We start from the raw sequence: 41,655 nt of genomic DNA, 5'->3' as shown, positions 1-41,655 counted from the left end.
TAAAGCCAAGCACAAGCATCTACATTCCCGGGTGGACTGAATAGGCTTGAGCCGGATGAGTGCGAAAGTCTCAAGTCCGGTTCTTAGGGGAGGAGGAGATGGTAACATCTCCTACCTTACCCGACAAACGTCCACGGGAAGAGCCAGCCCACAGATTTTCTCGGGTCTCCGGCTGGCTCTTGGTCCCCATCTAAGGAGATAGATCAATTATGTCCTATTCTGAACGCCTTCATCCGTGGGTGATAGTCCGCCTATTGCCGAAGATGCAACGAGTGATTGTGGCTCGGTTCCGCAACCGATCGGATGCCGAAGGCCACTTGCAGGCTCTGAAACGACTGATGCCCGAAGCGAAATTTATTATTATTTTTGATTTAGGAAAGCCGATGGAACAAGACTCTGAAGACTCTTAGGGATTTGGGTGATTAGTGATGGGATAGCGCTGCACCCAAGGGAGTAGGGAGTAGGGGTTGGGAAATGAAACGGGCAAGATGCCCGTTCCACCAACATTCCGGTTCCAGCAACCGGGTCAAACTACTCTTCCCGATTCCCGATTCCCGATTCCCGATTCCCGATTCCCTAAGTGCAGCGCTATAATAAAAATTATCACAATTCCTACAGGAATTGCTATATTTTGAGCTGACGGCTGACAGCTGACAGCTGTTAGCTAAGAATTTAGGATAAAAACTTCAAGCCTAAAAACAAAGCAGCAATTGTTCCTGAAACACAAATTTCTCCTTGTTGAATTTTTTTCATAACCTCATCTACAGGTACCAAAACAATTTCAACCTCTTCCGTAATATCTAGATTTTGGATACCCGATGGCTGAGCTTGCTCTGCCATAATTAAATGAATTGTATTGGTATCTTTTACCGGATTATCATATAAGGTTGCTAGGGAAAACATATGGTCAGAGACATAACCAGTCTCTTCTTCTAATTCCCTAGCAGCTGCCTTCAGACTATCTTCTACTGTTGAGTTGAAACCACCCCCAGGGAGTTCCAATAAAATTTCTCCCACTCCATGGCGATATTGACGGACAAAAACAACATTGCGATCGCAAGTAATTGCCAGTATCAGCACAATATCCGGTCTAACATTGATGAAGTAGTCATCAACAATTTCACCACTTGGTAATTCTACTTCATCTTGCCTGACTCGACACCATTGGTTGTCAAAAACCAACTTTGATTTCAGGGTTTTCCATGGCTGTATTGAAATCATTAAATTACTGAATAATTACAAAAGGATAAGTTACAGTATTAAGGGTGAAGGTTGAAGGTTACAGGTTACAGGTTACAGGTTGAAGGTTGAAGGTTGAAGGTTACAGGTTACAGGTTACAGGTTGGGTTAGAGGTTGAAGGTTACAGGTTACAGATTGTAGGTTACAGGTGGTAGGTTACAGGTTACAGATTGTAGGTTGTAGGTTACAAATTGGGTTACAGGTTGTATGTAGGTTAGAGGTTACACCTTGTAGGCGAGTATGATCTGGCAAACCTATTATTGACCATCGTCCTAGTAGAGTATAACCTTCAAGCTACCCTTCACCGAACCCCAAAGGCGAACAACCTTGGCCTTTGGCCACGCTACGCGAACAACTAAACAACCTTCAACCTTTAACCAAATAACCTTCAAGCTACCCTTCACCGAACCCCAAAGGCGAACAACCAACTAACCTCCAACCTTAAACTAAATAACCATATACTAAATAAACAATGCGTATTGGCGTTGAAACGTTCACGGTACATAAGCAGTTCCCTTTAACCATCAGTCGTGGCACCACTTCTGAAACCACCAATGTCTGGGTCAGGATCGAACAAGAGGGTATTGAAGCGTGGGGCGAAGGGTCTCCCTTTTCCCTAGGAAAGGCAACTAGCCTCAGCAATAGCTCGTCAGATCCAGGCACAGAAAGTTTCCTAACCCCCACCCCCCATAAGCAAACTACTGAGATTCTGCTGGAAGCCCTAGAGGTGGTTATCCCGATGCTGGAGGCATTTAGTCCTTGGGAACACCAACAAATTGAACGGGTTTTGGAGGAGGTACAGGTGCCATCAGCGGCTTGGGCGTCCATTGATTTGGCAATACATGACTGGCTAGGGAAGCGGGTGGGATTACCCCTCTGGCGGCTGTGGGGATTGAACCGCCGCCGAATTGTACCAATTTCCGCTACGGTAGGCATTAGTGACCCAGAAAAGGCCAGGCAACGGGTGCAGGAATGGATTCCCATTACTGGTGCTCATGTACTGAAAATTAAATTAGGTTCACCTGAGGGGATTGCTGCTGATCAACAGATGATTCTGGCTATCCGAGATGAGGCACCAGAAGCCGAGTTGAGTGTAGATGCCAATGGGGGTTGGAGTTTGGAGGAAGGGGTAGAGATGTGTAACTGGCTGGCGAATCAGGGGGTGAGGCATGTGGAACAACCCCTCGCTCCTGGAAAAGAGGTGGATTTACCCCAGTTGTATAAGCAATCCCCTTTACCAATATTTGTGGATGAAAGTTGCAAGACTTGCCAAGATATTCCGCCATTGGCAAACTGTGTCCATGGTATTAACATCAAACTAATGAAATCCGGTGGTTTAACTGAGGCAATACGGATGGTGCATACCGCAAAAGCTTGTGGGTTGCAGGTGATGTTTGGTTGCTATTCTGACAGTACTCTGGCGAATACAGCAGCTTCTCATCTCTCACCACTCGCAGATTATCTTGATTTAGACAGTCACTTAAACCTAGTAGATGACCCCTTCACAGGGGCAACCCTACAAAATGGGCATTTGATACCGAATAATTTACCAGGACTGGGGGTGAAACGCCGTGAATTTAACCACTAATCGGCGTATGGCGATTCTACTCCATGAAGGGATTCTTGGTTCAAAAGGCAAAACCGGACTGACTCTGTTACGCTATTGCCCAACTGAGATTGTGGTGGTGATCGACCAGCAGTGTGCTGGGCAGTCTTTGTCTAAATTAACTGGAATTCAGGTTAATGTTCCGATTGTAGATTCCGTGTCTGCTGCCCTGGCTTATCAACCAGATATCCTAGCCATTGGTATTGCGCCATCTGGGGGAGCATTACCAGAGCCTTGGTCGCAGGAGGTGAAAGTGGGGGTAGAAGCAGGGTTATCGATTATCAATGGTTTGCATACTCCCATGGCATCTGACCCAGAGTTACAGAAATTACTGCAAGACGGTCAGGTAATTTGGGATATTCGTCGGGAACCGAAGGGATTAGGAATAGCAAGTGCTAAGGCGCGATCGCTACCTTGTCGGCGCATCTTGACAGTAGGTACAGATATGGCAGTGGGCAAAATGTCAGCAGCTCTGGAGTTATATTTGTGCGCCCAACGTCAGGGCATACCATCGAAGTTCCTAGCCACTGGTCAAGCTGGAATTATGATTTCTGGGGATGGCATTCCCTTGGATGGGATTCGGGTAGACTTTGCTGCTGGTGCTGTGGAACAAATGGTACTGCGCTATGGTAATGACCACGACTTATTGATCGTAGAAGGGCAGGGTTCCCTGTTGCATCCTGGTTCCACAGCTACTCTACCGCTAATTCGAGGAACTCAGCCCACGGGATTACTATTGGTCCATCGAGCCGGACAGGAGTCTGTTCGTAATCATGACCATGTGCCGATTCCCCCATTACCTAAAGTGATTGAGCTTTACGAGACTGTTGCTAGTGCTGGTGGGGCATTTGGTCAGGTAAAGGTGATTGCGATCGCACTTAATACTGGCCACTTGGATGATCAAGCTGCCCGGTCGGCCATTGAACAGGTACAAACAGAGACTGGCTTACCTTGTACCGATGCTGTGCGATTTGGAGCAGATGTATTGTTGAAAGCAGCAATTGGTGATCGGGAGTCGGGTTAAGACAAAAATTTACTATACCTCAAACATGTTTCCCATCTCCCCAGCTCCAGCTCCCCAGCTCCCCATCTCCCCATCTCCCCATCTTCCCATCTCCCCATCTCCCCAGCTCCCCAGCTCCCCATCTCCCCATCTCCGGATTAATCTTGGCGTACCTGGCATACTGAAAGAAGGGGGATAGCTACTGTTGAAGAAAATATCAAATAATCTAGCATTATTTACCAAAACGTGTTAGATTTTATCCATGGCACTCATACCCATCCGTAAGGCGGTCGAACTTACGGGACTCTCTGCGAACACTCTAAGGAAGTATGCAGACAATGGCACTCTCAAATGCGAACGAACCCCAGGGGGAACTAGACTCTTTGACTCAACAGATCTTCTCCGTTTTGGAAAAGCTCCAAAGTCTAACAGATCCCGTTGTTACACAGTCTGTTACTGCCGAGTCAGTAGCACTAAACAGCGAGACGATCTCGCTCGCCAAGTCGCCTATCTGCATTCCCTCTTCCCCGAAGCAGAAATTATCAAAGACATCGGTTCCGGCCTCAACTACAAAAGGAAAGGACTTAAAACCATACTGGAGCGAGTTGTCTGCGGAGATAAGCTCACGATTGTTGTTGCCTGTAGAGACCGACTTACCCGATTCGGGTTTGAACTCATTGAGTACTTGGTCAGCCTCAACGGTGGAAAAATCCTGGTTCTCGACCAGCCTAAGAGCTGTCCCGAATCCGAGCTTACCGCAGATCTTCTATCCATCATTCACGTCTTCTCCTGCCGGGTTCACGGACTCAGGAAATACGGTCAAAAAATCAAAGAAGATTCGTCTGTTCCTAAACCCTGAGCAGCGTACGCTAATCCGTAAGTGGTTCGGAGTGTCCCGTTATGTTTTCAATAAAACAGTCAAAATACTCCAGAATGGCGAAGTAAAAGCCAACTGGAAGGCTATTAAGACTGGTATATTAAACGACCTACCCGAGTGGTGCAAGGAAGTTCCTTATCAAATTAAATCGATAGCGATAAAGGATGCTTGCACCGCTGTTAGGGAGGCCAAGAAAAAGTACAAGAAAACGTCACAAATTAACCGAGTAAGGTTTAGGTCTCGAAAGAACCCTATTCAGTCTTGCTATATCCCAAAATCAGCAGTTTCAGAAGCGGGGATATATCACACTAAACTAGGAGAAATAACATACTCTGAGGATTTACCCCCAGAAGTGTGCGATTGCAGACTAACCAGTAATAATGGGGATTACTATTTAGTAGTTCCCCAGAAAGTAGCTGTATCACATGCCGAGAACCAAGGTAGAGTAGTTGCTTTAGACCCTGGAGTCAGAACTTTCATCACTTTTTTCAGCGAGACATCTGTAGGAAAGATTGGGCATGGAGACTTTTCAAGAATCCAGCGACTCTGCCAACATCTGGATAATTTACTGTCTAAGATTAGTAAAGCCAATGGGGGGCAAAAGCGCCGGATGAAGAAAACCGCCAGACGAATGGTTATAAAAGTTCAAAACTTAATCAATGAGCTTCACCACAAGACAGCTAGATTCTTGGTTGACAACTTCGATGTAATTCTTATTCCTACCTTCGAGACATCTCAAATGTCAAAAAAAGGGAACAGAAAAATTAGATCTAAAACCGTTCGTAATATGCTCACCTTCGCTCATTACCGTTTCAAAGAATTTCTAAATCACAAAGCTCAAGAGACGGGGAAAGTAGTATTAGATGTTTGCGAAGCTTACACCAGCAAAACTGTTAGCTGGACAGGCGAACTGATAAACATAGGTGGGAGCAAGACCATAAGGTCAAAGCTTGATGGACTCGTCATGGACAGAGACATCAACGGCGCTCGTGGGATATTTCTACGAGCATTGGTAGATACACCCTGGTTGCGAGAGCAACTTGCATTAGTGGGCTGAAATTTGCTTTTGGTAAATTTTGGTAGCTAAAAAGTATCGGCAAGTAGCAACTACTCCCAGGAAATCTTGACCCAGAAAATTCTAAACGTTAATTACGTTAATTGAGTCAAATGAAACGTGAATCCAACAGTTCTAATGGGATGCCTGAACTTAATTACACAACCTTAGCGATTCTTGGTGGGGTTTTTGTCTTGGGACTTGGGGTTGGTATTGCTTTTAGCTCTGGTGCCACTCTCAATCCAGAAAATGTTGCCTCCCGTGAAGTGATTGACCGCAGCGCGCCAAATCCAGAGCTTTGTATTCAGTATGGTGCCAGTGCGATGGTGACGGATATGCAAGTTTTCGTGACTCTCAATCCCTTTAATGTGTATGTGACCCAGCCCAAGATGCGACCTGGGTGTGTTTTACGTCGGAATAACTGGTCAATTCTGGAACAGAGGAGGCTGATCTCATCGGAACAGGTCCGGGAATGCAAAAATCGGATGAATACTTTTGGTTTCACTGGTGTGCTTGAAGGTACACCAGAAATTCGCTGTATCTATCAAAACGATGCCACCGGTAACTTATTCCTTAATCAAGGCGGTGCCACCGGACCACGAGAAACCGATCAGTTTTGATCTGAGAGGATATCTGAAAAGTTTTTTTATACTGAATTTTGCCCCCCTAGCCCCCCAACTTTGGGGGTAAAAAGAGTCAATTTGTTTCTAAAAGTCCCCCAAAATTGGGGGATTTAGGGGGCTTGGATGTAGCAAATGAGACTTCTCAGACAACCTCTGAGATCTTGAACCAAGTTTAAAATTTATCTGTAAAAGTAGGGAACAGGGAACGGAGAACAGGGAACAGTGATAAAAGATTACTCTCTGTTGATGCAAAGCGCGATTGAGGTAAACTCGCTTTGGCCGACTGCATGGCTTTCAGTAATGAAATTGATTTTTATCACTATCTGTTATTAAGTTTTTTTGTACTGGTGCAAGATCTCAGCTTAGCATTAGTATTTTTATGATAGTGTTTTCGTCAATTCTTACCCCCTGCTCCCGATTCCCGATTCCCGATTCCCGATTCCCGATTCCCGATTCCCGATTCCCGATTCCCGATTCCCGATTCCCTCCAATATAGATAAGGAAATCAAAAAATTTCCTTATCTCGATTTCATAGGTCCTTAATAAGGAGAAGACCAAGAGCGAACTTCGCCTAAAGTCACAGGAATTAAATCGCTAACATCAATGGTAAAGCGGAAGACTTTCTTAGCACGACGGTTGTTTTCTGGGTCAAAGAATTTCAACTGCACATCCCAACAATCACTATCCATCCGACAGAAAGGACTGCGCTGCACTACAATACTATCTAATTCCATGCCAGCTGCTACTGCTTCAGAGAAAGTTTGAGCTGCTTGGAAAGCGTTTGTTGCCGCAAAATTCAGCGCCCGGTCTTGAGAAGTTTGTCCTAAGTTACGCAGATCATAGTAAACCCGGTTGAGGAAACTGCTGAGGCTTTTCCGCATTTGCTCATCATCTGCCTCTGCCTGTTCACCCCGTACCGCTTCCAAAGCAGAAGAAACCAGGGTATTCACCCTCCAACCGTAGATGCCACGAGGACTTACCGGTTCAACCACTGGCACAACTTGCCCAGAGAACAGTTTTACCGTTCTTCCCGTTAACCGTCCAGGGATACTGACCCGTTCAATGTATTGCTCAGAATCTTCTGCTTGTACTTCCCCAGAGAGCAATTCCTGAAATGCAGCATAGACATCTCTGGCAAAGGACCCCGAAGGTTCGAGGGCGTAAATCGGAGTCAACTCCATATTCAGCGTCCAAATTAAGGACTTGGCTTCCGAGAGATTTGCCTCCAGATAGTCCACCATCTGACGGGCATCATAGGGATTTGCTGGCACCTGAGTGCCTTCAATCTCATAAGGTGGCATCAACTGTTTGAAGGAGTCGCGCCGTGCTTCGGTGCCAAAGTCGTAACCTAGGGTTCCGATCACATAAATTATATCGCCACCACTGGCTTGAACGGGCTGGCTGGGGGTAATTGCATTTGCAGTAGTGTTGGACATTCCAGAGATCTCGTGATTTGATGTGGATACAGATGAAGTGGATACAGAGGTCGGGGTGACCGGGGCTTGTGTAGATTGAGGTTCAGAAGCAATAACAGCAACCTCAGTCGGTTGGGCAGGGGCTACCGCTGTCTCAGTTGAGGAGGCCGCAACGGCAGGTTGAGCTTCTGTGGGAGCAACGGCTGAAGTTCCCTCAGCACTGAGTAAGCTTTGGGGGCTGGTTTCTAGTGTTCCGTCACAGCCACAGCCTGATGCTTCAACGGTTGAGAGTTCTTCAGATTCAGACATGGTTTCTCCTGTTAAATCAGTAAACGCCCCAGCAATATTAACCTCACCCACCAAACAACGAGGACGCTGATCGTTTTCCGGTAGGTTACAGGGTAGGGCTGTTTTTAGCAAGGCAGTACGAACTTTTTGGGGGTCAGGTTCTTCACCCCGTTGCCGTTGCAGACTGAGCAAAAGTGCCGCAACTCCACTGATAATGGGGGTGGCAAAGCTGGTGCCACTGAGTCTGACTGTACCACCTCCGGGTTTAGCTCCCAGAATATTCTCTCCCGGAGCCAGAATCCCTTGGTTTTGATAGGTTTGACCCCAATTACTCAGTTCTAGGGGTTGTCCCTGGCCATCCGTGGCTCCAACTGCTAGGACAGCCGGAAGGGCAGCGGGAACGTGTAAACACTCACACCCGTCATTGCCCGCAGCCGCGACAATTAATACATTATTGTCTCGGCACAGACGGACAGCCTGTTGGAGCCAGTCCTCTGCTTCACCATAGTCAGTCAGTTGTCCGCCGCTGATATTGATAATATGCGCTCCGGCATTAACGGCCTGTTCAATGGCACGAGACAAATCCAGTTGGGAGAGGCGGCGACCTTCATCGGCGAAAACAGGTATGACTAACCCCTGGCAGTTTGGGGCAATCCCCTGCACAGGAGAACCATGCTGACCCAAAATCAGACTGGCAACATGAGTGCCATGGCTCGACATCCTCCCACTCGGGTTTGCCTCTCCCTGAACTAACGTTGGCAACCGCTTTAGCCTAGCCCCATCAAAACAAGGATGAGCCTGGTCAACAACCCCATCTAGAACTGCAACCACAACTTGGGAGTCCCCTTTGGTTTTTTCCCAAAGTCCCTGTATTCCTGGGATTTTAGCAATTTCAGACATTGAATCCCAAACTAATTTTGGATTGTTAAGCCATTGGTTAAGATACTATGTCCAGTGGTATAGAAAACTGATATAGCCACAAAACTTAATATTTAGGCACTTGCCTGTAAAAAAAATATCAATTAAATTAGGATGGGCAAAGTTATATATAGAATTTTTAGCGACGTTTGAGGATAAATCTTATGCTTTTAAGGCAAAAGGCAAGCTATCAGCTATCAGCTATCAGCTATCAGCATATGCTTAGATGGGCAAATCCCCAAACTTTCAATTCTGTCAAATCTCGATTAAATTATCCTGTTCGATGTTTATTTTAAGCATTAGGCATTATAGCTGACCGCTGACTGCTGACCGCTGACTGCTGAATGTTAACGGCAAAAGGCAATATTCAAGAGGGGTTTAAAGAAATCAGCCTAAAATAAAGCTTTACCTAATAACTGCGATAAACGCTATTATCTGGAATAATCAAAAAACCAAACTGTTTTTGAGCACCCTCAAAGCTTCTTGATGACCTCTTATCTATTATCTATTGCCTCTTGCCTTTTTCCTTTACCAAATTAAATCGAAATACTATAGTCCAGGGCTATAGTAGGGTGGGCAAAGTTCTATAATCTAGAATACTCAAAAAAAACAAAGTGTTTTTGCCCACCCTACAAGCTATTTACAACGGGCTAGGGCTATAGTTTTTATTAAGGTTTTACGGGAACAGAAGCTAACATAAATTCCCCTACAGAAGACTCTTCATAGTAGTCAATTCCAGTGGCTTTTTGAAAGAGATCAGAATTACCTGCTCCAATTCCGCAGGGGGCTAAATTCATACTGGTGGCAACTAGATAAAAGGTTTGATACATAACTCCAACGTGTTTTAAAATCGTTGCATAGGCCATGGATTGATATTTCCAAAACATTCGTCCGAAGCGGGCGGTAATCACAAATACAACCTGGGGCTGATCATGTTGAGCGCTGGCAAACCAGACATCCTGAACTAATGCTTCCGTTTCTGCGGTCCATGCTGAAACTTGACACAACAAATGGTCTAAGGGGTGATAATGATATAATCCCTGTTTTAATCCTTGACAAGCGTTAACCACGGGATAAATTTCCAATTCATAAATCGCACCCCCACCGGGATAGGGACGGTTACTGACCTCTCCCCGTTCTGTATCGAAGAGTTTTTTCACCCTGGCGCAACGGTAGAGAAACTGTCCTAATTGTTCAAGGGTGATCGGGGTTTCGTCATATCGCCGGATCGAACGGCGAGTTTCTAATGCCTGACTCAAGGGCATATCGGTTTGATTGAGTTCCTCTAAGTTTGGTTTTGCCAAGGGAATCACCACATCGCTCATCAATGGCTTCACCCCAGGCAAGGGGTCAATTTTACCGACATAGGGAAATATGCCACCCAAGGGATTATTATGTCTACCGAGGCGACTCCGGGAATGGAAGAGTAAATCATGAAATTCCCAAAACACTAGCGGTGGAGTTGCTTCTTCGCTCTCAACCTCTTCATCTTCTTCAACAGGACTGGCAAAGGATGCAGACAACATCTGCGCCGCAAACAGTAAACTGAGAAACTGTTGGGCAATCTCTTCAGTAATTCCGGGAATTTCCTGACTTAAGCTAGTAGCGGTTTGGGGTTGAGATAACTGACTCACTAACCCAGGACCCCGCCAGTCGGAAAATTTAATCTTACCTTTGGTAAGGGGAGACTCTAATACCATTTCCCCTTCGACTTGATGGAGATAGGCGAAGCGAGAGAGGGTAAATGCGATGTTCCTTTGGAACCGCTTCGCGAACGCATCCCAATCAATTTCAGGGCAATCGAAGTAATAATCCCCTACCATGGGAATAGCGATCGCAAGGGGGGAAAGCTCAGGGGATGAGGGGGGGATGGCGTGGCAGATCCAGCCCAGTTCAATCAGACGATTCAGGTAAGCATCGAACTTTTCCCGCACTTGTGTGCCATCGGTTTCTAGGATTAAGGTTTGAAGTTGCCCGGGGGTGTGGGTTCCCTGTTTGAGAGCATCTAGAGCAGTTTTTAATCCCGGTTCCGGTTGATGAAATGTCAGCTTACGGCTTGAAGATTGGAGCAGAATATTTCCCTCAACAGGGGTGAGGGTGATTTCGGGTTTGAGGGAAACAGTTAAGGATGAGAAAGTCATTCTTCCAGTCAGAAGTCAACAGTAGGCTGCACTTAACATTAACCCAAGGTGACAGCAGATAACGAGAAGAATTGTTGCGCGTTAGCAACACCCCATCAGTGTTCAAAGTTTTCAAGGTTCAACAGTTCTGATTGAATCCTTAGTATGCATTACTACCAATTTTTTTTCCTAAATTTTCTCAGATGTTAAGGTCATAGCAATATCCTGTTAATATTTGATATAGGCAAACAAATGACAATCGAAATCTACGTCAGCACAGATATTGAAACCGATGGTCTTATCCCTGGACCTCACTCCATGCTCAGCATTGGATCAGCAGCTTATACGGCAGACAAAGAATTAATCGCCACCTTTACCGCTAACCTAGAACCCTTGCCAGGGGCACAAGCTCATCCCAACACCATGAGATGGTGGTCAGAAAACCCTGAAGCTTGGGAAGCATCACGAGTCAACCCAAAGCCTCCAGCACAGGTGATGCAGGCATATCACGCTTGGCTACAAGCATTACCCGGTAAACCGGTCTTTGTTGCCTATCCAGCCACCTTCGACTTTATGTTTGTCTATTGGTATTTGATCAACTTTGTGGGGGATAGTCCCTTTAAGCATTCTGCACTAGACATCCGCTCCTATGCCATGGCATTCCTAAAACGAAACTATAGCGAGTCAGGCAAGAAAAACCTACCGCCTGAGTGGTTAGAGGACATTCCCTTGACCCATGTTGCTCTTGATGATGCCATTCAACAAGGTAAGTTGTTTTGCAATCTCTTACAAAACAACTTACAGCGTGAACATTAGACTTCGCGGCAGTTGTCGGGAACAGGGAACAGCGGATCTGGGAACAGTGGACAAGAATTGACGTAAACACTATCAGAAAAATACTTTTGCAAGAGGTCTATTGATTTAGCTGGCTGGCTATGGAAAGGGATAGGGGCAGCCAGCGTCAGTATCAACTCTTGAGATCGTCAATATAAGCCTTAATAGTAGGTAGTGCTGTCATCTTTTCGTAGAAGAAATTGTTGACAATATTCATGATCTCTGATTGGATTATTTTTGCGTGGGGACCAAGGGGAACCCCCTCCTCCTGACGGCTGATGCAGCGGGATAGACGCAGCAGATGGCGCACGATCTCCAATTCCTCTTCCCCTTCCAAGACCTTGATCACTGACATAATCAGTTCATCAGTCTGATCAAGAATGCTGTCGATATCAAAGACGGTGCTTTTTTCCGTGGCTTCTTGAACCGTTTTTACCAGGGCGTGGACTTGATAAAGTAATGCCGCCGGTTCGTCAAAAAGTTCCCGCAGGAAGGCAGCTTCCTCATACTGCCCATTCAGCCGGAATATATTATACAAACGTTTGGCAGCTTTGCCATAGTTGAGATGATCTTCCTTAACATATTTTTTAACTTGGTCTTGCAACGCCGTCACGTAATCATCCATGACATCGCTGGAAACCTGCTTCACCAGTTTGTTAAAGATGGGAGCAGATTCGGCATCCAGGTAAACCTCTTGAAAATAAGCGTCTAGATAGCCGTCTAAGGGAGTGATTGTACCATCGGGAGCTTCCCAGGTCACATCCAACATGTTGCTAGCGTTGGCCAATTGACCGCGCACTGGATCAGAAATTACCCAGTCCAGCTTACACCAACCGGGATCGTCGGCTACAGAATCCCAGGTGATGATGACAGGATTTCCTTCAGAGTCCCTCGCTTCTATCTTTCCAGCCACAACTTCGTCAGAAGACCACGCGATCGGTGAGCCTTTGCTACAGGGGCGTTCGTTGCAGATAACGTCTTGGGGATAGCTACCAAATTTCAGTTCAATGAATTGAAAATTGTCACCCGACAGGCTGTTGATTGCTTTCTCACGCATAATTCGAGCTAGAATCTGGCAAGCTTCAGCCTTGGTGGGGGCAATAATATTCACCCGCTCGAAGTAGTCACAGTCTCCAGGGTGAGTTTGAACCTTGGATTGAGCGGCTGAACCAGAGAGGGCCAAAGCAGTTTCTACCAGACCAGGAACATCGTCAAATTCCACAATTTTACCGATAGTGCGAAAACGCTCCAGGTCTTTCGGGTCAAAATCCAACATGCTGACTTTGTGACCGAAAACCCCTGTCTTTTCATCGACGACAATATCGCTGCCCTCTGTGGTTTGGGTAATGGAATTCATCCATCGTTCCAATTCTTGTTCATTGAGTTGAACTCCCAATCGCTTGGCGGATTCAATGACGCGGTTCCGTGCATCTGCGGTTTGATCTGGTGTTGTACTCATATCGGATATCCTGAATATATATAATTGATGATCAATGATCAGAAAGGTTAAAAAAACCTAAAACTTTGTAGTCTTGCCAAAGAGCTTGGGCGTTGATTTCACTAGGCTTGCAATGAAATACAATAAGTTAAAAGCAGTGTCAAATGCTAAGTTATTGGCTCCTTTTTAAGAGAGTATGTAAAAAGCTATCATATTTCTGAATGGTTACAGGTAAGATATCAAATTTCTTTACAATGTCTTTAGCAATGCAGATAGGATGGGAAGAGTTCTCAAACAGTTGCAGCAAATCTAGTAGGAGTCAACCCTTAGGATAAATCTAATCATCGAACACAATCGATGCCATGTCAACAATAGCAAAGGGAACAGCGGATCTGGGAACAGCGGATCTGGGAACAGGGAGCAGGGAGTAGGGAACAGGGAACAAACATTCTCTAAATTGATTTAGCTTTGCTAAAGCAAGATTATCGTAATGCTCTGTAGTTGACATCCTCCCACCACTAAATCGAAGATTATAGCGGTGGGAGGATGTCAATTGAGTATAAGATTTTCTCATAATCCCGTTACCAGGATAAAAAAATGGCAGGTATTGACTCAAGTGAGAGCAGCAAGCATTCCTTCGAACAGAAACCACTCAAGTCCTAGGAATGCTGTCAAAAAAAACTCTCGGCCTTACAATACCATGAAAACCAGAATTGCAACACTTCTGGCTAAACTATAGGTAGCAGATAATTTACTTATACTCTAATTTTGTTTGGAGTAAATCATAACAATAATCAGCTAATTCGTTAGTTCTTTCATTGATTTGCTCCTCTCCCCATGTTTGATAGTTATTGGCTACAAACTCTCGGGTTAGATAAAACTCGGATTCCTGATAAATTTTGATCTTTTCTTGAAACGATTTATTACCAGCTTTTTGATTTAAATTCTTGCCTAAAGGAAGTAGGTTTCCTATCTTTCCAAGACAATCATCTTTCCCAGAGGATTGTGGCAATATATGCTCAAGGGTAAGATCCTCTGGTTGAAATTCTTTGGTTTCACTTTTTGAAACTTCAATCAAAACAAAAATATAATTGATAAGTTTTTGATTGTTAGGATATTTTAATTTTTCAAATTTTTCTTGAAAAATATTTTTATTAGGGATTCTTTTTTTAAGTTGATTCTTAAAATTCATAATTATATCTGTTAGATTTTTTTGAGACTTAGCTTGAAAAATATCTCTAGCAGCTTTTGAATAACTTGCCTCAATTCCTGAAGGTCGCATAGAGCAAACTGCCGTAAAAGTAAAATGAAATGTTTCAATAAATTTTAAAATATTTTTCAACTCACTGAACTTAATTATTTTGGCTTCTTTAGCTCTAAATAAACTTAAAATAAAAGGACGATTTTGGCTGACATTAAAAATTTTTAGAGCATTTAATGATCTATAAATATCTTTATCGTGTTGATGTTTCCAATCATCCAAATTAGGAGATGCTATTTTTATATATTTTTCAGCGTCGCTAATCAGATCATCAATAAACTGACTGGCATTTATTTCATTAGTATTCCATTTTTTTCTAAAAGCTTTATATAAGTGTTTAGCACTTACATAGGAATATCTTGAGATCCACCAATGTCTAACAAATGTTTCCAAACTACCAAGCCCCTCTCGTGAAGACATCAAGGATCTTAATTTTTTCCATTTTGTTTTTGCGGTATCATCAGGATGCTGTTTCTTAAGCTCTTTAAAAAGCTTATTCTTAATCAGATCTACAAAACTGAGATTAATACCCCTAGCATTGAGGGTTTCAAATATTGTATAAGCTTGATCTTCCTCCTTTACTGTAATGTAAATTACCTTTAGATAGGACAACACTTGGTCTCTGATTTCTTTCAAAAGCCTTTCATAGTTAGAATTTTGATCTATTTGAAAATCTTTAAAGACTTCGGATAATTTTTCTCGATCTAGGTTATCGTATAGCTGATTATAACTTTTCAAAAGTGTTTTTTCTTCTTCTGTATTGGGTTTATTTTTGTTTTTTTCAATGTCTTGAATCCTGGTTTGAAAAAACGGCTTAGGACTTTCATTTTTAAGTTTAAAATAATCTTCGCCATCACTATCTTTTCCAGCAATAAAGTTATTATATATTGCTTCAGCTAAAGTTTTGTTTTCGATTGTCATAAAACGCTCGCATAGTGCAGAGAGAAAAATCGTTAAAGTAGTGAGTCGTTGTTGACCATCAACAATCTTTAATTCTTGTGATTTGTCCTCCCCAACTAAAACAAGAGCACCTATAAAATGCTCTTCATGGTGAAACTCATTATTGTCTTTAATCTCAATATTGAAGATTATATCTTCCCACAACTCATTAACTTCTTCTGTTGACCAAGAATATTCTCGCTGAAATCTAGGAACAATATACTTTTTGTTAGCTGCAAAAATATCATTAATTGTTTTAGTATATGCATGAAGTTCCATAGGTTATGATCTGTAGGTTAACTAAAAAACAACATTAGTTTTGTGATAACTCACAGGGATATAGCAGTTATTAATTGGGTGAGTTACACAAGTTCGGGATTTTAGGGAACAGGGAACAGGGAAAAAATTATGTGTACCTCATAGGTATGATAAACGCTAGATCTCTGATTGTGATCAGAAGATACAACCTTAGTATAACCAAAAAATTTTGTCTTAATAACAAGTTGTAAAAAGCAATTTACCCGATCAAGCATCAAGCATCAACCATCAAGCATCAACCATCAACCATCAAGCTTCCAACCTTTTAATCTGTCCTGCTTGCACTGAAAGAATCTGAGACGAATTCAGCCATTGGGAATCAAAAGCTCCCAAGTGAGTAGTAGTAATTAAAGTCTGAAACCGATCCTGAATAGCATCCAACAGTAAATTTTGCCGATTCAGGTCTAGTTCAGCTAATACATCATCTAGTAACAACAAAGGTGGCTCTCCCACCACCTCTTCAATCAGCTTCAATTCTGCTAACTTGAGCGCTAATACTAACGTTCGCTGTTGACCCTGAGAACCATAGGACTTTGCAGGGGTCTGATTAATGGTAAACTGTACTTCATCCCGGTGAGGACCGACTAGGGTTCTCCCTTGATGAAATTCAGGAAGGGAGAACTGTTGGATTTTCTCTAGAAAAGCCTGCTTGACTAGATCTGGGTCATCTTTGGAAAGACTGACATTGGGAGCATAGGTAATATCCAATACCTCTGTCTTGCCACTAATACTAGCGTGCCATGCTTGGGCTAAAGGAGCTAACCGTTTTAGCATTCTCTCTCGACGGCGGGTGACTCGTGAGCCAGCAGTAGCCAGTTGGGCATCCCACAACCCTAGCTCGGCATTGTACTGGTTGGATACCGATGGATCAACTTCCCCTTCTTGTTGAAGTTTACGGATTTTTTTGAGCAAAGCATTGCGCTGTCGCAATACCTGGTTATATTGCTGCAAAATATAAGCATAAATTGGTTCTAGCTGAGTCAGAATCGAATCGAGCCAGGCGCGACGCCGCTCTGGTGCTCCTCGCACCAGTTCCAAATCCAGGCTAGAAAACTGTACCGCATTCAGAATACCTAAAAAGTCCAACTGCCGACGCAAGGATTCTTGATTGAGAGCAACAGTACGCCTTCCCTGACTGCGCAAGGTTAATCCTAGTTCTACTGAACCATAGGCTCGTTCTAGAGTAGCCCGAATCTCAGCAATAGGAGTAGTTTCTAAGACCAATTCGCGATCGCGTGCTGACCGATGACTCTTGAGGGTAGAGAGCAACTCTACTGCCTCTAGTAGATTCGATTTCCCCTGAGCATTATTACCCAGTAAAATTGTCTTGGGAGCATCGAAGTTAACCAGGCAATCTCTGTAGTTACGAAACTGTCGCAGGTGTAGGCTCTTAAGGTACATCCATTTAAGGTTACAGGTTGGGGGTTAGCAGGTTGTTCGCGTAGCGTGGCCTTTTGGCCAAGGTTAACAGGTTGAAAGTTAGCAGGTTGTTCGCGTAGCGTGGCCTTTTGGCCAAGGTTAAGAGGTTGAAGGTTAATCGGTTGAAGGTTAATCGGTTGAAGGTTAATCGGTTGAAGGTTAATCGGTTGAAGGTTAATCGGTTGTTTGCCCAAGGCATCTCTTGTAGGGTTGGTTAGCTGGTTGAAAGTTAGCAGGTTCTAGGTTAGCAGGTTCTAGATTAATAGGTTAACAGGCTTAAGATTACAAGTCTGATCTGAACTAAAAAAAATCTCTAACCGTCCAACCAGCTAAGCTTCAACCTTCAACCAGCTAACCTTGGCCAAAAGGCCACGCTTTCGGCAAAGCCGTTCGCGTAGCGTGGCCTTCGGCCTCCGCTGCGCGAACGCGAACAACCAGCTAACCTTAAACCTTCAACCTCCCAACCTTAAACCTTCAACCTCCCAACCTTAAACCTTCAACCTTTAAGCTGCAACCTCCCAACCAGCTAAGCTTCAGGCGTTGCTGAATTAAGGAATGAATGCGCAATCATCTGGTGCATGTTAAAGCCCCCGTGGGTCCCCCAACTTTGCGGTGCGACCCAAGGGCGATTTACTCGCCCGCTTAAGGCGCGCACCGAGAGGGACTTTGAACGTCTTATTCCCCCCAGCGAGGGATTGCTCGCTGGGGGGTTAGGGGGGCGAAACCATACCCAGAATCAGCAACGCCAAGCTTCAACCTTCAACCAGCTAAGCTTCAACCTTCAACCAGCTAAGCTTCAACCTCCCAACCAGCTAACCTTCAACCTCCCAACCAGCTAACCTTCAACCTTCAACCTCCCAACCTTAAAGCTTCAACCTCCCAACCAGCTAACCTTCAACCTTCAACCTCCCAACCTTAAAGCTTCAACCTCCCAACCAGCTAACCTTCAACCAGCTAACCTTCAACCAGCTAACCTTCAACCAGCTAACCTTCAACCAGCTAACCTTCAACCAGCTAACCTTCAACCAGCTAACCTTGAACTTTTCCCTTGCTAAACCAACGAATAAATAATTTCTCCAGCTCAACCCAAACAAATAGTGATGTACTAAAGCCAAGACAGACAGCGAATTCCATCATAGTCAGAGGCTCAGTGCCAAAGAAGTCTTGCAAAAAGGGTACATAGACCAGTAGCAGCTGTAAGAGAGTAGTCACAGTAACTGCCAACAGCAAATAAGGGTTAGATAATGGGTTTAATTCCAGAGTAATGCGTTTGTTGGAGCGGACTGCCAGGGCGTGGCCCATTTGAGCAATACATAGGGTAGTAAATACCATTGTCTTCCAGTGAGGGAAGTATCCATAGGCAATTGCCATTAAGGTAATGTTGAAAATGGCAAAAACAATACCAATGCGCACCATATAAGACCCCAACCCTCTGGCAAAAATACTTTCCCGAGGACTAAAAGGCGATCGCTTCATCACATCCGGTTCTGCTGGTTCCACAGCTAGGGCAAGAGCGGGTAAACCATCAGTGACTAGGTTCATCCAGAGAATTTGTAAGGGTGTGAGGGGAACATCTGGTAGTCCCATGATTGGGGCTGCGGCAATAGTTAATACCTCACCGATGTTACTGCCCAGGATGTATCTAATAAAGCGACGAATATTGTCATATACTGTCCGACCTTCTTCTGTGGCAGCAACAATGGTGGCAAAGTTGTCATCTAACAGCACCATATCGCTGGCTTCTTTACTGACATCGGTTCCGGTAATTCCCATAGCAATACCAATGTCAGCTTGCTTGAGAGCGGGTGCATCATTCACCCCATCTCCCGTCATCGCAACAAATTTACCCCGACCCTGGAGTGCCTGAACGATTCTGAGTTTGTGTTCGGGAGCAACACGAGCATAAATGCTGACTTGGTCTACCTGTTCCTCTAGATCGAGCTGGGAAAGCTTTTGTAACTCCTGACCAGTCAGTACCTGATCACCTTGATTAGCAATTCCCAAATCCTGGGCAATCGCTCTAGCGGTAAGTTTGTGGTCTCCAGTAATCATAATCGGACGAATTCCAGCATTCCGGCACAGCTGAACTGCTTCTCGTACCTCTGGGCGTGGAGCATCCAACATTCCCACTAACCCCAACCACACCAACCCTTGCTCTAAGGTTTCATGGTCTGCTTCTGGAGCTGATAAGCTATCTAGGGACTTATAGGCAAAACCTAGCACTCGCAAACCAGCCCCTGCCATTTGGTTATTCTGTTCCAAAATCTGTTGCCGCTGGTCTTCTGTCAAGGGTTGACACCCTAGAGTTCCTCCTGCTAAGTCATCATTATGTATTGATGAAGTGCAATGCTCTAACACCAATTCTGGAGACCCTTTGGTCAACATCATGTAACCGGTCAGTTGTCGGTTCTCGGTTGTTCCCGTAGCGTGGCCGAAAGGCCAAGGTTGTTCCCCTTTGGCGTTCGAGTAGGGTAACTGAGCAGGTAAGTTAGCAGGTTGAGAGTTATCTGGAGAACTATCCCACTGACAAATCACACTCATACGCTTACGCTCAGAGGAAAAGGGAATTTCATCCACACGGGAATACTGTTGACTCAGAGGTTCCTTATCCACACCCCCTTTACCAGCCAGAGCAATTAATGCTCCTTCTGTGGGGTCTCCTAAAATCTTCCACTCCCCCTGTTCATACTGCAAGATGGCATCATTACACAGAGCACAAGCTAGAAGTAGGGGTTCGAGTTCGGGATACTGTTCTGTAGTAATGGGCTGATTGTTTAGGAGAAATTCCCCTACAGGTTCATAACCATTCCCAGTCACCTGAATACTAGTGTTGAGGGTATCCACCCGTTGCACAACCATTTTGTTTTGGGTCAGGGTACCAGTTTTATCAGAACAAATCGTAGTAACACTTCCTAAGGTTTCCACAGCTGGTAGTTTGCGGATTAGAGCATGACGGCGTACCATTCTCTGGGTTCCTAGGGCTAAGGTAACAGTCACCACCGCTGGCAAGCCTTCTGGAACTACAGCAACTGCCATACTTAAAGAAACTTCTACCAGTTGTTGGAACACACTCAAGTCCCAACCGCTTACGCCCAAGCCAATGATAATTACTAGTGCTACTAGCAACAGCGAACCGGTTACCAAGACTTTTCCCAGCTGAGACATGCGCTGTTGCAGAGGTGTCGGTTCACTTTCCACCCCTTGTAGCATCTGGGCAATTTTACCCAGTTCCGTATTCATCCCAGTACCAGTAACTAGAACTTTACCTCTGCCTTGGACAACTTCAGTTCCCTGAAAAACTAAATTAATGCGATCGCCTATGGGAGTATCTTCCGATAGCTCCACCTCTACGGTTTTATTGACAGCATTAGCTTCCCCAGTCAGTGCAGATTCTCTGACCTGCAAATTCGATGCCTCGATCAGCCTACCATCTGCTCCAACTTGTACCCCAGCTTCCAGCAACATGATGTCCCCTGGCACAAGCTGTGGACTATCTATCTCTAAGGTACGACCATCCCGCAGCACTCGTACCTTAGGGGATGCCATACTTTTCAGGGCTGCTAGGGCTTTTTCAGCACGGCTTTCCTGGAGATACCCGAGGATGCCATTGAGAATCACGATTGATAGGATAGCAATCGTATCTTTGAAGGGGAATTCACTGGCCTTTTCTGAGGCTTGTTGCAGATTGATCAGATCTAAAATCCCGGAAACTATCGCTACTGCAATCAGCATCAGCAGCATGATGTCCTTGAATTGGTCAAGGAACATTGCCCAGGAACTGCGCTTTGCTTTTTCCTCTAGTTCATTTAAGCCATAGTATTGTAAGCGCTGTGATACCTGTTGAGAGGTCAAACCCACTTGAGGGTCACAGTCGGATTCTGCTAAAGAATTTTCGACAGATTGGGTGTACCACGCTTTTAACGGGTCAGGCAATAAATTAGAATGGGTCAATGGATTCACCGGGAATGTTTGCGTTTAGATGATATGCATTCGATCATAAAAATTTCCTAGGGAGTTTGGAAACCAAGACTATAATCGAATCTAGCGCAACAAAATAGCACCAGATGCAGCAAGTGAAGATCTGTTGTTCAAAGTCTGTATTCTACAGATAGGCAGTTGGCGCTAATCCTAGTAATTTAGTCCGTATTTGATCAGGTTTTATTTACTGTTGAAGCTCAACGGTTGACCATTGACGGTAATCGTCAGAGTTGAAATAATTTAATCTAGGGTTTATCATACCTATGAGGTACATAAATTTTTCTTATTATTACCTATTAGCAGCTCCGAAGCTCCCTGTTCCCTGTTCCCTGTTCCCTGTTCCCTGTTCCCTGTCCCCTGTTCCCTAAAACCCAGAAATTTGTACCTCATGAGGAAAGATAATTGCTATATTGATTAATATTGATAGCGAACATTGAAGTAGAAGCCCTCATCCTGGGCATTGTTACTGCGATCATCCAATTCAACCAGAGGAATGCCATAGTCAAGTCGCAGATTAAGCCCTGTCACTGGCTGCACAATTAGCCCTAAGCCAATACCCGCTAAAAAGCGTTGTGACGGTAACGTATTAGGATTGTCAGGGTTATTCCAGACATAACCCATGTCGAAAAACGGAATTAGTTGTAATGCGGGGTCATCGTCTACGTCTCGATGTAAAGTGATACGGTCTTCAATAGAGAATCTTACTCCATTGTCCCCTGCTCTGATATTTTGACGGTAGCCCCTCAGGGATTGACCACCCCCAAGCAAAAATTGTTGGGGAGGCAATAGGCTATTGGGGGTAAGCTGAACTTCGGTTCCCATAATTAAGAAATTATCCTCTGAGAGAATCTGCAACCGCTGTACTTGACCTACCCAGCGAAAAAAGCGCCCATCAGGTATAGGATCGGGGTTGATAGTGGCATCAAACCAGCCAGTTCCGAGACTCAAAAGCGATCGCAAAAACCAAGTTCCCTCCAAATCCCGACGTAGATACTCTTGTTCAAACTTAATCACGCTCAGGGTAGTCGAGCCATCTTGATCTGGACCAAAGCCAAACCCAAGAGGCTCATCACCCAAAAAAGTCTGACCATCTCTGTAGCTGAATCCTAGAGACAGAGCAAATTCTTCCCGAGGTGTACGGTACAACGGCTGACGAAATCGAATTTCATATAGCTCAGATTCTCCCTCAATATCAAAAACATTGAATGGTGCTTGAGTCACCCGATTACGGTCGATCACTGTTCGCAGTTCTAAGGTACCATTTCGGGGATTGAGGGGAAAGCGATAGCCAATATCAAAAATATTAGACCCCCCAGTGGTCGAACGGCGATAAGTGAAAGAAATTTCATCCCCATTGCCAGTTAGGTTGAGATGCCGAAGATTAAAGCTCATTCGTTCAGAACCAATACTAGGAGGTGAGTAGTTATCAACCCATACACTGCCTTCGAACGGATTAGCTTCCACAACACGAACAATCAGAATGCTCTGTCCTACTTTTGTTCCTTTGCGCAGGCTGGCTTCTATACTTTCCAACTTTGGGTCAAGCCGTAACAATCGTAATTGGTTTTCCAAATCAGTAGTATTGAATGGTGTTCCAGTACCTAACTGGACACGGCTGCGGATATAGTTGGCATTGAGGCGGCGTGTTCCTTCAACTTCGATCTTTTCTATACCCCCTTCTAGGACACGAATTGTAACAATGCCCTTGTTAATGTCAATGGTTTGCTCGGCCAGAATTGCTCTAGTGTTAATATAGCCTTGCTTGAGGTAAACCGTAGTAATAGCATCCGCGACTTCTCTTAGTTGCTCAATAGTCAGGGAGCGTCCTTGATAAGGTTGTATGATCTGCTTAAACTGCTCTGGTGAAAAGATAGTGCTGCCAATGACTTCAATTTTATCAACTTGAATAGTTTGAGAATCAAAAACAGTTAGTTGAGCAGGTGTATTGGGTTTATTATCTAGTAGAACTGGTTCTTCTGAATCTGATCCTATGGGCGCTAATAGTTCACCTATCTGATTTTGATAATTTTCATCAACCAATTGTCCTGACTCCTGAGCGATTTTCTTCTCCTGCTGGTTAACCAGAAGGTTACTTGTGCTTAGAGATCTATGATTGCTTGGCAAAGAGGTTAGGGTTACTGCTAGGGCATCATTACAAGTGCTACAGGCAATTATTAAATACAACGGTGTAAATTTATTTGATATTAATTTATTTAAGAAATACTTAATAAGCACAATTTGAATTAACATCTGATGCCAAAGCAATCCGATCTTCGAGCGCATCGGGTTTTTTATTCTCCTTAGGTGGGGATATCTAGGGATTTTGGGTGACAACGAATGGTTCAAACGTAAACGCCACTAAAAAGCCTAACCCTGATTAGTTCAAAAATTCCAAAAAACTATCACCATCGTCTCTCGCAGTTATAGCTTATATCAAATTCGTTTAACAAAACTCCCTATCCATCCCCACCGTCTTTCACGGTGGGGATGGATAGGGAGACGACAACTAGAGCGCGATTCGTGCTAAAATAAAAGTGGTCGATGACCCTCCTGACTGACTAAAAGGCTACCTTCAAGGTGTAAAAGTACGCTTCAGAGTTCAGGGTTTGAAGTTACCGTAAGTAGAGGGTCGCCTTAATCAAACAGTTTTAACCCTTTTATGCATAGCCGACCAACCATAAAGGCGACCCTCTACTAAGGTTTCGTCTCCGGGAAGAGACTTGCCCCAGCTGGTCAGCTATCGCTGTAATTCCAAGGTAAGTCTGTCGCCAAAATATGCGTCGATAGAAGGCGGATGTCTGCCTGTGGACGCTGAGTAAGACCAAGACGAGCAGGCGCGCGCCTCCTAGGCCGGGGAACCCGGCCTAGGGTCGCGCCTCTGGTTGAGGCATCGGGGACGCGCGCGGGAAACCTCGTTCGCGTAGCGTCGGGCAAAGCCCGAAAGACGAATAAAACCGTCCCTGATTGAACTGAGAATGGGAAGCCCCAACCGAGCGCGAACGCGCCCCGCGTGACCAAAGGTCAAGCAGGTTGGGGTACTTCACTTACCCATAATCAAAATCTCTACCCTGTCTGACCCTGTGGTGGGTTTTCCGCTGTCAGTATAACCTTTGTGTATTTAACAGGTGCGCGCCCGTTCGCACTCAGCGTCGGGCTTTGCCTAAAGGGTCGCACCTATAGCGAATTCAATTCTTAATGGGTCAAGCACACCTATTAACTCTTGGCAAAAAAATCCCTTGGCTAGTGTCGGGGGAACTCTTTAGAAGTATGAAGTGTGAATTCTCACCTTATTATAGGCAATTATAGGCAAATGCTAGTTCTTGAACTATATAGCAATAGTTAGTATATACCTATACAAACTATTAGATAAATTGTATCAAAAGATACAATTTATCTTGACGACTATAAAATCCAATAGTTATAGCATATTTATTTATAATAATCGTCTGCCTTAATTTACTGCTCTTCCGCACTTGTTATGGTAACAAAGCAGTTCAATCATCCTGATCGCCTTATTGGGAATTGCTTGAGCGCCTAATTTTTGCCCTCGAAAAGCCGCTCAGAAACAAGCAATGAACATCACAAACATGGCAGGACTTGGATGATGGCAGGACTTGGTAGTGCAACGACAGCCCAATAGTCTTTGCCATACCAATGGGATCCTACCATAGAAGCTGACGCTTCGCGATGCAAAAGCTGATTTGACTTACCCCACCCAACTTATAAAATATCATTGAAAATTATGGGTGGGGACTGCACTCAATCATTGTGTTCAATTGAACACCATATCAGTATGACATGATGGCGTCTCGCGGATGAACTTCATATTAATTGAGCGAGTTTGCTTGCCATCCGCTGACACTGCCATGATTGGGTAGTCAATCAGAGCATCCTGCAAAGACATCTGGAAGCGGAAGGTACCGTCTGGGTTAATCTTGACCGGAAGTCCATCAATAGTAACGGAAGCATCAGGATCAGTGGTACCATGGATAATTAGCTCCGCATCTGCCAGTAACAACAATTCCGGAGAAGGAGCAGTGGGAGCATAATCCCTCAAACCAGCTCCCGACATGTTTGGAGAAACCCACTTACCAATACCCGAAGGGAAAGCATTGGAAGTTATTGCTGACCTTGGAACTTGCTGCATAGAACTATAAACAGAACCAGCTACTGCCTGAGATTCCCCAGATTGAGTTATGCCAAAGATTTCGCCATAGATAGGGGGATTAGGCATTTCCGAGCTACTCCCATTAGCTGTTTGGCTAGGTGGCAGAAGTTTTAGGACAGTCTTACCCTGTAAATTATCATTCCAGTTGACCGTGATGAATTGGTCTTCCATCCATTTAGAGGGATAGGCTGGGGGGGCATGGATAGGTGCTGAACGGGCCAGAACTAGCCATTGACCATCTTCACAGCGATAACCAATCTCAACTACATAGTCGCGATCGCTAACTGGCATGGGTAGATACCATTCTCGCGCTAGCTCATCACACGGATATTCTTGGATACTATGGGGACTTTGATCATCCAGTTTGATTGCAGTAACATCATAGAGCCTTAGAGCGAGTTGTTGACCTCCCTGAGAGCGCAGTTCTTTTTTATGTTCATTCGGAATCTCCCAATAAGCATAAGACCAATGTGGATCACGAGGCATTAGGACAATCCGGCTTTCACCATAACCTTCTGGTAGCTCTGCTAATCCCTCATCAACAGAAACTAGACTATCACTAGTCGGCTCTTCTTGAGCTAATTCAAACTGGCTTGATTCGTCCTTTGCTTGTGCCTCAATTATCGGCGATGGAGTGGTAGACCTTTTGTGACGTTCTATTGCTTTAATTTCCGCCAATAAGCGTGCTTTACGCATTCTGCTGTATCGAGATATACTATATTCACTCGCAACTCTACGTAATTGCCGTAAAGTCATTTCTTCTAGGGGAGTTCCTTCTTTTGCCATGATTTATTTTCTATACGTTGTTAGGTTGGCTGATAGATTACTGATGTCAATCTTGAGGTGTGACCCGTGCTCGGGTTCCCTGGCCTAGGAGGCGCGCACAAAGAGCGAATTTAATTCTTAAGGTGAGACCCGTGGAGAATTTAATTCTTAATGGTAAGAGCGCACCTAAGGGTCAAGCGCACCTAATTAAAACAAGTTTTAGTTGCTATGAAACTTACCTAAAGTCAGACCTGACTAAAGTTTTTATCCTTCTTGATTCCCAGATTTTAAAGGCGCTACCCTAGGCCGCGAGGGATTGCTCGCGGCCTAGGAGGCGTGCGCCTTGAGGGAAATTACCCGTCTACTGCTTATTCGAAACTTCAGTTATTTTTTCTACCTACAATATGGTAAAGTCAGCCATCGATAATTTGGTTAAATACTAACAAAGCCACATTTTTATGGAATCCTCTGAGCAACTATATATAACAAGAAATTTTTTGGTCAGGTCAAGGGTGAAATCAGCCGATTTCTGGTAAATTCACGCATTTGTCAGAAAAGTGGGACTCAAAATGTCATGAAACTGTGACATCACTCCTCACAACTTAGGACTTCAGTCATCAATATTATCAACTTAGCTACCATAAATGATCTGTAGCCAAGAAGGATAAAACTCTGATCTACTTATCATTGAAATTCCTTATTAATCATTTATCTCTCAGGATTGATGATAAGCAACACTATATGACTACTTTCCTCAGCGGTGAGCGAAGCGTGGCAAGCCAAAGCTAATCGCATCATCAACCATCGACAGGAATAATCATTAGTTTTCCCTTTTCTTTTCGACAGGAATTGACTGGTCAGATATGTTTGTAGTTATCTTACCATCCAACCTTTAATTAACCACTGACCCCCTTGGCGTACTAAGTCATACTTGACTCTTAAGTTATCATTACTCGAAGCTGCCGGACTCAGCATACCATCTTGATATACCTTTGCTTGCTCCTTGACCGCAGCATCTATCACAGCTTGATTAGGATTGGATGTGTTAGTCTCAACTGAGTTAATTTTGACGCTGTGCTTGTAGATCCGGTAAGAGTTATTGGTTTTAGCCGCTTTAGCACTTTTGAGCCAGACAGACAGAGCTGGCTCAGCTAAGATTTTATTAAGTTGCCCTACCTCATGTTTTGGTCCAAAGGCAACTTTCTTAGTGTTTAGCCAGGTTTCGATGACTTGCTGAGCCGTTTCTTGATTTAGAGGACCACTCGGAGCAATGAGCCCACTGCCGCTAGGAGGAATTGGGACTGGAGGTTGGTCAAGCTGCACAAAAAGTTGTTCTCCCTCTAAGGGTGGTTTTGAAAAACTTTTAAGAGCTTTATTGAGCAAAATCAGCAGGATGCCCAGTCCTAGCAAACCTAAAAGACTCAGGAAAATCAGACGTCTTAGTTTAGCCCCTGGTTTGAATCGCTCTGGTGAATGTTCAAGACGATCAGGGGATGAATGATTCAGACTGCTCCGCTGACTTGAGGAATCTTTGACCAAAGGAGCGCCTCTAGACCACCCAACTGAGGTGGTTGAATTTTGACTATCCAGGGTTTTGCCTGACTTGCCCCCACCCAGAAAGCTACCTAAGGACTGACGCCTACGACGCCGTCCATGACTCCGCAAGCCTGTTGTGTTTGACTCTAAGTCCTGAGAGGTTTGTGGTTCTGAGCCATTTGATGAGTGGGATATCCCTTGACCTGTAGGCAAACTTGATACCCCATTAGTGGTTAAGCGATCGCTATTGACCCCGTTTTGACTAACACCGTTTGCCAACGCCGCACTTGGCCACCTTGATCCCACCGTTACTGGTTCTGCAGTTGTCTGTGAGCCTTGGCCATTGCTTAGTCTATCTTGCCCCAGCATGCTTTTAGAAGAGCCTACTGTTGCATAGGTGGTTGTTTGGGAAGGTACAACCGTCCACTGATTGCTAGTTTGCTCAGATGAATCTGGTAAATTTTCTAGATAGGCTTGTACTTGCTCATCAGCAAAGTATTGCTTCAAAGAAACCTTCTGATTGGCCAGATCCCGGAAGTGGGGAAATACCGATTCTTGTAGCCAACGCTCTCCGTACAGGCATAATCCTGGCAATAAGTCTGGGGAATTTTGAGAATGTTCCCGAATGAAAGCTAGGGCTTCGTATTCCTGGCTCAGTTCCAAGGCACGACTGGCTTCTTCCGTTTGGCCCAGAAGCAGAGCACACACCCCTTGTTCTAAGTGAACATCCTGCCGCTTCCCCAAACGCATCAGCATTTTCTTGGCACGAGCAATCAAAGCCGGTTCTCTGTGGGCAAATCCCCTTGCTAGTAATGCGTAAACAGCTAGGTATGTAGCAACAGCTGAAGGACGTCGTGCTTCAGCTTCAAATAAGGTTTGCTGTTGGTTGGAGGTAAGATAGCCTCGTAACTGTTGGATAAAGCGAAGAAAGTCATCAATCCCTAAACCAGATTGGTCATTACCAGTGCCATCAATCCCTCGGCGCTCCTGTAACATTTCTTGGAGCAACCGCAAGCCTTTGCGACGCTCAATGGCTTTTTCTTCTGGCAGGGCTAATAATTCTAAAATCCGATAAGGGCGAAGTTTATAGAGGTCTGCCTGGATTTCCCCTCGAACACTCGGAAATAAGCCTTCTTGTAGGAGTAATTGTTGTCCAGTTTCTAGGGACATAGCTGCGTTTTCATACTCCCCTTGCTGCCATTCCTCTCGACCTAGCTCTAAGCAGGCTATAGCTAAGGTCAAAACTACGTCGGGTCGAACAAGTTGGGGATCCCCCAATTTCCCCTGACTTAATCCAACGCTGTTACCTTTTTCCAGTAACGGTTGCGCCAGTTTTATAATCAGTTCGTATTCCCCAAGTTCTTGAAGAATCAGTAAGCTTCCGAGTAATTGGTCGTTATCAATTTCAATCGTGGGAGTGTGAGCTTCGACGGTTTCACCTGTTACTGTTTGATTAGTATCAGGAGCACCCGCCACTGATGGGTGTTGCTCTTGGAGTTGATAAGCTTTGGCAATCAAGCCAGCATCATACTCCTCTCTTGTTTCGGGGTCACTCAAAACCCCGTAGGCTTTTTCAAGGAGAGTTTTACGAGAGGCTATTGCTGCTTCCGAATATTCTCGGCGCGGTAGTTGTAAGGTACGATCACGATAGGCTTGGCTGAGCTGTTGGGCTGTAGCCTGAATCGGCAATCCTAATATGCGGTAGTAATCGAGCGGAATGCGCACGGTTCACTTCCCCAGCTTTTCGAGCAACTGAATGAGTTGATGATAGCCCATATCGTACTCCCTAAACTGGCTATAGCTATTTATCTGTCACTTTAAAAGACACAGTATCGCAGCTAACCGGTTTTGTCGAGTCCCTAAACACTATTAATTCTAGCAATTAGGGTGGATCATCTTCTTTAATTAACTTTAATTAAACTAAAACACTAAAGGAGTAGTGTGATTTTAAGTCAAGTCAACTTGACCTAACTATTACCTCTAGGCTTGACCTATAAGATAAATTCTGGAAGATAAATCCTGTAGGCTTGAGTGAAACTTTATAATAGCTTTGCTTAAATTGGCTAAACAAGTAGTTTGGCTAAATGCCAGTATAGTGTTGGGACAAGTATAGGACAAATTAATGGCTCAGGAAAGAACTTTACCTAAAGTAGAGGATTACAGACCCATTACCAGCGCAGAAGGATTACTCCTTTACGAGGATATGATGCTCGGGCGCTTGTTTGAGGACAAATGTGCTGAAATGTACTATCGGGGCAAAATGTTTGGTTTTGTCCACCTCTACAACGGTCAAGAGGCAGTGTCAACAGGAGTCATCAAGGCGTTGCGTAATGGTGAAGACTTTGTTAGTAGCACCTATCGTGACCACGTCCATGCCTTAAGTGCAGGAGTGCCAGCACGGGAAGTGATGGCAGAGTTATTTGGCAAAGCAACAGGCTGCAGCAAGGGACGCGGTGGTTCAATGCATATGTTCTCACAAGAACATAATCTCCTAGGAGGCTATGCCTTTGTAGCTGAGGGGATTCCCGTTGCCACGGGTAGTGCTTTCCAAAGTAAATACCGTCGCGAAGCCTTGGGGGATGAGAGTGCTGATCAAGTCACCGCTTGCTTTTTCGGTGATGGAGCTTGCAATAATGGTCAGTTCTTTGAATGTTTGAATATGGCAGCCCTTTGGAAACTGCCCGTTATCTATGTCGTGGAAAACAACAAGTGGGCAATTGGGATGGCTCATGAACGGGCAACATCCCAGCCAGAAATTTATAAAAAAGCCAGTGTATTCGGCATGGCTGGAGTAGAAGTTGATGGCATGGATGTAATGGCTGTCAGAACTGTTGCCCAAGAAGCGATCGCTCGGGCTCGTGCAGGAGAAGGCCCAACCCTGATTGAAGCCCTGACCTACCGCTTCCGAGGTCACTCTCTGGCTGATCCTGATGAACTCCGCTCCAAAGAAGAGAAGGAATTCTGGTTAACTCGCGATCCCATTAAAAAGATGGCAAGTTACCTGACAGACAATAATCTAGCTACTCCCGAAGAACTCAAAGCCATTGAGAGCAAAATCCAGGAAGTGATTAATGATGCAGTTGAGTTTGCCCAATCCAGTCCTGAACCTGACCCTAGTGAACTATATCGCTATGTTTTTGCTGAAGATTAGCTTAATCCGCGATTCATCTCACACTCATGGCGAGCGCATGTTCGTTGTGAGATGAATCGCGGACAGGAACTGTCTTGCATAGGTTGAAAAATGCTATAATGAAAATAGTAGGGAAGACAAATTAAGAGCTAACCGCCACCTACTAAGTCAAAATTGAACTTTTTTGTATTGTTCCGGTGCGGAGGGGCATCCCGGAGAGGAAACCTTAGAAGAGTGGAGCCTTAATCATAAAGTTTTAACCCTGTTATGCATAGCCTGCTAACCATAAAGGCTCCACTCTTCTTGCGGTAACTTCTGACCGTATCGTTAATAAAGCTTACCGAGTATCCTAAGCGATGGCCGGAGTTGGTAAGAAGCCCACACTGTAATCTTGGCCAAAGGCCAGGCTAAGCGAAGGATTCAGTGTGGGAGTATGTCACTTACGGTCTCAATCCTAGGAGTGCCATCGGCTGGTACCCAGGCAATGTAGGTGATACCGTGACCCAGGGCGTATTCTCTAATTTGTGCTGGTGAGCGTCCCCCTAAATCCATTTCTACCCTGACCAAATGCTCAGAATCTCTAAGTTTTTGGGCATAGGTAAGAGCGATTGCCTCAGCTTCGGGCAATTCTGGCACTACTAACCAATCACTAGCTGGTGTTCGGCTGGGTAGTTGATTACTGGACAGTAAGACATAATGAAGGTCTTCTAGGTTGAGGCAAAAACCAACTCCAGGGTAGTTTTCTCCTTGAGGATGATATACACTCAGCAATTGATCGTACCGCCCTCCCTGACCTAAAACTCGGCTAGAGCCCTCGCTACTACTGACTACTTCAAAGACAATACCAGTGTAATAGTCAAAGGTTTGTACTAATGTCAGGTCAAGAACGATCGGTAAGGGGCTAGGGGAACTACTATTTAAAAGTTCCACCAGGGATTTGAGATTGGTCACAATCTCGTGTTCTGATGAGTCTAAATCCAAGCTAGCAACCTTTTGCAAAACATCAGCAGGGTCTCCCCTCAGGTCAAAGAGAAACAATGCCCGCTCTCGCAATTCTGGAGAGAGGGGTAAGGTTTCTAGGCTAACCCGGTCAAGATAGGCAATAGCTTGACGAACCTTTGTTTGCATAGGTTTGGGGAAGGGAGACAAAAGCGATCGCGTTAGCCGAGCTTCTCCCAAAATCAGGTGCCACTGCTGTAACCCTAAATTATTAAGACAATCGGCTAGCAACAGCAAAATTTCCCCATCTGCCAAGAGCCCACCAACTCCCAATAATTCTACCCCCGACTGGTAAAACTCTAGTTGACGTCCGTGGTGACCTATACTTGGTCGTCGAAATACATTGGCATTGTAATAGAGTCGCTGGGGTAAGGATAGGCAGGCTTCACTATTACTGCCAGCAATACGAGTGACCATTGCTCTGGCTATGGATGCCGTTAATTCTGGACGCAGCCCCAGCGTTCCTTCCTCAGCATCGTGCAACTGGATGACCGTGGAACGTTCAACAGCTCCTCCTGCCATCAGGGTATCCAACCATTCTAGGGTTGATGTGATAATCCGGTGATAACTCCAGCGGTGAAATACTTGCTGTAAGTGGTTAGCAATCCAGCGTTTTTGGGTAACTTCTAGGGGGAGTAAATCCCTTGCCCCTGGGGGTGGTTGATGAATCATTACTTTTTCTTTCCACCAAATAAACCACCAAATAAGCCACCACCAGATTTATTGGAAGGTTTCCCTTTAGCTGCTTCAGGCGAAACTTTTGGTTGGCTACCGCCACTTTTGGGGGTTAATTCATTGAGAATCTGTTTCGCCTTCAATGCTTTTTCGTTCTGAGGGTTCAATTGCAACGCCTTATTAATGTGTACTTTAGCCATTGTCCCCTTATTTTGCTTCAAATAAGCAATTCCCAATAAACTATGGCAGTCGCTATTGTTTTGGTCCAACTTCAGAGCTTCTCGCAACTCCAGAACTGCCGCAGCAAAATTGTTTTTCACCAAATATCCTTCAGCACGGCGGATATAGCTATCCACTCGTGATACTCCCTTAGGCCCAACCGACCCTCCCTGTGATGTGCCAGCGGTACTAGTCTGACTATTTGGCTGGGTCACACCAGTTCCTTGAGTTTTCACAGGGGTTGACACAGAAGTTTTTACCGTTTCGCCCTTACCACTTTTACACATCAAATAAACTAGGTTAAGTTCACTGATTTCGGCAATTTTTGCCAAGGCTTGGTCAAGGGCTTGGTATTGCTCTGATGCTAGGTGGTCAACTGAGGTTTTGTAAAGATTATCTAAATTTGCCCCTGCTTGTAATAATTGCTTAGCCGTTGCGCTAGCCAGGGAAATCTTATCTCCTTGAGCCCCTAACCGCTTACTCAAGTGGCTTAGACTAGCAGCATAGTCACGATGACCTCTAGAGAGCTGTTCATAAGCGGGATTAACCAGCCGTGTTAACAGCAGATTTGCTTGTTTTTTTTCCGCTTCAGTACTGGCTTTGCAACTGTCGGGATGCAAACGTCTAGCAATTTGAAGGTAGCGTTGACGGACTGCCTTAACATCCGCATCAACTGGAATTCCTAAAACTGCGTGGTAGTCAGTGAAATCAAGCTTGAAGAGTCCGTATTCAATTTTCAAAGACATAGGCAACTGTTCCATCTCAACTGCTGCAAGGCTCGTTTCTAGTATCTCTTAGATTAGATAATCTTAGTTTGTTTGGGTAATAAAAAGCAGCTGCTTCGTTGAAGAAGCAGCTGTAATTAGCTATAGGTGCGCGACCGTTCGCGCCCCGCGTTGGCTTTGCCGAAAGGCGCGCACGGCCACGGGAATTTAATTCTTAATGGTAAGAGCGCACCTATAGTCCAATTAGAGTACTTTAATTAATTCCGTAGGCTTTAGTAATCAAAATCTCCACCCATACCAGCACCAGCAGGAGCATTGTCCTTAGGCTCAGGCTTGTCTACCACAATACACTCAGTGGTCAACACCATACCTGCGATGGAAGCGGCATTTTGGAGAGCAGAACGAGTTACCTTAGCTGGGTCAACGATACCAGCTTCAAACATATCTACAAACTCACCATTGGAAGCATTGTAGCCAACGTTAAATTCTTTTTCTTTAACTCGCTCAGCGATCACCGCACCATTCTGACCAGCGTTCTGGGCAATTCGCTTCAGAGGTGAAGACAAGGCACGAGAAACAATCATAGCACCGGTAAGTTCTTCAGCCTTAAGGTTCTCGTTTGCCCAAGTTTCTAGCTCAGGAGTCAGGTGAGCTAGAGTTGTGCCACCACCAGGGACAATACCTTCTTCCACAGCTGCCTTAGTAGCGTTGATGGCATCTTCCAAACGCAGCTTGCGGTCTTTCATTTCCGTTTCTGTCGCAGCACCCACTTTAATCACTGCGACACCACCAGCCAGCTTAGCTAACCGCTCTTGCAGTTTTTCTTTGTCGTAGGAAGAATCCGTTTCGTCCATCTGACGGCGGATTTGCTCACAACGAGCCTTCACTGCATTTTCGTTACCTTCAGCAACGATAGTAGTGTTGTCCTTAGTTATGGTCACACGACGGGATTTACCAAGCATTTCCAGCTTGGCGTTGTCAAGCTTTAGACCTGCATCTTCAGTGATTACTTGTGCACCAGTTAGAGTAGCAATGTCCTCCAGCATAGCCTTACGGCGATCCCCAAAGCCAGGAGCCTTGACAGCTGCCACATTCAAAACACCCCGTAGGCGGTTGACCACCAAGGTTGCCAGGGCTTCTTTCTCAATGTCCTCAGCAATAATCAGCAACGGCTTGCCAGAACGAGCCACTTGCTCAAGTACTGGCACCAGATCTTGTACCAGGGTAATTTTCTTGTCAGTGAGCAGGAGGTGAGGTTCTTCTAGAACTGCTTCCATCCGCTCAGTGTCAGTAGCAAAGTAGGGAGAGATATAGCCTTTGTCAAAGCGCATCCCTTCAGTAATTTCTAGTTCAGTGGTCATAGACTTCCCTTCTTCAAGGGAAATCACGCCCTCTTTGCCCACTTTGTCCATTGCGTCAGCAATCATCTGACCAACGGTCTCATCGTTACCCGCAGAAATAGAACCAACTTGGGCAACGGCTTTAGAGTCTTCTACTGGACGAGCATGTTCAGCAATCTTGTCCACCAGAAACGCAGTAGCTTTATCAATACCCCGCTTCAGGGCGATCGGGTTAGCACCCGCAGCAACGTTGCGCAAGCCTTCTTTGACCACAGCATGAGCTAGTACCGTAGCGGTTGTAGTCCCATCACCAGCAGCATCATTGGTTTTTGAAGCTGCTTGCCGAATCAGAGAAACACCAGTGTTTTCAATGTGGTCTTCCAGTTCAATCTCTTTAGCAATGGTGACACCGTCATTAACAATTTGAGGAGCACCAAACTTCTTCTCTAACACTACGTTGCGACCTTTTGGTCCAAGGGTGACAGCTACAGCTTCAGTCAGAGTGTCCATTCCCTTTTCTAGGGCGCGACGAGCATTTTCGTTGTAAATAATGCGCTTAGCCATAGGTTTTGAATTCAGTTCCTAAGGGTTATTAAGGTTGAACGTGAAAGGTTGAAGGTGAAAGGTTTAAAATTTAAGGGTTCAACTTGTTTGCTGTTTACTCACCTTCAAGGTGTTAGCTGACGACTGCCAAGATGTCTTTCTCTGACAACAAAACGTACTCTTCGTTGCCTAGCTTAATATCGGTACCAGCGTACTTTGAGTAAAGTACCTTGTCCCCTACTTTGACTTCGAGAGCAGCGTGAGAACCATCATCGTTGCGCTTGCCAGGTCCGGTGGCTACAATTTCCCCAACTTGAGGCTTTTCCTTAGCGTTATCCGGTAGTAGGATACCGCCAGCAGTTTTTTCTTCAGCGGCGCTTACCTTAACAAAAACTCGATCCCCTAAGGGCTTAACGGTGGAAACACTCAGAGTTACAGCTGCCATATCAGTTTTTCCTCTCTACTTCATCTGAGCCGATTTAGCACTCTCAGCTCCTGAGTGCTAATTTACTCAAAATCAGCAGGAGATGGCAATAAATACCTCTGTACGGGTTCCCGAACTCATAGCAGGTTAACAGATGGCGAATGCACGGATGATATAGCTTTGAGTTATTCTCTGTGTATGCCTATGAGTATGCTGTAGCTTGTACCTGTTTCATTGAAGGCTTGACCTTAGTCCCAGGAATTGCTGAAAAAAACATAACTGCAACCAATGGACTGCTGATCACTGATAACTAAAACAAGCAAATAGATATAACAAATATATTCTTACTCTCGCCCTTTCCACTCATCCTCACACAAAAGCCCTAAAACTCATGCCAGCAGACAAAACTGAGCCCTCAGCTACCCAAGCATCTAATTCTGATAATTCGGAAATTTCTGACACTTCGACTTTCGAAGTATCAGAGCAAAGTCCCCTAGCTGCTAACATAAAGAGCTTAGGACTTAATCAAATTCAGCGTCACATTTTCCTGTGTGCTGATCAAACTAAACCCAAATGCTGCTCAAAAGAAATTAGCCTTGAATCCTGGGAATATCTCAAAAAACGCCTTAAAGAACTAAAACTAGACCAGCCCAAGGATGTTCAAGCAAGTTGCATTTTTCGCACCAAGGCTAATTGTCTGCGAGTCTGTACCTCTGGTCCTGTGATGGTAGTTTACCCAGACGGTGTTTGGTATCACAGTGCTACTCCTGAGGTGATTGAACGGATTATTCAAGAGCATATTATTGGCAACCAAGTTTTAGAGGACTATGCTTTTTTAGTTCATCCTTTGCCAGAAACTATTCCAACATCTGTTTCAGACTAACAGGCAATGGAAGCAGATCGTCCGCAACCCCAACCAGGTTAACATCTAGCGTGGTCATGAACCCCACCTTTGCGACACAACGGGTTCTAAAATCTACTGACTTGGCCAGTCTAGGGTTCCGGGGGCAAAGTTTAAGTTCCGTATGAACCCTACCAACCCTAATTATGGTGAGGTAGGATTATTGGTTGGAGAGTTATAGCAGCTTGGTAACTTCCAAGCATTAGAAAAGGCAAGAGGTACTACCACTATTTACGAAAATTAAGCAAGCAAATTATAACAAACGTTACAGTTATGAAGGACAATGCTGTAAGAGAGCAAAAAAAACTGCTGCTGATTGATGATGACCCCAACCTGATATTACTAGTCAAGGACTACCTCGAGTTTCGGGGATACCAAGTGATTACTGCTGAACATGGAAAAGAAGCTCTGGACATTTTAGAGCAGGATATTCCTGATATGATTATCTGTGACGTAATGATGCCAGAGATGGACGGCTATACCCTGGTAGAAAAGGTCAGAGATGATTCTCGCACCAGCTGGATTCCCATACTATTTCTCTCAGCCAAGGGTCAAAGCCAAGATCGAGTAAAGGGACTCAATAAGGGTGCGGATGTTTATATGGTGAAGCCTTTTGAGCCAGAAGAACTGGTAGCACAGGTGGAATCCTCCCTCAAGCAAGCTTCTCGTCTAATCCTTCATTCAGGTTCTGGCCCAGACAGCACACCCAAAATTAAGGTTCCTTACGATGTTGAGTTGACTCCTACTGAGCTAAAGGTTGTCCAGTTTGTGGCAAGAGGTATGGCAAATCGGGAAATAGCTGAGAAACTGAATGTTTCTCAGCGTACCATAGAAAGTCATGTATCGAACATGCTAGGGAAAACTGGTCTCCATAACCGTACTGAATTAGCTCGTTGGGCAATTGAAAATAGTATGGCATAACGCTCCGTACGCTGATTGGTAAATCCTAGAAAGCCAACCTTGACCATTCACTAATCACACAAGGACTAAGCTCGTGAGCCCAGAAACTATTGTTAACAATCCCTCGCCACCGGCAGAGTCAGCTCCGGCTGGGGGGGCACCTTATGACCTAACTGCATTCGATGCTAGGGTCATGAAAACCTATGGACGCTTTCCTATTGCCTTAGAGTGGGGTGCCGGTTGCCATGTCTGGGATACTTCTGGGCGAGACTATCTTGACTTTGTGGCAGGGATTGCTACCTGTACCTTAGGTCATGCTCACCCAGTTGTGGTAGAAACGGTAATTAAGCAAATCCAAAAGCTAAACCATGTTTCCAATCTCTACTACATTCCAGAGCAAGGGGCATTAGCGAAGTGGCTCATTGACCATTCTTGTGCAGAACGAGTATTTTTCTGTAACTCGGGAGCGGAGGCTAATGAAGCTGCTATCAAACTGGCACGGAAATATGGCCACACTGTGCTCGATATTGAACAGCCAGTGATTTTGACTGCTAACTCTAGTTTCCATGGGCGAACCTTAGCAACAATCACGGCTACTGGTCAGCCTAAGTACCAAAAAAACTTTGACCCTTTGGTACCTGGGTTCGAGTACGTACCCTATAACGATATTCAGGCATTGGAAAATGCGATCGCAGATATTGATGAGGGAAATCGGCGGGTAGCAGCAGTGATGCTCGAACCATTGCAGGGAGAAGGGGGTGTTCGCCCAGGAGACCTAGACTACTTCCAGCAAGTTAGAAAGATCTGTAATGAAACTGGCATCCTACTGATTCTAGATGAAGTTCAGGTGGGTATGGGTCGCACTGGTAAATACTGGGGCTATCAGAATCTGGGAATAGAGCCAGATATCTTCACCAGTGCTAAGGGATTGGCTGGTGGCATTCCCATTGGAGCGATGATGTCTAAGAAATTCTGTGATATCTTCCAACCGGGAGAGCACGCTAGCACCTTTGGTGGTAATCCCTTTGTCTGTGCAGTTGCCCTATCTGTAGGAAAAACCTTGGAACAGGAGAATATTTTGCAAAATGTTCAGGTGCGGGGTGAACAGCTGCGCACCAGACTCTCAGCGATCGCTGATAAATATCCCGAAGTGATTGAAGAAGTGCGAGGCTGGGGTTTAATTAATGGGCTTGAACTGAAATCAAATATTGATCTAACTTCAATCGATGTAGTTAAAGCTGTGATGGAACGGGGTTTGTTGTTGGTACCAGCAGGACCAAAGGTAGTTCGCTTTGTTCCACCCCTAATTGTCTCAGCCGAGGAAGTTGACCAAGCGGCTCTTATCGTAGAGCAAGCCTTACAAGCTTTAGCTTAACCGTCAACCCTCAACCGTCAAGTATCAACAATCTCGATAATCTTGACGTTAACTTGACCCTCACCTAACTGAATTTGTAGTTCTTCTCCAGAAGCCAAATTCTCTGTAGACGAAGCAATAGTTCCCCCTGCGGTGCGCACTAGTGCATAGCCTCGTTGTAGGACTTTTTGAGGGTCAAGGCTATTGAGCTTTTCCCTGAGAAGTTGATAGTGCTGGTACCCTTGGCTCAGACGCTTTGATGTCACTTGTAACAATCGCTGATGCTGGAATTCAATCGCATTTTGTTCCTGGTGTAGTTGTTGGTCTAGAGCTAGGTGTCGCAATCGTGTTCGTAGATGGTGCAGTTTATGGCAAGATGCCTCTGTGATTTGAGTCACCGCTTGATAAAGGGTCGTCCGCCGCTGTTGATGTTCAGCATAAAGGGTGATCAGTTCTGGTACAGCTTTTTCCGCTGCTGCTGTCGGGGTGTGAGCACTGTGATCAGCTACTAAGTCAGCTAAAGATTCATCCCGTTGATGACCAATACCGGTGATCACCGGTATTGAGCATTGAGCAATTGCTCGCACCACCCGTTCATCATTGAAACAAGCTAAATCCTCTGATGCTCCACCCCCCCGAGCTAATATCAGTAGTTTGGCTCTGCCATCCCGCTCGACTCGATCAATAGCGTTAACTATTGATGCGATCGCAAGTTCCCCCTGAACCTGAGCCGGTGAAAACAAGACTCGTAAACCAGGATACCGTTGCTGTAGTGTACGTTTAATATCTCCCCAAGCAGCCGCTTGGGGAGAGGTAACCACAGCAATAGTTTCAGGATGAATCGGCAGGGGGCGCTTTCGTTGTGGGTCAAATAATCCTTCGGCTTCAAATCGTTGGCGTAATTGGCGTGAGCGCAAGGCTTGCAACCCCTCACCCGCCGGTAAGGCTTGCCAGACATTCAGCTGATACTGTCCCCGCTGAGGATAAACTCGGAGGCTGCCCAAAATAATCAACTGTTCTCCTACTGCTGGTAGCTGCACCAGCTTGCTTAACTGGCTCCTCCAGGCTACACACTGTATAGTAGCCTTGGCATCTGGGTCTTGGAGGGTAAAAAACATCCCTTTTGGATGGTGGTTGCTACTAGAAACTTCTCCAATCACCCAAACTCTATGGAGTTGGTTATCTTCCTCTAACAACTCTTGGATATAGTCGGTTAACCCAGCAACCGACACAATTGCTTCTGAGAATAGGGAATTGATTGTAGATGAGTTCATTGTATCGGTAATCGTTAATAAATTAATAATTTTTCATATCATGCTCTTGATTGTTTCCTAGTGACTGATCAAGGCTTTTGCTGATTCTATATAATCAATTTTAGTTAAATCCTGAACAAAAGTATTTCCTAGTGGGTAGCCCATGCCAAGATTCATACCCATAGCAACAGGTGCGCGCCCGTTCGCGCCCCGCGTCTCCTACGGAGAACGGAAAGCGAAGCTATCAGAAAATTTCACTAGTTCCTTTCAGATAATTTCTTTACAAATAAGTACTTTTGTACTATACTTTACCCAAGTACTGATCCTCCTCAGCATTCCTACCCAGCTTAACCAAGCAGTTTTGCAGAGAGGAGTAACTTAGTTAAAAATTCGCGGTACAACGCGATACTATAAGTATGTTGTTAACTGTAGTTCGGGGACTAAGTAGCTTAAACCAATAGTGTGCCAGACTTATGCAAAGAGCCTTCAAGACCCAATTAAAACTGAATAACAGACAAAAAACCTTGATGGCTCAACACGCCGGCTATTCAAGATGGGTTTGGAATTGGGCTTTAAATATATGGAACGAAGCTTATCAAGCCGGTTTAAAACCTTCCGCTAACAAGCTTAAAAAGTTCTACACCAATCATGTGAAGCCTCAATATCCCTGGCAAGCTACCTTAAGTTCTAGGGTTTATCAATTCGTCTTCATGCACTTAGGAGAAGCATTCAATCGCTTTTTCAAAGGTACGGCTCAACATCCGAAATTCAAGAAAAAAGGTAGAAATGATAGCTTTACCCTGGATAACTGTGGGAAGGTGATCGAGTTTTCAGGAACTCGATTAAAACTCCCCTTTATTGGATGGGTTAGCACCTATGAACCTCTACCCGAAATCCAGACTAAGCGAGTCACAATCAGTCGAGTAGCTAATTCTTGGTATATCTCTGTAGCCTACGAATTTGAGTCGGAATCTACCCCAAAGTCTAGAGAATATCTGGGTGTTGATGTGGGAGTTAAAGTTTTAGCTACCTGTTCGGATGGGACTGTATTTCATAATCCCAGAGCATACAAGCAAGCTCAAAATAAACTAGCCCGACTTCAAAGAGAACTATCTAGAAGACAGATAGGTTCTAACAACAGAAATAAGACTCAGCTGAAATTAGCGAAAGTTCATCAACGCATCGCTAACATCCGGAAAGATGCAATCCATAAATTAACCTCTTGGCTTTGCAAGAACCACGCAGTCATTGGGTTAGAAAATTTGAATGTTTCCGGTCTGTTGAAAAACCACAAAGCACGCAGGTGCTATAGCCGATGCCGCTCTTTATGAAATTCGTCGCCAGGTCGAATATAAGTCGGAGTGGTACGGCTGCCAACTGGTTTTTGCGGAT

At 44.9% G+C, this 41,655-nt stretch carries 31 protein-coding genes and 1 pseudogene; 14 read left to right on the top strand and 18 right to left on the bottom strand.

All coding sequences use genetic code 11. From position 1 onward, the window contains the following. The first annotated feature begins 209 nt into the window (after positions 1-209). Both F6K46_RS23405 and F6K46_RS23400 read left to right on the top strand, forming a co-directional pair. Positions 210-410, top strand: coding sequence for a hypothetical protein (locus F6K46_RS23405; RefSeq protein WP_293066485.1), 201 nt, complete (start codon positions 210-212; stop codon positions 408-410). A 78-nt stretch (positions 411-488) separates the two neighbouring features. Continuing rightward, the gene (locus F6K46_RS23400; protein ID WP_293066482.1) at positions 489-635 is read left to right on the top strand and encodes a hypothetical protein; all 147 of its coding nucleotides are present in this window, start codon (positions 489-491) and stop codon (positions 633-635) included. Between the two features lie 37 nt (positions 636-672). Here the strand turns inward: F6K46_RS23400 and F6K46_RS23395 are convergent, their stop codons facing one another. Further along, complete coding sequence (locus F6K46_RS23395) at positions 673-1,221, bottom strand: NUDIX hydrolase (RefSeq protein ID WP_293066479.1); 549 nt, start codon at positions 1,219-1,221, stop codon at positions 673-675. A gap of 491 nt (positions 1,222-1,712) precedes the next feature. Between F6K46_RS23395 and F6K46_RS23390 the strand changes: the two genes are divergently transcribed. Beyond that, on the top strand, positions 1,713-2,828 hold the full coding sequence (locus tag F6K46_RS23390) for a dipeptide epimerase (RefSeq protein ID WP_293066476.1): 1,116 nt from the start codon (positions 1,713-1,715) through the stop codon (positions 2,826-2,828). Next, positions 2,812-3,870 carry a DUF1611 domain-containing protein gene (locus F6K46_RS23385; RefSeq protein WP_293066473.1) on the top strand — a complete coding sequence of 353 codons (1,059 nt, stop codon included), beginning with the start codon at positions 2,812-2,814 and terminating at the stop codon, positions 3,868-3,870. The genes F6K46_RS23390 and F6K46_RS23385 overlap by 17 nt, the downstream gene beginning before the upstream one ends. Here F6K46_RS23385 and F6K46_RS23380 read toward each other — a convergent pair. Then, complete coding sequence (locus tag F6K46_RS23380; RefSeq protein ID WP_293066470.1) at positions 3,867-3,992, bottom strand: hypothetical protein; 126 nt, start codon at positions 3,990-3,992, stop codon at positions 3,867-3,869. The genes F6K46_RS23385 and F6K46_RS23380 overlap by 4 nt on opposite strands. Before the next feature lie 119 nt (positions 3,993-4,111). On the opposite strand from F6K46_RS23380, the gene F6K46_RS23375 reads away from it, so the two are divergent. The 3 genes from F6K46_RS23375 (at position 4,112) to F6K46_RS23365 (ending at position 6,400) form a co-directional block, all read left to right on the top strand. Continuing rightward, on the top strand, positions 4,112-4,708 hold the full coding sequence (locus tag F6K46_RS23375) for an IS607 family transposase (RefSeq protein WP_293066467.1): 597 nt from the start codon (positions 4,112-4,114) through the stop codon (positions 4,706-4,708). Further along, positions 4,611-5,783: a transposase gene (locus F6K46_RS23370; RefSeq protein ID WP_366510842.1), complete on the top strand. Its 1,173-nt coding sequence runs from the start codon at positions 4,611-4,613 to the stop codon at positions 5,781-5,783. The genes F6K46_RS23375 and F6K46_RS23370 overlap by 98 nt, the downstream gene beginning before the upstream one ends. Positions 5,784-5,893: 110 nt before the next feature. Then, the gene (locus F6K46_RS23365; protein WP_293066464.1) at positions 5,894-6,400 is read left to right on the top strand and encodes a DUF3172 domain-containing protein; all 507 of its coding nucleotides are present in this window, start codon (positions 5,894-5,896) and stop codon (positions 6,398-6,400) included. A 542-nt stretch (positions 6,401-6,942) separates the two neighbouring features. On the opposite strand, the gene F6K46_RS23360 is transcribed toward F6K46_RS23365, so the two are convergent. Together F6K46_RS23360 and F6K46_RS23355 are read right to left on the bottom strand one after the other, a co-directional pair. Further along, the gene (locus tag F6K46_RS23360) at positions 6,943-9,006 is read right to left on the bottom strand and encodes a PatA/PatG family cyanobactin maturation protease (RefSeq protein WP_293066462.1); all 2,064 of its coding nucleotides are present in this window, start codon (positions 9,004-9,006) and stop codon (positions 6,943-6,945) included. A 686-nt stretch (positions 9,007-9,692) separates the two neighbouring features. Further along, entirely contained in the window at positions 9,693-11,165 is a 1,473-nt protein-coding gene (locus F6K46_RS23355; RefSeq protein ID WP_293066459.1) for a SagB family peptide dehydrogenase, read from the bottom strand. A gap of 231 nt (positions 11,166-11,396) precedes the next feature. Here F6K46_RS23355 and F6K46_RS23350 point away from each other — a divergent pair, with 231 nt between their 5' ends. After that, positions 11,397-11,960, top strand: a complete 564-nt coding sequence (locus F6K46_RS23350; RefSeq protein ID WP_075900645.1) for a 3'-5' exoribonuclease — start codon at positions 11,397-11,399, stop codon at positions 11,958-11,960. 151 nt (positions 11,961-12,111) lie between these two features. Here the strand turns inward: F6K46_RS23350 and F6K46_RS23345 are convergent, their stop codons facing one another. The 5 genes from F6K46_RS23345 to F6K46_RS23325 all read right to left on the bottom strand — a co-directional run bounded on the left by F6K46_RS23345 (position 12,112) and on the right by F6K46_RS23325 (position 17,547). Then, the gene (locus F6K46_RS23345; RefSeq protein ID WP_075900647.1) at positions 12,112-13,437 is read right to left on the bottom strand and encodes a hypothetical protein; all 1,326 of its coding nucleotides are present in this window, start codon (positions 13,435-13,437) and stop codon (positions 12,112-12,114) included. A 316-nt stretch (positions 13,438-13,753) separates the two neighbouring features. After that, a complete protein-coding gene (locus F6K46_RS23340) occupies positions 13,754-13,924 on the bottom strand; it encodes a hypothetical protein (RefSeq protein ID WP_293117396.1) in 171 nt (56 codons plus the stop codon). 243 nt (positions 13,925-14,167) lie between these two features. Continuing rightward, on the bottom strand, positions 14,168-15,895 hold the full coding sequence (locus tag F6K46_RS23335; protein WP_293063309.1) for a DUF262 domain-containing HNH endonuclease family protein: 1,728 nt from the start codon (positions 15,893-15,895) through the stop codon (positions 14,168-14,170). A 288-nt stretch (positions 15,896-16,183) separates the two neighbouring features. Beyond that, a complete protein-coding gene (gene recF, locus F6K46_RS23330) occupies positions 16,184-17,284 on the bottom strand; it encodes a DNA replication/repair protein RecF (RefSeq protein ID WP_293063311.1) in 1,101 nt (366 codons plus the stop codon). Then, a complete protein-coding gene (locus tag F6K46_RS23325; RefSeq protein WP_293063307.1) occupies positions 17,215-17,547 on the bottom strand; it encodes a hypothetical protein in 333 nt (110 codons plus the stop codon). The genes recF and F6K46_RS23325 overlap by 70 nt, the downstream gene beginning before the upstream one ends. 163 nt (positions 17,548-17,710) lie before the next feature. Between F6K46_RS23325 and F6K46_RS23320 the strand changes: the two genes are divergently transcribed. Next, positions 17,711-17,845, top strand: a complete 135-nt coding sequence (locus tag F6K46_RS23320; RefSeq protein WP_293063305.1) for a hypothetical protein — start codon at positions 17,711-17,713, stop codon at positions 17,843-17,845. A 537-nt stretch (positions 17,846-18,382) separates the two neighbouring features. Here the strand turns inward: F6K46_RS23320 and F6K46_RS23315 are convergent. From F6K46_RS23315 to F6K46_RS23300, 4 genes are all read right to left on the bottom strand, one after another. Beyond that, positions 18,383-21,313: a cation-translocating P-type ATPase gene (locus F6K46_RS23315; RefSeq protein ID WP_293063303.1), complete on the bottom strand. Its 2,931-nt coding sequence runs from the start codon at positions 21,311-21,313 to the stop codon at positions 18,383-18,385. A gap of 432 nt (positions 21,314-21,745) precedes the next feature. Beyond that, complete coding sequence (locus F6K46_RS23310; protein ID WP_293063301.1) at positions 21,746-23,614, bottom strand: ShlB/FhaC/HecB family hemolysin secretion/activation protein; 1,869 nt, start codon at positions 23,612-23,614, stop codon at positions 21,746-21,748. 1,489 nt (positions 23,615-25,103) lie between these two features. Continuing rightward, entirely contained in the window at positions 25,104-26,285 is a 1,182-nt protein-coding gene (locus tag F6K46_RS23305) for a DUF4912 domain-containing protein (protein WP_293063299.1), read from the bottom strand. A gap of 852 nt (positions 26,286-27,137) precedes the next feature. Beyond that, the gene (locus F6K46_RS23300; RefSeq protein ID WP_293063297.1) at positions 27,138-29,525 is read right to left on the bottom strand and encodes an IMS domain-containing protein; all 2,388 of its coding nucleotides are present in this window, start codon (positions 29,523-29,525) and stop codon (positions 27,138-27,140) included. A 397-nt stretch (positions 29,526-29,922) separates the two neighbouring features. Here F6K46_RS23300 and pdhA point away from each other — a divergent pair, with 397 nt between their 5' ends. Next, positions 29,923-30,951: a pyruvate dehydrogenase (acetyl-transferring) E1 component subunit alpha gene (gene pdhA / locus F6K46_RS23295; RefSeq protein ID WP_075900663.1), complete on the top strand. Its 1,029-nt coding sequence runs from the start codon at positions 29,923-29,925 to the stop codon at positions 30,949-30,951. A gap of 399 nt (positions 30,952-31,350) precedes the next feature. Here the strand turns inward: pdhA and F6K46_RS23290 are convergent, their stop codons facing one another. The 4 genes from F6K46_RS23290 to groES form a co-directional block, all read right to left on the bottom strand. After that, positions 31,351-32,601, bottom strand: a complete 1,251-nt coding sequence (locus F6K46_RS23290; protein ID WP_075900665.1) for an ATP phosphoribosyltransferase regulatory subunit — start codon at positions 32,599-32,601, stop codon at positions 31,351-31,353. Continuing rightward, positions 32,601-33,569 carry a DnaJ domain-containing protein gene (locus tag F6K46_RS23285; protein ID WP_293063294.1) on the bottom strand — a complete coding sequence of 323 codons (969 nt, stop codon included), beginning with the start codon at positions 33,567-33,569 and terminating at the stop codon, positions 32,601-32,603. Before F6K46_RS23285 ends, F6K46_RS23290 begins: the two co-directional genes overlap by 1 nt. A gap of 251 nt (positions 33,570-33,820) precedes the next feature. Next, on the bottom strand, positions 33,821-35,452 hold the full coding sequence (gene groL / locus F6K46_RS23280; RefSeq protein ID WP_293063292.1) for a chaperonin GroEL: 1,632 nt from the start codon (positions 35,450-35,452) through the stop codon (positions 33,821-33,823). A 112-nt stretch (positions 35,453-35,564) separates the two neighbouring features. After that, positions 35,565-35,876, bottom strand: a complete 312-nt coding sequence (gene groES / locus F6K46_RS23275; RefSeq protein WP_008180318.1) for a co-chaperone GroES — start codon at positions 35,874-35,876, stop codon at positions 35,565-35,567. 370 nt (positions 35,877-36,246) lie between these two features. Here groES and F6K46_RS23270 point away from each other — a divergent pair, with 370 nt between their 5' ends. The 3 genes from F6K46_RS23270 to F6K46_RS23260 all read left to right on the top strand — a co-directional run bounded on the left by F6K46_RS23270 (position 36,247) and on the right by F6K46_RS23260 (position 39,031). Continuing rightward, a complete protein-coding gene (locus F6K46_RS23270; protein ID WP_293063290.1) occupies positions 36,247-36,738 on the top strand; it encodes a ferredoxin in 492 nt (163 codons plus the stop codon). Between the two features lie 291 nt (positions 36,739-37,029). Then, positions 37,030-37,677 (top strand): response regulator transcription factor, encoded by a 648-nt coding sequence (locus F6K46_RS23265; protein WP_070393620.1) that lies wholly within the window; start codon positions 37,030-37,032, stop codon positions 37,675-37,677. A 73-nt stretch (positions 37,678-37,750) separates the two neighbouring features. Continuing rightward, a complete protein-coding gene (locus tag F6K46_RS23260) occupies positions 37,751-39,031 on the top strand; it encodes an aspartate aminotransferase family protein (protein ID WP_293063287.1) in 1,281 nt (426 codons plus the stop codon). Positions 39,032-39,048: 17 nt separating this feature from the next. Here the strand turns inward: F6K46_RS23260 and xseA are convergent, their stop codons facing one another. Next, the gene (gene xseA, locus F6K46_RS23255) at positions 39,049-40,284 is read right to left on the bottom strand and encodes an exodeoxyribonuclease VII large subunit (protein ID WP_293063285.1); all 1,236 of its coding nucleotides are present in this window, start codon (positions 40,282-40,284) and stop codon (positions 39,049-39,051) included. 452 nt (positions 40,285-40,736) lie between these two features. Between xseA and F6K46_RS23250 the strand changes: the two are divergent. Further along, positions 40,737-41,655: pseudogene (locus tag F6K46_RS23250) on the top strand (RNA-guided endonuclease TnpB family protein); the annotation flags it as partial.

It is taken from the genome of Moorena sp. SIO3E8 (assembly GCF_010692445.1).
Lineage (GTDB): Bacteria > Cyanobacteriota > Cyanobacteriia > Cyanobacteriales > Coleofasciculaceae > Moorena > Moorena bouillonii.
This window is presented reverse-complemented; position numbering and strand designations above follow the sequence as displayed.

Bases quoted from the DNA above. Each gene is read 5' to 3' on its own strand.
- F6K46_RS23405 (WP_293066485.1), top strand. From the start codon at position 210: ATGTCCTATTCTGAACGCCTTCATCCGTGGGTGATAGTCCGCCTATTG.
- F6K46_RS23400 (WP_293066482.1), top strand. From the start codon at position 489: ATGCCCGTTCCACCAACATTCCGGTTCCAGCAACCGGGTCAAACTACT.
- F6K46_RS23395 (WP_293066479.1), bottom strand. From the start codon at position 1,221: ATGATTTCAATACAGCCATGGAAAACCCTGAAATCAAAGTTGGTTTTT.
- F6K46_RS23390 (WP_293066476.1), top strand. From the start codon at position 1,713: ATGCGTATTGGCGTTGAAACGTTCACGGTACATAAGCAGTTCCCTTTA.
- F6K46_RS23380 (WP_293066470.1), bottom strand. From the start codon at position 3,992: ATGGGGAGCTGGGGAGCTGGGGAGATGGGGAGATGGGAAGATGGGGAG.
- F6K46_RS23375 (WP_293066467.1), top strand. From the start codon at position 4,112: ATGGCACTCATACCCATCCGTAAGGCGGTCGAACTTACGGGACTCTCT.
- F6K46_RS23365 (WP_293066464.1), top strand. From the start codon at position 5,894: ATGAAACGTGAATCCAACAGTTCTAATGGGATGCCTGAACTTAATTAC.
- F6K46_RS23360 (WP_293066462.1), bottom strand. From the start codon at position 9,006: ATGTCTGAAATTGCTAAAATCCCAGGAATACAGGGACTTTGGGAAAAA.
- F6K46_RS23355 (WP_293066459.1), bottom strand. From the start codon at position 11,165: ATGACTTTCTCATCCTTAACTGTTTCCCTCAAACCCGAAATCACCCTC.
- F6K46_RS23350 (WP_075900645.1), top strand. From the start codon at position 11,397: ATGACAATCGAAATCTACGTCAGCACAGATATTGAAACCGATGGTCTT.
- F6K46_RS23345 (WP_075900647.1), bottom strand. From the start codon at position 13,437: ATGAGTACAACACCAGATCAAACCGCAGATGCACGGAACCGCGTCATT.
- F6K46_RS23340 (WP_293117396.1), bottom strand. From the start codon at position 13,924: ATGTCAACTACAGAGCATTACGATAATCTTGCTTTAGCAAAGCTAAAT.
- F6K46_RS23335 (WP_293063309.1), bottom strand. From the start codon at position 15,895: ATGGAACTTCATGCATATACTAAAACAATTAATGATATTTTTGCAGCT.
- F6K46_RS23310 (WP_293063301.1), bottom strand. From the start codon at position 23,614: ATGCGCTCGAAGATCGGATTGCTTTGGCATCAGATGTTAATTCAAATT.
- F6K46_RS23305 (WP_293063299.1), bottom strand. From the start codon at position 26,285: ATGGCAAAAGAAGGAACTCCCCTAGAAGAAATGACTTTACGGCAATTA.
- pdhA (WP_075900663.1), top strand. From the start codon at position 29,923: ATGGCTCAGGAAAGAACTTTACCTAAAGTAGAGGATTACAGACCCATT.
- F6K46_RS23290 (WP_075900665.1), bottom strand. From the start codon at position 32,601: ATGATTCATCAACCACCCCCAGGGGCAAGGGATTTACTCCCCCTAGAA.
- F6K46_RS23285 (WP_293063294.1), bottom strand. From the start codon at position 33,569: ATGTCTTTGAAAATTGAATACGGACTCTTCAAGCTTGATTTCACTGAC.
- groL (WP_293063292.1), bottom strand. From the start codon at position 35,452: ATGGCTAAGCGCATTATTTACAACGAAAATGCTCGTCGCGCCCTAGAA.
- groES (WP_008180318.1), bottom strand. From the start codon at position 35,876: ATGGCAGCTGTAACTCTGAGTGTTTCCACCGTTAAGCCCTTAGGGGAT.
- F6K46_RS23270 (WP_293063290.1), top strand. From the start codon at position 36,247: ATGCCAGCAGACAAAACTGAGCCCTCAGCTACCCAAGCATCTAATTCT.
- F6K46_RS23265 (WP_070393620.1), top strand. From the start codon at position 37,030: ATGAAGGACAATGCTGTAAGAGAGCAAAAAAAACTGCTGCTGATTGAT.
- xseA (WP_293063285.1), bottom strand. From the start codon at position 40,284: ATGAACTCATCTACAATCAATTCCCTATTCTCAGAAGCAATTGTGTCG.